Source organism: Pseudomonas sp. Leaf15, from assembly GCF_001421425.1.
GTDB lineage: Bacteria > Pseudomonadota > Gammaproteobacteria > Pseudomonadales > Pseudomonadaceae > Aquipseudomonas > Aquipseudomonas salomonii.
Map to the genome: position 1 here is coordinate 57672 of NZ_LMKI01000012.1, position 57671 is coordinate 115342.

At 61.3% G+C, this 57671-nt stretch carries 50 protein-coding genes (2 of these 50 cut by a window edge); 21 read left to right on the forward strand and 29 right to left on the reverse strand.

Going from position 1 to position 57671, the window contains the following annotated elements; genetic code table 11:
• Nucleotides 1–30: the 3' end of a TonB-dependent receptor gene (locus ASE80_RS10600; RefSeq protein WP_056858866.1), read on the forward strand. The gene continues 1989 nt to the left of window position 1, outside the view; the window shows 30 of its 2019 coding nt (coding positions 1990–2019); its start codon lies beyond the left edge, outside the window; its stop codon occupies nt 28–30.
• A 469-nt stretch (nt 31–499) separates the two neighbouring features.
• Complete coding sequence (locus tag ASE80_RS10605) at nt 500–2917, forward strand: glucose/quinate/shikimate family membrane-bound PQQ-dependent dehydrogenase (RefSeq protein ID WP_056858867.1); 2418 nt, start codon at nt 500–502, stop codon at nt 2915–2917.
• Nucleotides 2918–3088: 171 nt separating this feature from the next.
• Here ASE80_RS10605 and ASE80_RS10610 read toward each other — a convergent pair whose 3' ends face one another.
• The 9 genes from ASE80_RS10610 to ASE80_RS10650 all read right to left on the reverse strand — a co-directional run bounded on the left by ASE80_RS10610 (nt 3089) and on the right by ASE80_RS10650 (nt 13391).
• Nucleotides 3089–5425, reverse strand: a complete 2337-nt coding sequence (locus tag ASE80_RS10610) for a putative bifunctional diguanylate cyclase/phosphodiesterase (protein ID WP_056858868.1) — start codon at nt 5423–5425, stop codon at nt 3089–3091.
• A 263-nt stretch (nt 5426–5688) separates the two neighbouring features.
• Nucleotides 5689–6864, reverse strand: coding sequence for an ABC transporter substrate-binding protein (locus ASE80_RS10615; RefSeq protein WP_056858869.1), 1176 nt, complete (start codon nt 6862–6864; stop codon nt 5689–5691).
• The gene (locus ASE80_RS10620) at nt 6861–7835 is read right to left on the reverse strand and encodes a CobW family GTP-binding protein (RefSeq protein WP_056858870.1); all 975 of its coding nucleotides are present in this window, start codon (nt 7833–7835) and stop codon (nt 6861–6863) included. Before ASE80_RS10620 ends, ASE80_RS10615 begins: the two co-directional genes overlap by 4 nt.
• The gene (locus tag ASE80_RS10625) at nt 7832–8128 is read right to left on the reverse strand and encodes a hypothetical protein (protein WP_056858871.1); all 297 of its coding nucleotides are present in this window, start codon (nt 8126–8128) and stop codon (nt 7832–7834) included. Before ASE80_RS10625 ends, ASE80_RS10620 begins: the two co-directional genes overlap by 4 nt.
• Nucleotides 8129–8141: 13 nt before the next feature.
• Nucleotides 8142–8891, reverse strand: a complete 750-nt coding sequence (locus tag ASE80_RS10630) for an SDR family NAD(P)-dependent oxidoreductase (RefSeq protein WP_056858872.1) — start codon at nt 8889–8891, stop codon at nt 8142–8144.
• A gap of 135 nt (nt 8892–9026) precedes the next feature.
• Entirely contained in the window at nt 9027–9788 is a 762-nt protein-coding gene (locus ASE80_RS10635) for an SDR family NAD(P)-dependent oxidoreductase (protein ID WP_056858873.1), read from the reverse strand.
• Nucleotides 9789–9798: 10 nt separating this feature from the next.
• On the reverse strand, nt 9799–11139 hold the full coding sequence (locus ASE80_RS10640; RefSeq protein ID WP_056858874.1) for an MFS transporter: 1341 nt from the start codon (nt 11137–11139) through the stop codon (nt 9799–9801).
• A 30-nt stretch (nt 11140–11169) separates the two neighbouring features.
• Nucleotides 11170–12048, reverse strand: a complete 879-nt coding sequence (locus tag ASE80_RS10645) for a polysaccharide deacetylase family protein (protein WP_056858875.1) — start codon at nt 12046–12048, stop codon at nt 11170–11172.
• A gap of 11 nt (nt 12049–12059) precedes the next feature.
• A complete protein-coding gene (locus ASE80_RS10650) occupies nt 12060–13391 on the reverse strand; it encodes an amidase (protein WP_056858876.1) in 1332 nt (443 codons plus the stop codon).
• 335 nt (nt 13392–13726) lie between these two features.
• On the opposite strand from ASE80_RS10650, the gene ASE80_RS10655 reads away from it, so the two are divergent.
• The 6 genes from ASE80_RS10655 (at nt 13727) to cmoB (ending at nt 20341) form a co-directional block, all read left to right on the forward strand.
• Nucleotides 13727–14716 (forward strand): GntR family transcriptional regulator, encoded by a 990-nt coding sequence (locus ASE80_RS10655; protein ID WP_056858877.1) that lies wholly within the window; start codon nt 13727–13729, stop codon nt 14714–14716.
• Nucleotides 14717–14877: 161 nt separating this feature from the next.
• Complete coding sequence (gene lon / locus ASE80_RS10660; RefSeq protein ID WP_056858878.1) at nt 14878–17301, forward strand: endopeptidase La; 2424 nt, start codon at nt 14878–14880, stop codon at nt 17299–17301.
• Between the two features lie 259 nt (nt 17302–17560).
• Nucleotides 17561–17950, forward strand: coding sequence for a protease inhibitor I42 family protein (locus ASE80_RS10665; protein ID WP_056858879.1), 390 nt, complete (start codon nt 17561–17563; stop codon nt 17948–17950).
• 1 nt (nt 17951) lies between these two features.
• Nucleotides 17952–18608 (forward strand): lysoplasmalogenase, encoded by a 657-nt coding sequence (locus tag ASE80_RS10670; protein WP_056858880.1) that lies wholly within the window; start codon nt 17952–17954, stop codon nt 18606–18608.
• Between the two features lie 36 nt (nt 18609–18644).
• Complete coding sequence (gene cmoA / locus ASE80_RS10675; RefSeq protein ID WP_056858881.1) at nt 18645–19388, forward strand: carboxy-S-adenosyl-L-methionine synthase CmoA; 744 nt, start codon at nt 18645–18647, stop codon at nt 19386–19388.
• Nucleotides 19385–20341, forward strand: coding sequence for a tRNA 5-methoxyuridine(34)/uridine 5-oxyacetic acid(34) synthase CmoB (gene cmoB / locus ASE80_RS10680; RefSeq protein WP_056858882.1), 957 nt, complete (start codon nt 19385–19387; stop codon nt 20339–20341). The genes cmoA and cmoB overlap by 4 nt, the downstream gene beginning before the upstream one ends.
• A 114-nt stretch (nt 20342–20455) precedes the next feature.
• On the opposite strand, the gene tadA is transcribed toward cmoB, so the two are convergent.
• The 10 genes from tadA to lptF all read right to left on the reverse strand — a co-directional run bounded on the left by tadA (nt 20456) and on the right by lptF (nt 30973).
• Complete coding sequence (gene tadA / locus ASE80_RS10685; protein WP_056858883.1) at nt 20456–20947, reverse strand: tRNA adenosine(34) deaminase TadA; 492 nt, start codon at nt 20945–20947, stop codon at nt 20456–20458.
• Entirely contained in the window at nt 20947–22323 is a 1377-nt protein-coding gene (locus tag ASE80_RS10690) for a multicopper oxidase family protein (RefSeq protein WP_111452779.1), read from the reverse strand. The genes tadA and ASE80_RS10690 overlap by 1 nt, the downstream gene beginning before the upstream one ends.
• A 267-nt stretch (nt 22324–22590) precedes the next feature.
• Entirely contained in the window at nt 22591–23334 is a 744-nt protein-coding gene (gene pdxJ, locus ASE80_RS10695) for a pyridoxine 5'-phosphate synthase (RefSeq protein ID WP_056858885.1), read from the reverse strand.
• A 51-nt stretch (nt 23335–23385) separates the two neighbouring features.
• Nucleotides 23386–24075 (reverse strand): DNA repair protein RecO, encoded by a 690-nt coding sequence (gene recO / locus ASE80_RS10700; RefSeq protein WP_056858886.1) that lies wholly within the window; start codon nt 24073–24075, stop codon nt 23386–23388.
• Between the two features lie 159 nt (nt 24076–24234).
• Nucleotides 24235–25137: a GTPase Era gene (era, locus tag ASE80_RS10705; RefSeq protein WP_056858887.1), complete on the reverse strand. Its 903-nt coding sequence runs from the start codon at nt 25135–25137 to the stop codon at nt 24235–24237.
• The gene (gene rnc / locus ASE80_RS10710) at nt 25130–25819 is read right to left on the reverse strand and encodes a ribonuclease III (protein ID WP_017136295.1); all 690 of its coding nucleotides are present in this window, start codon (nt 25817–25819) and stop codon (nt 25130–25132) included. Before rnc ends, era begins: the two co-directional genes overlap by 8 nt.
• Nucleotides 25820–25971: 152 nt before the next feature.
• Nucleotides 25972–26826 carry a signal peptidase I gene (gene lepB, locus ASE80_RS10715; protein WP_017136294.1) on the reverse strand — a complete coding sequence of 285 codons (855 nt, stop codon included), beginning with the start codon at nt 26824–26826 and terminating at the stop codon, nt 25972–25974.
• 5 nt (nt 26827–26831) lie between these two features.
• Nucleotides 26832–28631 (reverse strand): translation elongation factor 4, encoded by a 1800-nt coding sequence (gene lepA, locus ASE80_RS10720; protein WP_003210439.1) that lies wholly within the window; start codon nt 28629–28631, stop codon nt 26832–26834.
• Nucleotides 28632–28782: 151 nt separating this feature from the next.
• Entirely contained in the window at nt 28783–29862 is a 1080-nt protein-coding gene (gene lptG / locus ASE80_RS10725) for an LPS export ABC transporter permease LptG (RefSeq protein WP_056858888.1), read from the reverse strand.
• Nucleotides 29855–30973: an LPS export ABC transporter permease LptF gene (gene lptF, locus ASE80_RS10730; protein WP_056858889.1), complete on the reverse strand. Its 1119-nt coding sequence runs from the start codon at nt 30971–30973 to the stop codon at nt 29855–29857. The genes lptG and lptF overlap by 8 nt, the downstream gene beginning before the upstream one ends.
• 284 nt (nt 30974–31257) lie before the next feature.
• Here lptF and ASE80_RS10735 point away from each other — a divergent pair, with 284 nt between their 5' ends.
• The 5 genes from ASE80_RS10735 (at nt 31258) to rlmF (ending at nt 37842) form a co-directional block, all read left to right on the forward strand.
• Nucleotides 31258–32748 carry a leucyl aminopeptidase gene (locus ASE80_RS10735; protein WP_056858890.1) on the forward strand — a complete coding sequence of 497 codons (1491 nt, stop codon included), beginning with the start codon at nt 31258–31260 and terminating at the stop codon, nt 32746–32748.
• Nucleotides 32749–32799: 51 nt separating this feature from the next.
• The gene (locus ASE80_RS10740; protein WP_056858891.1) at nt 32800–33228 is read left to right on the forward strand and encodes a DNA polymerase III subunit chi; all 429 of its coding nucleotides are present in this window, start codon (nt 32800–32802) and stop codon (nt 33226–33228) included.
• A gap of 7 nt (nt 33229–33235) precedes the next feature.
• A complete protein-coding gene (locus tag ASE80_RS10745) occupies nt 33236–33622 on the forward strand; it encodes a hypothetical protein (protein ID WP_056858892.1) in 387 nt (128 codons plus the stop codon).
• Between the two features lie 150 nt (nt 33623–33772).
• The gene (locus tag ASE80_RS10750) at nt 33773–36619 is read left to right on the forward strand and encodes a valine--tRNA ligase (RefSeq protein WP_056858893.1); all 2847 of its coding nucleotides are present in this window, start codon (nt 33773–33775) and stop codon (nt 36617–36619) included.
• Between the two features lie 203 nt (nt 36620–36822).
• On the forward strand, nt 36823–37842 hold the full coding sequence (rlmF, locus tag ASE80_RS10755) for a 23S rRNA (adenine(1618)-N(6))-methyltransferase RlmF (protein WP_056858894.1): 1020 nt from the start codon (nt 36823–36825) through the stop codon (nt 37840–37842).
• A 64-nt stretch (nt 37843–37906) separates the two neighbouring features.
• Here rlmF and ASE80_RS10760 read toward each other — a convergent pair whose 3' ends face one another.
• Nucleotides 37907–38188, reverse strand: coding sequence for an HU family DNA-binding protein (locus ASE80_RS10760; protein ID WP_003188840.1), 282 nt, complete (start codon nt 38186–38188; stop codon nt 37907–37909).
• A gap of 397 nt (nt 38189–38585) precedes the next feature.
• Between ASE80_RS10760 and yejK the strand changes: the two genes are divergently transcribed.
• Together yejK and ASE80_RS10770 are read left to right on the forward strand one after the other, a co-directional pair.
• Nucleotides 38586–39590 carry a nucleoid-associated protein YejK gene (gene yejK, locus ASE80_RS10765; RefSeq protein ID WP_056858895.1) on the forward strand — a complete coding sequence of 335 codons (1005 nt, stop codon included), beginning with the start codon at nt 38586–38588 and terminating at the stop codon, nt 39588–39590.
• Complete coding sequence (locus tag ASE80_RS10770; protein ID WP_056858896.1) at nt 39590–39940, forward strand: glutaredoxin family protein; 351 nt, start codon at nt 39590–39592, stop codon at nt 39938–39940. The genes yejK and ASE80_RS10770 overlap by 1 nt, the downstream gene beginning before the upstream one ends.
• Before the next feature lie 211 nt (nt 39941–40151).
• Here the strand turns inward: ASE80_RS10770 and ASE80_RS10775 are convergent, their stop codons facing one another.
• The 6 genes from ASE80_RS10775 to ASE80_RS10800 form a co-directional block, all read right to left on the reverse strand.
• Nucleotides 40152–42392 carry a TonB-dependent receptor gene (locus tag ASE80_RS10775; RefSeq protein ID WP_056858897.1) on the reverse strand — a complete coding sequence of 747 codons (2241 nt, stop codon included), beginning with the start codon at nt 42390–42392 and terminating at the stop codon, nt 40152–40154.
• Nucleotides 42393–42667: 275 nt separating this feature from the next.
• Nucleotides 42668–43645 (reverse strand): FecR family protein, encoded by a 978-nt coding sequence (locus tag ASE80_RS10780; RefSeq protein ID WP_056858898.1) that lies wholly within the window; start codon nt 43643–43645, stop codon nt 42668–42670.
• Complete coding sequence (locus ASE80_RS10785; RefSeq protein WP_056858899.1) at nt 43642–44220, reverse strand: RNA polymerase sigma factor; 579 nt, start codon at nt 44218–44220, stop codon at nt 43642–43644. Before ASE80_RS10785 ends, ASE80_RS10780 begins: the two co-directional genes overlap by 4 nt.
• A 7-nt stretch (nt 44221–44227) precedes the next feature.
• Nucleotides 44228–44554: a DUF3325 domain-containing protein gene (locus tag ASE80_RS10790; protein ID WP_056858900.1), complete on the reverse strand. Its 327-nt coding sequence runs from the start codon at nt 44552–44554 to the stop codon at nt 44228–44230.
• Nucleotides 44555–46123, reverse strand: coding sequence for a PepSY-associated TM helix domain-containing protein (locus ASE80_RS10795; protein WP_056858901.1), 1569 nt, complete (start codon nt 46121–46123; stop codon nt 44555–44557). It abuts the gene before it with no gap.
• Nucleotides 46120–46422: a DUF3649 domain-containing protein gene (locus ASE80_RS10800; RefSeq protein ID WP_056858902.1), complete on the reverse strand. Its 303-nt coding sequence runs from the start codon at nt 46420–46422 to the stop codon at nt 46120–46122. Before ASE80_RS10800 ends, ASE80_RS10795 begins: the two co-directional genes overlap by 4 nt.
• Nucleotides 46423–46593: 171 nt before the next feature.
• Between ASE80_RS10800 and ASE80_RS10805 the strand changes: the two genes are divergently transcribed.
• From ASE80_RS10805 to fecA, 3 genes are all read left to right on the forward strand, one after another.
• The gene (locus ASE80_RS10805) at nt 46594–47082 is read left to right on the forward strand and encodes a sigma-70 family RNA polymerase sigma factor (protein WP_056859196.1); all 489 of its coding nucleotides are present in this window, start codon (nt 46594–46596) and stop codon (nt 47080–47082) included.
• On the forward strand, nt 47079–48020 hold the full coding sequence (locus tag ASE80_RS10810; RefSeq protein ID WP_056858903.1) for a FecR domain-containing protein: 942 nt from the start codon (nt 47079–47081) through the stop codon (nt 48018–48020). Before ASE80_RS10805 ends, ASE80_RS10810 begins: the two co-directional genes overlap by 4 nt.
• Before the next feature lie 91 nt (nt 48021–48111).
• Entirely contained in the window at nt 48112–50448 is a 2337-nt protein-coding gene (gene fecA / locus ASE80_RS10815; RefSeq protein ID WP_056858904.1) for a TonB-dependent Fe(3+) dicitrate receptor FecA, read from the forward strand.
• 703 nt (nt 50449–51151) lie between these two features.
• Here fecA and ASE80_RS10825 read toward each other — a convergent pair.
• On the reverse strand, nt 51152–52024 hold the full coding sequence (locus ASE80_RS10825) for a LysR family transcriptional regulator (protein ID WP_056858906.1): 873 nt from the start codon (nt 52022–52024) through the stop codon (nt 51152–51154).
• A 105-nt stretch (nt 52025–52129) separates the two neighbouring features.
• Between ASE80_RS10825 and ASE80_RS10830 the strand changes: the two genes are divergently transcribed.
• A complete protein-coding gene (locus ASE80_RS10830; RefSeq protein ID WP_056858907.1) occupies nt 52130–53641 on the forward strand; it encodes an MFS transporter in 1512 nt (503 codons plus the stop codon).
• Nucleotides 53642–53699: 58 nt separating this feature from the next.
• On the opposite strand, the gene ASE80_RS10835 is transcribed toward ASE80_RS10830, so the two are convergent.
• Nucleotides 53700–54110, reverse strand: coding sequence for an HPF/RaiA family ribosome-associated protein (locus tag ASE80_RS10835; protein ID WP_017135168.1), 411 nt, complete (start codon nt 54108–54110; stop codon nt 53700–53702).
• 212 nt (nt 54111–54322) lie between these two features.
• Nucleotides 54323–55270: a LysR substrate-binding domain-containing protein gene (locus tag ASE80_RS10840; protein WP_017135169.1), complete on the reverse strand. Its 948-nt coding sequence runs from the start codon at nt 55268–55270 to the stop codon at nt 54323–54325.
• A 137-nt stretch (nt 55271–55407) separates the two neighbouring features.
• On the opposite strand from ASE80_RS10840, the gene ASE80_RS10845 reads away from it, so the two are divergent.
• Together ASE80_RS10845 and ASE80_RS10850 are read left to right on the forward strand one after the other, a co-directional pair.
• A complete protein-coding gene (locus ASE80_RS10845) occupies nt 55408–56784 on the forward strand; it encodes an L-serine ammonia-lyase (protein WP_056858908.1) in 1377 nt (458 codons plus the stop codon).
• Between the two features lie 60 nt (nt 56785–56844).
• Nucleotides 56845–57671, forward strand: partial view of a serine/threonine transporter gene (locus ASE80_RS10850; RefSeq protein WP_056858909.1) — the 5' portion only. The gene runs 478 nt beyond the window's last position; 827 of the gene's 1305 nt are visible here — the first part of the coding sequence; the start codon lies at nt 56845–56847; the stop codon falls past the right edge of the window.

Here is a 57671-nt window from a genome sequence, read left to right on the forward strand (position 1 = left end):
GTGCAATTCGGCGTGCGCACTACCTTCTAGAAAGCAGCGCAACTCCTCTGTGTGAGCCGGTTTCTGTGGGAGCTGGCTTGCCTGCGATGGCATCAACGCTGTGTACCTGATGTACCGAGGTGTCTGCATCGCAGGCAAGCCAGCTCCCACAGACCCTAGGCTTTACAGGCATTCCTGCAGCGACGTTCTGTCACTGTTACCAGATCTGAAATGATGCATCTCTCTAATTACGCTTTCTCAAAACGAGAAGGCGCTTTATCCTTGCCGCAACAAACTGAAACGTTTCACGCCTGCGGTCGATCCCATCTTGCCAAATGTTCCCTGCCTTGAAGACAGCGCTGTCTTAAACCGACCCGCGCGTGGGATTCAATCGCCCGCCTGTGGATAAATGACTTATCCCCAGAAAAACCCAAATTAACGCTGAACCTAGCCCGCGCCGAATCGTCATCTACAGTGAAGCACGGGGTTACATAATTCCAACGTCACGGAGAAACACACTATGAGCACTGATGGTGCTTCAAGCCCAAGCCGCCTATTGCCCAGGCTGCTAGGCGTCTTGCTGCTGATCATGGGGCTGGCCTTGCTGGCCGGCGGCGTCAAGCTGAGCATGCTCGGCGGGTCGCTGTACTACCTGCTGGCCGGTATCGGCATCGCCCTCACCGGCGTGTTGCTGCTGGCTAACCGCCGCGCAGCGCTGGGCCTGTACGCGCTGGTGCTGTTCGCCAGTACCGTGTGGGCACTGTGGGAAGTCGGCCTGGACTGGTGGCAATTGGTGCCGCGCCTGGCCCTGCTGTTCGCCTTGGGCATTGTCTTGTTGCTGCCGTGGTTTCGCCGTCCGTTGCTGCGTGGTCAACCCGCGCCACTGGGCACTGGTGCGCTGAGCGTAGCCGTGGTGCTGGCCGGTGCTGCCGCCCTGGCCAGCCAATTCACCAACCCCGGTGAGATGGTCAGGACCGGCCAACTGGACCGCGACGCCGCGCCTGGCATGGCCAGCGCTGCACCGGCCCAGGCCGATGGCGACTGGAATTCCTATGGCCGCTCGGCCTTCGGTGATCGTTACTCGCCACTGGCGCAGATCACCCCGGAAAACGCCCACAAGCTGGTGCCGGCGTGGACCTTCCGTACCGGTGACATCCCAGGCCCTGGCGATCCCGGTGAAACCACCGCAGAAAACACCCCGCTGAAAGTCAACGGCATGCTCTACGTGTGCACGCCGCACAGCCAGGTGATTGCGCTGGACCCGGACACCGGCAAGGAAATCTGGCGTTTCGACCCGAAGATCAGCAGCCAGGGTGCCGCGAACTTCAAGGGTTGGGCGCACATGACCTGCCGTGGCGTGTCGTATCACGATGACGCCGTCTACGCTTCCGAACAAAGCCCGACCGGCAGCGCCAGCACTGCACCCGTCAGCGCCGTCTGCCCGAAACGCATTTTCGTACCGACAGCCGACACCCGTCTGATCGCCCTGAACGCCGACACCGGCAAGATGTGCGAAGACTTCGGTGACAAAGGCCAGGTCGACCTGCGTGCCAACATCGGCAGCTTCGCCCCCGGCGGTTACTACTCCACCTCGCCACCGGCCGTGACCAGGAACCTGGTCGTGATCGGCGGTCACGTGACCGACAACGTCTCCACCGACGAGCCTAGCGGCGTGATCCGTGCGTTCGACGTGCACACCGGCAAACTGGTATGGAACTGGGACAGCGGCAACCCGGACGACACCACCCCGTTGGCCGAGGGCAAGACTTACACCCGCAACTCGCCGAACATGTGGTCCATGTTCAGTGTCGACGAAAAACTCGGCATGCTCTACCTGCCGATGGGCAACCAGATGCCTGACCAATACGGCGGCGACCGTACCGAAGACTCGGAAAAATACAGCGCCGGCCTGACCGCTCTGGATATCGACAGCGGCCACGTGAAATGGACCTTCCAGTTCACCCACCATGACCTGTGGGACATGGACGTGGGCGGCCAGCCTTCGCTGATCGACATCAAGACCGCTGACGGCGTCAAGCCAGCAGTCATGGCCTCGACCAAACAAGGCAGCATCTACGTGCTGGACCGCAGCAACGGCAAGCCGGTGGTACCGATCAACGAAATCCCTGTACCGCAAGGCGCAGTGGCCGGTGATCACACCTCGCCGACCCAGCCGAAGTCCGACCTCAATTTCATGCCGCCGCCGTTGAAAGAACGCGACATGTGGGGCGTGACGCCGTTTGACCAGATGCTGTGCCGTATCGATTTCAAATCCATGCGCTACGACGGCCCATTCACCCCGCCATCGCTGCAAGGCTCGATCGTTTACCCGGGCAACTTCGGCGTGTTCGACTGGGGCGGCATCTCGGTTGATCCGGTGCGTCAGATTGCTTTCGTGAACCCGAGCTACATGGCGTTCAAATCGAAACTGATCCCGGCGGCCGACATTGCCAAGCAAGGCCCACGCGTCAGCGAAACCGAAGGCGTGCAGCCAAACAAAGGCGCGCCGTACGGCGTGATCCTCGAAGCACTGCTGTCGCCTTTGGGCCTGCCGTGCCAGGCGCCAGCGTGGGGTTATGTGGCGGCGGTCGACCTGACCAACCACCAGACCATCTGGATGCACAAGAACGGCACCGTGCGCGACAGCTCGCCGGTTCCGATCCCGCTGACCATGGGCGTGCCTAGCCTGGGCGGTACGTTCACCACCGCCGGTGGCGTCGCGTTCCTCAGCGGCACCCTCGACCAGTACCTGCGTGCCTATGACGTTAAAAACGGCAAGCAACTGTGGGAAGGCCGCCTGCCAGCAGGCGCGCAGACCACTCCGATGACCTACACCGGCAAGAACGGCAAGCAATACGTGCTGGTCATGGCCGGCGGTCACGGCTCGCTGGGCACCAAGCAGGGTGACTATGTGATGGCGTTCAAACTGCCGGATTAAGCTGAACCGGCGGTAAAACAAAGGCGGCTACCTTCACGGGTAGCCGCCTTTTTTGTGCCCTGTGAGGCTCCAATGTGGGAGCTGGCTTGCCTGCGAATGCGGTCTTTCGGTTAATGCATCAGGTGACTGACACACCGCTATCGCAGGCAAGCCAGCTCCCACATGAATGCCTCATAGCACCACCCGCTCGCGGCGCATCCACCTCTCAAACGCCATGGCATTCAACGGCCGACTGATCAAGTACCCCTGCGCCGTGTCGCACTTCCACAGCCTGAGCAACTTGAGGCTGGGCTCGAATTCCACGCCTTCAGCCACCACCTTGAGCCCCAGGTTATGGCTCATTTCGATGGTCGAACGCACGATCACGCCGTCGCCACTGGCGCTGTCGAGGTTGCGAATAAACGACTGGTCGATCTTCAATTCCTGCACCGGCAAACGCTGCAATTGCGCCAGCGATGAATAGCCGGTGCCAAAGTCATCCACCGACAGGCTGATGCCGCAGCCACGCAGTTGTTCCAGCACACTGAGGGCCTGTTGCGGGTTATGCATGATCGCGCTTTCGGTGATCTCGAAAATCAACTGCTCAGCCGCCACGTCGTATTGCATCAACAAGGCCGTGACGCGAACGGCCAAGTCATCATCGGCCAGGTCGTCCACCGAAATATTCACCGAAAGCTGAATAGGCAAACCGCGCTGCGACCACTCGGCCATCTGGCGGATCGCTTCCTCAATCGCCCACAGGGTCAGGCTGCCCATGCTGCCGGTGCGCTCGGCCAAAGGAATGAATTCGGCGGGCGAGACCTGTCCCAGGGTCGGGTGCTGCCAGCGCAACAAGGCCTCAGCCTGGCGCACATGGCCGTGCTTGAGGTCGAGCTTGGGCTGGTAACACAGGAACAATTCGCCCTCGACCACCGCCCGGCGCAGGTCGCGGATCAGGGTGATCTGGCGCTGGTGTGCAAGGTCGCGGTCTTGCTGGTAGATCTGCAAATGCCCCGGCAGGCTCGCCGCATCATGCCGGGCAATGGCCGCGCGGCTGATCAACTCTTCGACCTGCTGGCCGTCGGCGGGGTACGCGGCAATGCCGATGCTGACTTCATGGCGCACCTCGTCGTTGCCGATGCGCTGGGGTTCGGTGAGCAGCCCGTAAAGGCGGTCGGCGCGGGCAACGGCGCGGTCGATCTCGGTGTTTTCCAGCAACAGCAAAAACTCACTGCCGGCGATGCGCGCCGCGGTGTCGCTGGCCAACAGGCTCAGGGACAGGCAGCGGCTGGCCTCACGCAGCATTGCTTCGACGCCCTGAGGGCCGAAGCCTTCGTTGATCACCCGGTAGTTTTCGATCCCCAGGTACAGCAGCACCACCGGCCGCCGCGCACTGATCGCACTGCCCAGGCGCTCCATGGCCAAGGCGCGGTTGGGCAAGCCGGTGAGCGGATCATGCAGGGCGTTATGCGCCAATTGCCGTTCGCGCACAGCGATGCCTCTTTGCATGGCGTTGAAGGCGCGGGCCAGCAAGCCGAATTCATCGTGGCTGCGCACCCGCACCGGCGTGCGGTAGTCACCGGCGCCAATACGTTCAGCGGCCTCCACCAGGGCAGTGAGCGGGCGCGACACACGCCGCGCCAGAAACAATGCGGCCACCAGCGACACCAGCAGCACCGCCAGGGCGATGCCGAGGAACTGCCGGTCCAGCGGCGCAAAGGATTCCAGCGCATGATCCAGCGGGCTTTGCAGCAACACGCGCACTTGATCGCCATCGCCGGTGTTGGCCAGCGGCAACACCTGGCTCAGTACACGTTGCCCGTGGAACCCATTGATCTGCGCCTCAGGGTTGGGGTGGCTGTCGCGCATCAGGCTGATGACGGTGTCTTGATAGGCCTCAGGCTGAGTGCTGAACAACTGGCCGGCGCGGCCGTCCTGCTCACTGAGGAACGACACTTCAAGGTTGCTCATGGAACGCAGTTCATTGGCGAACAGCTTGTCCATGGGGAAGCCCATGACCACGCGGGCGATAGGCTGCGGGTCGAGCACCTCGTCCTGCACCAGCAAATAGGGCTGGCCGTCCATGGCGACGATGAGCATTTGCTGGCCACTGCGCCGCGCATGACCCAGGGCCTGTGCATAAGGAAACTCCGCGCCCTGTACCAATACCGGCAAGGTGCTGACCATCACCTTGCCATCCAGGCCGAGCACAAACACCTCGGTGGAGTGGATACCGGTGCCATGCCGGCGCAACGCAGCCAGGATCGAATCGGCCTTGGCGTCGATCACCGCTTGCTTGAAAGGACCGTCCACGGTCAGCCAGTCCAACCCGTATTGCAGGCGGCGCCCGCGCAGGTCCAACAGGCGTTCAAAGACTTGGATGCCCGTGCTGAGCTGAACCTGGGCCTGGTTTTCCACGGCGCGGGTGGTGGCAACCTTGACCGCAAAGTAAGTGGCCGCCACCACCACCAGCAACAACAGCGCCAGCACCCCGGCGATACGGGTCTGGAACGTGTGGCGCCACCGCATGGCCGACCCCTGCGGCTGCGTTCGCCTCTCTGTGCCGCTGGGTCCCTTGGTCATACGCATCCCTGGCGAAGCTGATCTGACGTCAAAAAAACATCCATTTAAATTGAATAGTTGTTTTAAGCAGATTAGCTGGGACTTGGGATAAGTACACCCAATTGGGACGGGGACTTTAACGCCATTTTATTGGCGGAACAGGCGCGTCAAGCGTGGGACGCGGAGCGTCCGAGGCTGCATTCCCACGCGGAGCGTGGGAACGATCCGGCTTAAACGCTGCGGGCGCGCATAAAGTCGCCCCAGCGGCGCACCAGGTAGTTGTGCTCATCCATCACCGAGTTCCACACCGCGATATGCCCCATGCGTTGCTCGTAGGAGCCGCCATCACGCACCTCACCGATGTCGATCAACGGCAACCCGTCACTGCCAAGCAACTCCTCGCGGGCCGGCAGGCCGGCGTACCAGTAATCCCACTCGGCACTGCTCAAATGGTCGCGGGTGCGCGCCGGGTTGCCGATGTAGTAACCCTGGCGGGCCATCATCGCGCCCGGCCAGCCGGACAACCACCAATTGAGATAGGCATACGCCGCATCCAGCACCGGGCCCTGGGCATGACGCGACAACGACAAGCCGCCAAACCAGGCGCGATAGCCTTCACGCGGCACCGCCAAGCGGTACTTCACACCCGCACGGTGCAGGCGCATCAAGGTCGGCGACCACAGGCTCTGGATATCGATGCTCGGGCTGAGCATCAACTGCGCGGCTTCTTCATCATCGGACCAGAACGCGGCGAAGTGCCCTTCCTTCTGCTTGCGCACCAGGATGTCGGCCAGCACATCGATCTCTTCGATGCTCATGTTGCCGATGTCCTTGAACCGCGCCAGCCCCGCGCCCTGCACGGCCAGCGCCGCATCCAGCGCGCCAATCGCCGCGTCACTTTGCAACGCGGTACGCGCGCGCCAGGCCGGGTCGAGCAGCCAGCCCCAGCTTTCATTGCCGTGGCTGAAGCCGTCGGGCAAACGCTCGGGACGGTAGGCAAAACTGTCGGCATTGTGGGTCAGCGGCAGCATGCTGATGCGCTCGGTCACTGTGCTGCCGAGGCTGCCGTCGTGCTGCACGAACAGGCGCTCACTGGGCACGCTGCCGCTGCCCAGGCGGTCGCTGGCCGACAGCCGGCCGCGCTTGGGCAGGTCATTGATCTCATGCCACAACGCAATACGCCGTGTGTCGATGGGCTGGATCGCCCGCGCCGGCCACACGAAGTCGACGTTGTGGAACCACTGGTCGTACAGGTCGTAACTTTCGGGTTGCATCACCGCAATGCGCTGGGCCTGCGCCACATCATGTACCTGGTACACCAGGCGGATGCCCAGCTCCTGTTCGGCGCGCACGCGCAGGCATTCCAGCAAGGTCACGGAAGTACCAAGGACACGCAGTGTGATCATCCCGCAAACCGCCGCGAGAACACCTCAAACGAGCGTCGCAACAGCGCCGGGTCGAGGCCACGCAGGATAAACACCAGGCGTGACTGGCGGTCGGTGCCTGGCCATGCAGGCAAATGCACCGGAGCATGCAGGCAATGCTGCACGCCATGAATGACGATAGGGGCCGAGCTGGCATTCACGTTGAGCAGTCCTTTGACGCGAAGGATTCGTTCGCCGTGGCATCTTAACAGCATCGACAACCACACCCCGAAGCCCACCCAATCCAGCGGCTGCTCGAACGTCAGGCAGCACACCTGGGCATCGCCGTGGCTTGCCGTGGTGGTGCGGTGCAGTTGCCAGCGGCTGACTTCCGCCGCGGGTTCGGCGCTGCGCAAACCTTCGCCGAGCAACAGTTGGTCGCCACTGTGAACCGCCTGGGTATCAAGGATCGGCGTACCGGCATTCAGCGCCTGCAAATGCGCACGGAGCGCGGTGCAATCGCCGGCCAGGTCGGTTTTGCTCAGCAGCAATCGATCCGCCGCCGCCACCTGGGCCAGCCATTCCGGGTGCAGGCGCTCCTGCAGTTCGGCGTGGCTGGCATCGACCAAGGTGATCACCAGGCCAATGTGAAAACGCCCACGCAGTTGCACGTCGTTGTTTAATGTCGCGAGGATCGGTGCCGGGTCGGCCAGGCCGGTGGTTTCCAGGATCACGCGTTTGAAGGCCGGGATCTCACCGCGCTCACGGCGTTGCAACAGGCCGAGCAGCGCGTCTTTCAATTCGCCGCGAATCGAGCAGCATACGCAGCCGCTGGGCAGCAGCACGGTGTCTGGCGCGACCTCTTCCACCAACAGATGGTCGATACCGATATCGCCGAACTCATTGATCAACAGCGCGGTATCACCGAGGCTTTCGCCTTGCAGCAAACGCTTGAGCAGCGTGGTTTTGCCACTGCCGAGGAAGCCGGTGATGACATTAAGGGCAAGGCTCATGACGACTCCAGATGATCGAGCACACGGGGGTCAAGCGGGTCCAACGGGCGACCTAGCATGCTCTCCGCCGCCTGCCAGAGTTGATCCAGGCCACTCGCCAGCGCCTGTTTGCCGGTAGCGCCCAACAACAGGTAGGACGCACCCTGGAAGTCTTCGACCTTGAGCCGGAACACCGCCAGCACCTGATTGATCGCCGCAATGCGGCGCAGGCGCTCGCGGCGCCTGGGCAGCTCATCGCCCAAGGGGTCGCTCCAGTGCAAGTCTTCACCGAGCAAGCCGCAGAGTCCGCACATGTTTACACCTCACTCATGGCATGACATCGCCGGAGTTAGGGCCGAGTGTCTGGCCGACAAACAGGTTGCCACCCGGCTCGCTGGCGAGCAGCACGGCGGTCGGCGCCACCTCATCGGCCAGGCCGAAGCGGCCCAGGGGCAACTCGGCGGCTTTGGCGCGCTTCCAGTCTGCGCTGATGCCGCCCACCAACGGCGTCTCGATCGGGCCGGGTGCGATGGCATTGACCAGCACGTTGTCCTTGGCCACTTCCAGCGCCAGGGATTTGGTGAAGCCGATCACGCCGGCCTTGGCTGCCGCGTAGTGGGTCAACTCGGCGCCGCCCTTGATGCCCAGTTGCGAGGCCACATTGATGATGCGGCCCCAGCGCTGCGCGAGCATGTGCGGCAAGGCGCGCTGGCTGGCGACAAACACACTGGTGAGGTCGACGCGCAGCATGTCGTTCCACATCTCGATGGAGAGGTCGACGCAGCGTGCCTGGGTGAGCATGCCGGCATTGTTGACCAGAATATCGATGCCGCCGAAGTGCTCGACGCAACGGTCGACACTGGCCTGGGCGCCTTCAACGCTGCCGACATCGGCCAGGCATTCGACCACCTCGGCACCGAGGTTGCGGCAGGTGATCGCGGTTTCGGCGAGGCTGGCGGCGTTACGGTCGGCCAGCAGCAAGCGTGCGCCCTCGGCGGCGTAGGCACGGGCGATGGCGGCACCGATGCCGCTGCCGGCGCCGGTGATCACGGCACGACGGTGAGTGAGTTGATTCATGCAAAACCTCCAGTTGAACACCATCCCCTGTGGGAGCTGGCTCGCCTGCGATAGCGGTGGGTCAGTCAATACATGTGTTGCTGACCCACCGCTATCGCAGGCAAGCCAGCTCCCACATGTTTAGATCGAGTACCGTCAGTCGGGCCAGCGCACAGTTAAACCACCGTCGATGACGATGCTTTGGCCAGTCAAATAGCTCGACGCCTCACTGGTCAAAAACTGCACCAGCGACGCCACCTCATCCGCCCGCCCTACCCGCCCCAACGGAATCGCCCGTGCGGCCTTGGCCAAGCCTTCAGGCCCCAAAGAGTTCTTCGCATCCAGCGACTGCGGCGTCTCGATCAACCCCGGAATCACCGCATTGCAGCGAATGCCCAGCGCCGCCAACTCCACCGCCAGCGAACGGCACAACCCCGGCACACCCGCCTTCGCTGCTGCATAATGGCTATGCTCCTGCCAGCCATACACACCGCCGGCAATCGATGAAATCGCCACCAGCGCGCCGCCCTCTTTCATGTGCCGGCTTGCCGCGCGAAAGGTGCGCATCACCCCCGTCAGGTCGACATTGAGCATCTCGTCCCACAGCTCATCGGTCATCTCCAGCAACGGCGCACGGCGCAGCAAGCCGGCGTTGGCCACGGCGTAATCGAGGCGGCCGAAGTGCTGCACGGCGGCCTCGGCCAGGGCGTCGACCGAGGCACTATTGCCCACGTCCAGCGGCAACATCAGGCATTCGCCGCCGGCGTCTTTCACCAGGGCCACGGTGGTATGTGGGTCATGGGGATCGGCCGGGAAATACCCGCCAACCACCACCACGCCGCTGCGCGCATACGCCACGGCAAGGGCTTGACCGATGCCGCTGGCGGCACCGGTAATCAAGGCAACTTTACGGCTCATCTAACACTCCTTACTGAACGGTTTCCGGGCGCACATGGCGGGCGGCAAACATCAGCGCGCCGGACAAGAAGCACGGCAGTGCGCCGAACCACAGCGCGGCGGTCTGCCAATCACTGCCGGCGGACAACACCTGGGTGGCGCCAAACCCTGCGACCACTGCACCAATAGGCCCCATGGCATGGATGATCGCGCCGCCGGTGGCACGGATGCTGGTCGGGAAACTCTCGCTGATAAAGAACAACGCCGCCGAGTACGGCCCGATCAGGAAGAACAGGCCCAGGCTGTACAGCCCCACCACCATCGGCATATTGCTTGGGCCAAACAGCATCCCGGCAAACGCCAGGCCGCCGAGCATCCAGCCCAGGCCGATAACGTTGCGGCGGCCGATCTTGTCGCCCATCCAGCCGTGGGTCAGGTAACCGCAGTAGCCCACCAGGTTGGAGAGCACGAGGATGATCAGCGAGTTTTCGAACGAAATATGGTGCACGCTGACGATCACCGAGGTGCCGAGCACACTGAACACCTGGATGGCTGCCCAGTTGAGCAACAGCGCGGCGCCGATGACCAATGTGGCGCGCCGGGCCGGCCCACGGAAGGCGGCTTTAAGGCCAGCCTTGCTGTGTTCGTCGTAATCGACGCCGTAGGTCACGGCGACGTTTTGCGCTTCTTTTACCGCGCCGCTTTTTCGCAGTTCGCTGATGCGCTGATGGATCTGGAACTGCGGGCTCTCCTTGAGCTTGCGCGCCATGATCGCGATCACGATGGCCGGGATCGCTGCAAAGATGAAGCAGCCCTGCCAGCCGATAATCGGCAGCAACAGCGCGGTCAACCCGGCCGCGATCAACGCGCCCACTGGCCAGCCGCCCTGCACCAGGCTGTAGATAAACCCACGGCGCTTGGTCAGTCGCGGGTCTTCCGAGGCGCCGTACAACTCGCTCAGGTAGGTGGCGTTGACGGTTTCCTCGGCATAGCCCAGGCCGCCCAGCGAACGAATCAGAATCAGCGGCGACTTGCCCCACGCACCGCCAATCGCGGTGAGCGCCGAGCACAGTGCGGAACCTGCCACGGTAAAAATAATGCCTTTGCGCCGGCCCAACTTGTCCACAACCGGGCCAATCGCAAAGGCGACCACCGCCGTGCCCACCGCCACCCATGTTGCGATTTCAGCTTGCTCCACTTCACCCCAGCCAAAGTGCCGGCCGATCTCCGGCAGCAAGGTGCCGAACAGAATGAAGTCATACACCGCAAACACCCAGGCGAAAAACGCGATCCAGGTGGCAAAGCGTACCTCCCGGGACGTCAGTTGCCGGGGTTTCCAGCCAGTCAGGTCAAGCTTGTTATAGATGGACATAATCGCGCCTCGGGGGGATGGGCAAAGGGGTCAGGTACGCGGTTGGCGGCGGATAAAGTCGTCGGCAATTTCGTCAAAGGTGACGAAGCGCACGCCGGCATGGCTCTGGATGTGTTCGATCAGGCGCTCGAGCATCAACAGCACTTGCGGGCGGCCGGACACGTCGGGGTGGATGGTGATGGTGAACACCGCGTGTTCGTGTTCGCGGTAGACCCAGTCGAACTGGTCGCGCCACATCTCTTCCAGGTGACGCGGGTTGACGAAGCCGTGGCTGTTGGGGGCTTTTTTGATGAACATCATCGGCGGCAGGTCGTCGAGGTACCAGTTGGCCGGGATTTCCACCAGGTCGGTTTCTTCGCCGCGCACTAAAGGTTTCATCCAGGTATCCGGGTGCTGGCTGTAATCGATCTTGGTCCAGCTGTCACCCTTGCGCACGTAGTACGGGTGGAAGTCGTTGTGCATCAGGCTGTGGTCGTACTTGATGCCTTTTTTCAGCAGCAGCTCGTTGGTGACCTTGCTGAATTCCCACCAGGGCGCGACATAACCGGTCGGGCGTTTACCGGTGACTTGGGTGATCAGCTCGATGGATTTATCGAGGACGATTTCTTCCTGTTCGGCGGTCATTGCAATCGGGTTTTCGTGGCTGTAGCCGTGCACGCCGATTTCGTGACCGGCATCGGCCACCGCCTTCATCTGCTCGGGGAAGGTTTCCATCGAGTGGCCGGGGATAAACCAGGTGGTGCGCAGGCCGTAGCGCTCGAACAGTTTGAGCAGGCGCGGCGCGCCGATTTCACCCGCGAACAGGCCGCGGGAGATGTCGTCCGGCGAGTCTTCACCGCCGTAGGAGCCGAGCCAGCCGGCGACGGCGTCTACGTCGACGCCAAATGCACAGAGAATGTCTTTAGCCATGGTATGTCTCCTTAAAAATTCAGGGTGGTTTCGACCGCCAACGCGGCCCTGAGCAGGCGCGCGTCTTCGCCACTCGGCACGCTGAGCAGCAGGCCGGTGGGCAAGCCCAGGGCATCACGGCCGCTGGGCAGGCTGACGCCAGGCATGTCGAGCAAACTGCCGGGCATGGTCAGGCGCAAGGTGGCGAGGTTGGTTTTAACGAACAGCTCGTCGTCGGCTTGCAGCGGTGCCAGCGCCGGGGCGACATGGGCGACCGTCGGGGTAATGAGAACGGCACCGTCGAGCTCATCGACCAGTTGGAGTTGCAAGCGGCGGCGCGCGTCGATCAGGTGCAGCAATTGGCTGGCGGGCAATTCACGTGCGGCCTCCAGGCGCCGGCGTACACGCGGGTCGAGTTGCTCGGCATCGCTGCTGTCCAACAGGTTTTCGTGCAGGGCAAAGGCTTCGAATGAGCCGAGCCAGCCGTCCTGCTTGATCAGGTTGAGGGTGGCCTGGAAGGTGGCTGATGCGCGCACCTCGATCAGCCCGCCGGCGGCCTTGAGCTGGTCCACCGCGCGCAGCAGGTTATTGCGCACGGCAGGCTCGATGTCTTCCAGCGCGCCTTGCTCAAGCACAAAACGCTGGCCCTTGAGGCTACGGGCGACGTGCTGTTGCGTGCGGCCGTTGAGCAGGTCGTCGATGACCAGCGCATCGCGCACGCTGCGGGTCAGCGGGCCGAGGCTGTCGAGGGTGTGTGCCAGCGGGAATACGCCGTCGCGGCTGTAGCGTCGACAGCTGCTGCGATAGCCCACCACGCCATTGAGCGCCGCGGGGATGCGAATCGAGCCGGCTGTGTCGGTGCCCATGGCGATGGGCACGATCCCCGCCGCCACCGCGACCGCCGAGCCCGACGATGAGCCGCCGGGGATACGCGGTTGATCGCTGCCACTGGGGTTATGGGGCGTGCCGAAATGCGGGTTCAGGCCCAGCCCGGAATACGCCAGTTCGCTGAGGTTAGTCTTGCCGATGCTGACCATTCCGGCGCGGCACAACAGCCCCACACTGGGCGCATCGATCAAGGCCGGCGCAGCGTTGCGGCGATAGGCAGCGCCTGCGGTGGTGATGCTGCCGGCCACGTCGAACAAATCCTTCCAGGCCAGTGGCACGCCGTCGAATAAGCTTAAGGGCTGGCCGGCACGCCAGCGCGCGGCTGCCGCCTCGGCCTCACGGCGTGCGCGCTGGGCGGTCAGGGAAATAAACACACTGGGCGCCATGCTCGCGTGGACGAGTGCCTGTTCCAGCGCCTGCACCGGGTCGTTGCGACCGCTGGCAAAGTCCTGGGCCATTGAGGTGGCGTCTGACATTGAGATGACCCCCATAAAACGTACATATTAATAAAATGTACATTTTACAAAGGCAGATTTCGTGCCAATCTCTTTAAGTGTGTTGTCGTGCTCGTAAGGTTTATCGCCAACAACTGCAGGATAGATGGTTTTGCGCTTTGCAAAAAAAAGTGAGGTGAGTGATGCGACTAGTCACAATTGAAATAATGTATCTTTTATTAATAAATACATTTTTGTGCGAAAAGTAACGTTTTTCTCCTTCCGGCCCCAAAAAAGTGCCATCACTGTGGCGCGGAGTGACAGGCTCATCTATGAGAGAATCCCCGGCCACTTTCCTACACGCCCAAGAGAACACGATGAAAGCAGTGTCCGCCTCGGCCTCCCGTTACGCGATGATTCACCAGCTGTTGCGTAACGCGATCGTCAACGGCACCGCGCGCAATGGGCTGGTGCTGCTGGAAGCGCCCTTGGCCGAACTGTTCGGTACCAGCCGCGTGCCGGTGCGCAAGGCTCTGGACCTGCTGCATGATGAGGGCCTGATCTGCCGCTTCAATGGCCGGGGTTACTTGATCAACCCCAAAGGCCTGGCCATGGAGCCGCTGCGCTTGCCCCTGAGCCAGGCGCATCTGGGCCTTGATGGCGAGGCTGAGTGGGTGGATACGCGGCCGCTGGGTGAGCGGATCGTCGAGGAAATCGGCGCGGCGCTGTCCACCTGCATCGCTTTTGGCCATTACCGCCTGGACGAGCAAGCCGCCGCCGACCACTACGGCGTCAGCCGCGCCGTGGTGCGTGAAGCGCTGATGCGCCTGCGCGACCGTGGCCTGGTGGAAAAAGAACCCTACTCCCAGTGGCTGGCCGGGCCATTGACCGCACGGGAAGTCACCGAAGACTACGAATTGCGCGCCTGCCTGGAACCCGAGGCGCTGCGCCAGAGCGCGCCAAACCTGGACCGCGAGCTGCTCGAAGCGATGTTGCAGCGCGTGCTGGACGCCCAGCAAAGCCCGCACTGCAGCCTGGAAACCATCGAGCAGATCGAAGAAGACTTGCACCAACGCTGCCTGGCGGGCTTGCAAAACCGCAAGATCGCCGCGCTGATCCGCCAGGGCCAGAGCCCGATGATCATCAGTCGTATTTTTTACCGTTTACTGGGGATCGGCGCAGATCCGGCCATGCTCGCCGAACATCGCCTGATTCTGGAGTTGTTGCTGCATGGGGCATTTGACGCGGCGGCGCTGAATTTGCGCGAGCATTTGCAGCGGGCGCGGCAGCGGATGTTGCAGCGGCTCAAGGTGCTGTCGGTGTTACCGGAGCAGCCGCTGCCGGCCTACCTGCACAAAATCAGCTGACTTCACTCGATCTGAAATGTGGGAGCTGGCTTGCCTGCTCCCACATGGGTTCAGCGGTGCTGGCGGAAATTTCATGCAATATGTTGCTATCTCACGCCTACCATTGAAACCACCGCCACCCCGCCCCATCTAACCTGCATACTTCCTTATGCAGGTGCCCCATGAGCGACCAGCAAGAATTCCCGGACATCGACCTGAACGATTACGCCGACCCCGAAAACGCTGAACACGAAACCTCGTCCAACACCGGCCTGGCCCTGCCTGGGCAAAACCTGCCGGACAAGGTCTATATCATCCCGATCCACAACCGGCCGTTTTTCCCGGCGCAGGTATTGCCGGTCATCGTCAACGAAGAGCCGTGGGCCGAAACCCTGGAGCTGGTGAGCAAATCCGACCACCACTCGCTCGCGCTGTTTTTCATGGACACGCCACCCGAAGACCCGCGCCACTTCGACACCTCCAGCCTGCCGCTGTACGGCACGCTGGTGAAGGTGCACCACGCCAGCCGCGAAAACGGCAAGCTGCAATTTGTCGCCCAGGGCCTGACCCGCGTGCGCATCAAGACCTGGCTCAAGCACCATCGCCCGCCGTACCTGGTGGAAGTCGAATACCCGCACCAGCCCACCGAGCCGACCGATGAGGTCAAGGCCTACGGCATGGCGCTGATCAACGCGATCAAAGAACTGCTGCCGCTCAACCCGCTGTACAGCGAAGAGTTGAAGAACTACCTCAACCGCTTCAGCCCCAACGACCCGTCGCCGCTCACCGACTTCGCCGCCGCGCTCACCTCGGCCACCGGTAACGAGTTGCAGGAAGTGCTGGACTGCGTGCCCATGCTCAAGCGCATGGAAAAAGTGCTGCCGATGCTGCGCAAGGAAGTTGAAGTTGCGCGCCTGCAAAAAGAGATTTCCGCCGAGGTGAACCGCAAGATCGGTGAGCATCAGCGAGAGTTCTTCCTTAAGGAACAACTCAAGGTCATCCAGCAAGAGCTGGGTTTGACCAAGGATGACCGCAGCGCCGATGTCGAACAGTTCGAGCAACGCCTGGTGGGCAAAACGCTGCCGACCCAGGCGCAGAAACGCATCAGCGAAGAAATGAACAAACTGTCGATCCTGGAAACCGGTTCGCCGGAATACGCGGTCACGCGCAACTACCTGGACTGGGCCACTTCCGTGCCGTGGGGCGTGTATGGCGAGGACAAACTCGACCTCAAACACGCACGCAAGGTGCTGGATAAGCACCATGCGGGCCTGGACGATATCAAGAGCCGTATACTCGAGTTCCTCGCGGTGGGTGCCTATAAAGGCGAAGTCGCCGGGTCCATCGTGCTGTTGGTGGGCCCACCGGGTGTGGGCAAGACCAGTGTGGGTAAATCCATCGCCGAATCCCTGGGCCGGCCGTTCTACCGCTTCAGCGTCGGCGGCATGCGCGACGAGGCCGAAATCAAGGGCCATCGCCGCACCTACATCGGCGCCCTGCCGGGCAAGCTGGTGCAGGCGCTTAAAGATGTGGAAGTGATGAACCCGGTGATCATGCTCGACGAGATCGACAAGATGGGCCAGAGCTTCCAGGGCGACCCGGCGTCGGCGCTGCTGGAAACCCTGGACCCTGAGCAGAACGTCGAATTCCTCGATCACTACCTGGACCTGCGCCTGGACCTGTCCAAAGTGCTGTTCGTGTGCACCGCCAACACCCTGGACTCGATCCCCGGCCCATTGCTGGACCGGATGGAAGTGATTCGCCTGTCGGGCTATATCACCGAAGAAAAAGTCGCCATTGCCAAGCGCCACTTGTGGCCCAAGCAGCTGGAAAAAGCCGGCGTGGCGAAAACCAGCCTGAGCATCAGCGACGGCGCCCTGCGTGCCTTGATCGACGGTTATGCGCGGGAAGCCGGGGTGCGTCAGCTGGAGAAACAGCTGGGCAAACTGGTGCGCAAGGCGGTGGTCAAGTTGCTGGATGAGCCGGCCTCGGTGATCAAGATCGGCAACAAGGACCTGGAGAGTTCATTGGGCATGCCGGTGTTCCGCAACGAGCAAGTGCTGTCCGGCACCGGTGTGATTACCGGCCTGGCCTGGACCAGCATGGGCGGCGCAACCTTGCCGATTGAGGCGACGCGCATCCATACGCTCAACCGCGGCTTCAAACTCACCGGGCAGTTGGGTGAAGTGATGAAAGAGTCCGCCGAGATTGCCTACAGCTACATCAGCTCAAACCTGAAGTCGTTTGGCGGGGACCCGAAGTTCTTCGATGAAGCCTTCGTGCACCTGCACGTGCCGGAAGGCGCCACACCCAAAGACGGCCCGAGCGCGGGTGTCACCATGGCCAGTGCGCTGCTGTCGCTGGCGCGCAACCAGCCGCCGAAAAAAGGCGTGGCCATGACCGGCGAGCTGACCTTGACCGGGCATGTGCTGCCAATTGGCGGCGTGCGCGAGAAGGTGATTGCGGCGCGGCGTCAGAAGATTCATGAGCTGATTTTGCCGGAGCCGAACCGTGGCAGCTTTGAGGAATTGCCGGACTACCTGAAGGAAGGCATGACGGTGCACTTTGCCAAGCGTTTTGCGGATGTGGCGAAGGTGCTTTTCTGATAGTTCTCTAGTGCCGAACTGGCCCCTGTGGCGAGCAGGCTTGCCCTGCGTTGGGCTGCGCAGCAGCCCCAGTACTGACGACCTCATTCTTTCTGAAAGAATGGGGTCTTTTTAATTGGGGCCGCTGCGCAGCCCAACGCAGGGCAAGCCTGCTCGCCACAACAAGCCGTCTCGCCACAGCGGCAGCAGTTTTCTGCTTGTCACACCTTGTCTCATCTTCGGTTATGCTCGCCCTTCGTCGTGAATGAACGGAGCCCCCATGACCGCTGCCCGCCTGTTTCTCCCCTTGAGCCTTGCCCTGCTGGCCGGATGCGCCAGTGCCCCCAAGCAAAACGTCAGCGTGGATAACCAGAGCGCCTGCCCGCTCCAGCTTAAAACCGGGCAAAACCTGATCCTTACCTTGCCGAGCAACCCCACCACCGGCTACCGCTGGGCCATCCAGGATTCTGCCGGCGGCGTGTTGCGCGCATTGAGCCCGGAGGTTTACAGCAGCAGCGAATCCGGTGTGATCGGCGGCGGCGGCCAGTCGACGTGGCGCTTCCAGGCCTTCGCGGCGGGTCAAGGCCGTTTGCGCCTGACGTCCCAGCAACCCTGGGAGCCGGAAGCCGAACCAGCCGAAACCTTCGACTGCGCCATTACGGTGAACTGATATGCCATGGCTGATCCTCGCGCTGATGGGCGCCGGCACCTTTATCTATGGCCTGACCACCCACGCCACCTTGTTGTGCCTGTTGGTCAAACCGCTGCCGGTGCTGGCACTGCTGGGCTGGTTGCATGATGCGCCGCCCACCGACTATCGACGCTGGATCAGCCTGGGGCTGATTTTTTCCCTGGTCGGCGATGTGCTGCTCGCCTGGCCGGGTGACCTGTTTATCTTTGGCCTTGGCGCGTTCCTGTTTGCGCACCTGGCGTATTTGAAAGCCTATTTCAGCGATTGCCGCCGCCTGGCGGTGTTGCCCTTGGTCTTGGCGCTGGCGGTCGGCGCGATTTTGTTGAGCATCCTGATTTCCCACGGCCTGGGCGACTTGCTGGTGCCCGTGGTGGTTTACGCGCTGGTGATCAGCGCCATGCTCTGGCGCGCACTCGCGCGGCTGGGCAGTGAGGTGCCGAAACGCTCGGCCTGGCTTGCGGCAGCGGGGGCAGTGTCGTTTGTGTTTTCCGACACCCTGATCGGCATCAATCGGTTTGTGCTGGCCTTCGATGCGGCGCCGTATTTGCTGATCATCACCTACTGGCTCGGCCAGTGGGGCATCACGGCCTCGGCTTTCCATCAGACAACCCGCGCACACGAGGGCCAACTTGGCTAAAATGCCGGCCTTTCCCCCCTCGTCGCCGGAACAACCGTGAGCAAAGAACCCGATCGCCTATTCGCCCAGCCCCTGCCCCAGGTGCCGGACTTCGCCTTTAACGAGGACGTGGTGCGGGTGTTCCCGGACATGATCAAGCGCTCGGTGCCGGGTTACCCGACCATCGTCGAGAACCTCGGCGTGCTCGCGGCGCAATTTGCCCAGCCGGGCAGCGTGCTCTACGACCTCGGTTCGTCCCTTGGCGCAGTGACCCAAGCCTTGCGTCGCCATGTGCGCACCGACGGCTGCCGAGTGATTGCGGTGGATAACTCCGCAGCCATGGTCGAGCGTTGCCGCGAATACCTCAACGGCCAGGATTCGATGTTCCAGGAGTTGCTGCCGGTTGAGGTGATCGAGGGCGACATTCTCGCGCTGCAATTCCAGCCCGCGTCGGTGGTGGCGTTGAACTTCACCCTGCAATTTATCGCGCCCGACCAACGCCTGGCGTTGCTCGGGCGTATCCGCCAGTCGCTGCTGCCAGGCGGGGCGTTGATCCTCTCGGAAAAGCTGCGTTTCAACGATCCGGAAGAACACGCACTGCTCACCGACCTGCATATCGCCTTCAAACGCGCCAACGGCTACAGCGAACTGGAAATTGCCCAGAAGCGCAGCGCCATCGAAAACGTCATGAAGCCCGACAGCCTCGAAGAACACCGCGAACGCCTGCTGGCGGCCGGGTTCTCGAAAGTCGTGCCGTGGTTCCAGTGTCTTAACTTTGCCTCGTTGATTGCCTTGCCATGATTGATTTGTCCCCCCTTGCCCGCCACTTGGTCGGCACTCCTCTGGCCGTGTGGGCCCAGGGCCTGCAAGCGCAGCTCGACAGCAAGATGGAAAAGGGTCATGGCGACCTGGAGCGCTGGCAGAGTGCGCTGGACGCACTGCCGCAGATCCAGCCCAGCGACGTCGATTTGCTCAATGGCCTGACGCTGGATACCGATTGCGACGACGCTACCCGCGCGCAAATGCACACCGCGCTGATGGGCCTGAGCCCGTGGCGCAAAGGCCCGTTCAACCTGTTCGGCGTGCACGTGGACACCGAATGGCGTTCGGACTGGAAGTGGTCACGGGTGGCGCCGCACCTGGATTTGAAGGGCAAGCGCATCCTCGATGTGGGTTGCGGCAACGGCTACTACATGTGGCGCATGCTCGGCGCGGGCGCCGACAGCGTGATTGGCGTGGACCCGAACTGGCTGTTTTTCTGCCAGTTCCAGGCGGTGCAGCGCTACTTGTCCGAACCGAAGGCCTGGCACTTGCCGTTCCCGTTTGAAGACCTGCCGTCGAACCTGGAAGGCTTCGATACGGTGTTTTCCATGGGCGTGTTTTATCACCGCCGTTCGCCGATCGAGCATCTGCTGGCGCTCAAGGACACCCTGGTCAAAGGCGGCGAGTTGGTGCTGGAAACCCTGGTCGTGGACGGCGATCAGCAGCAGGTGCTGGTGCCGGAAGACCGCTATGCACAGATGCGCAACGTGTGGTTCCTGCCATCGGTGCCGGCGCTGATGCTGTGGCTGCGCCGCGCAGGCTTCAGCGATGTGCGTTGCGTGGATGTGAGCGTGACCACGGTTGAGGAACAGCGTGGCACCGAGTGGATGAAGTATCAGTCGCTGAGTGATTTCCTGGACCCGGAGGATCACAGCAAGACCATTGAAGGGCTGCCGGCGCCGATCCGGGCGGTGATTATCGCCAAAAAGTAGCCCCAGACAGATCGTTCCCACGCTCCGCGTGGGAATGCAGCCAGGGACGCTCTGCGTCCCAAAGCGTGACGCAGAGCGTCACAAGAGGCATTCCCACGCGGAGCGTGGGAACGATCACTGACGAGCTCTGCGGGCCTTGAAGAATTCACTTAGCACCGTGCCGCATTCTTCAGCCAACACCCCGCCTTCATACAGCACCCGGTGATTCAAAAAGCCCTGGGTAAAAAACTGCCCCTGGCTTTGCACAATCCCGGCCTTGGGTTCGAGCGCGCCGTACACCACCCGTGCGATGCGCGAATGCACAATCAACCCGGCGCACATGCTGCACGGTTCCAGCGTCACATACAGCGTGCTGCCCACCAGCCGATAGTTACTGATCGCCTGTGCGGCGGCGCGGATGGCGACCATTTCGGCATGGGCGCTGGGGTCGTTGCCGCTGATCGGGCAGTTAAAACCACGGCCGATGATTTCACCGTCCTGCACCAGCACCGCGCCCACAGGCACTTCGCCCAGCACGGCGCCTTGGGCGGCAAGGGCCAGGGCTTCGCGCATGAAGTGCTGGTCACGGCTGCGGTCGATAATCGCAGCGGGGCGAATCTGGCGCATCACGCCACCTCGATGGCGGCCATCAGGCCGGTTTCCATATGGTCGATCACGTGGCAGTGAAACATCCACACGCCTGGGTTATCGGCCACCAACGCCACGCGGGCACGCTCGTTTTTGCCGAGCAGGTAGGTGTCGGTGAAATACGGGATCACCTTGTGGCGGTTCGAGGCGATCACCTTGAAACTCATGCCGTGCAGGTGAATCGGGTGCTGGTACTGGGTCATGTTCTTCAATTCGAAAATGTAGCTCTTGCCCTTTTCGAGCTTGGCAATCGGGCGGTCGGCGCAGGTCTTGTCGGTGATGTCCCAGGCCTTGCCGTTGATCTGCCACAGGCTCGGCGGTTTGCCGTCATCCACCGACACGCTGCCGACCCACTCGAAATTGAAGTTGAGTTTCTCGGCATTGGCCAGGTCCGGCTCGGCAATCGGGTTGGCAGGCAGCGCTGGCGGCCATTCGCTCGGCGCGTCGGTATTGGCGACTGAACGGAAGGTGCCCAGACGCACCGGGCCATTGCGGATGGAGAGTTCTTCACCGGCAGGCGGTGCCTTGATCGCCAGGCAAATGCGCATGCCCGAGCCTAGCCAGTATTCCTTGCCCAAGGGGCGCGGCTCTATAGGGTTGCCGTCCAGTGCGTAGATCTGCGCTTCAACGTCGGGGATGTTGAGGCGATACGTCAGGGTGTTGTCGAGGTTGAGCAAGCGCACACGAGTGATCTGCCCGGCAGGCAGGTCTATCACCGCCTGGGACACGCCATTGATGGTCGACAACCGCCCGGCCGTGCCGCCACGCGCGGCTTCACGGGGCACACTGAAGGCGACGAATGCGCCCTCTTCGTCCACGTGCCAGCTTTTCAGGCTCAAGGTGCATTCGTGTTTGAAACCGGTGGGCTCGCGCTCTTCGACAATCAGCGGGCCGACCAGGCCACGGCCGAGTTCTTCGCTGCTGTTCACGTGCGGGTGATACCAGTAGCTGCCGGCGTCGGGCACGCGGAATTTGTAGTCGAAGTATTCACCGGGCAGTACCGGCAATTGTGAGACGTAGGGCACGCCGTCCATTTCCAGCGGCAGGCGAATGCCGTGCCAGTGGATGGTGGTGGCGACCGGCAGGTGGTTGATAAAACGCACCCGCAGCCACTCGCCCTGGCGCACCCGCAACTCGGTGCCTGGCGCCGAGGGGCCGAACGCCCAGGCTTCGGTCTTGTGGCCGGGCACCAGTTCCACGTCCAACGGTGCGGCGATCAGCTCGTAATCGTGGCCCGCTTGCGCCTCGGCGACTTTCCCCAGCCAGTAGCGATAGGCGCCACCGGCACCGACGCCCACGACGGCCAGGCCTGCCAGGCCACCCAGGATTTGTCGACGGGAAAAGGATCGGGACACAACAACCTCACGTATCGGCCGCAGGCCAGAGGCCCGCAAAGGGAAGATACGATACACCTGCATCGGCTAAACAGTAAGGCTTCGCATTGCCGCATGGCGAAAACGCAGATGAAGACTCTAAAGATTTCCTGTGGGAGCTGGCTTGTGTGGGAGCTGGCTTGCCTGCGATAGCATCACCTCGGTAAAACTGAAAAACCGAGGCGCCTGCATCGCGGGCAAGCCCGGCTCCCACACAAGCCCGCTCCACAGGAGATTTCCAGTGTCTGATCAGTGCTTGGCAGCCGCCAGAATCAGGGTTTTCATCTCGGCAACCGCGCCTTTGAAACCGACGAACAGCGCATGCGCCACCAGCGCGTGGCCGATGTTCAGCTCGTTGATGCCCTTGATCGCGGCCACGGCTTCGACGTTGTGGTAGTGCAGGCCATGGCCGGCGTTGACGATCAAGCCTTCACTGAGGCCGCACTTGACGCCGTCGATGATGCGCTGCAGCTCCTCGGCCACTTCGGTGGGCGTGGTGGCATCGGCGTAACGGCCGGTGTGCAGTTCGATCGCCGGCGCGCCAACGCGACGCGAGGCTTCGATCTGGCGCTCGTCGGCGTCGATGAACAGTGACACTTCGCTGCCGATCTTCGACAGGCGCTCCACCGCCGCCTTGATCCGCGCTTCCTGGCCGGCCACATCAAGGCCGCCTTCGGTGGTGAGTTCCTGGCGGGTTTCCGGCACCAGGCAGATGTGCGCCGGGCGGATGCGCTCGGCGAACGCCATCATTTCTTCGGTGACGCCCATCTCGAAGTTCATGCGGGTTTGCAGCACGTCCTTGAGCACCAGTACATCGCGCTCCTGAATGTGACGGCGGTCTTCGCGCAGGTGCACGGTGATGCCGTCGGCGCCCGCTTCTTCGGCGTCCAGCGCGGCCTTGACCGGGTCGGGGTAACGGGTGCCCCGGGCCTGGCGCAGGGTGGCGACGTGGTCGATGTTGACGCCAAGAAGAATGCGATTGCTGGTGGTCACGGAAGCGCTCCTGAAAAGGGAAAGAAACGCTGCACAGCATACACGGGGTTGTCAGGGCTTTCGAAACAACTCGCGACTGACCAACGGGCGCCCGCCCAGATGCACGGCCAGCGCCTGGCGCATCAAGCGTTTGGCAGCGGACAAGGCGCCTGGCGCCGTCCAGTCCGCTTCGCTCATGGCCAACAGTTCGGTGCCCTGAAACAGGCCCGGTTGCAGCAGGTACACGCGCTCAAGCCCGGCGTCGACTTGCAGGCGGTACATGCCGTCGGCGGCAATGGGATCGCCGTGCAGGTCATTGCTCAGTTCGAAGCCGTAGCCCAAGTCATCGAGCAGCCGCCATTCGAAGGCGCGCAGCAGCGGCTCCAGCGGGCGACCTTCGGCCAAGGCCAAAAGCGTGGCGGCATAGTGATCGAAGACAGCGGGGTGCGGGTCTTCGGCGGGCAGCAGGCGGATCAGCAGTTCGTTGAGGTAAAGCCCGCTGAACAGCGCTTCGCCATTGAGCCAGGCCGAGGTGCCGACGCTTTCCAGGCGGCCAACGTTTTTCAGCTCGCCCTTGCCACGAAACTCCACGTCCAGCGCCACAAACGGCCGTGCCAGCGTGCCCGCCTTGCCCCGCGCACTGCGCAACACCGCGCGCAAGCGGCCTTGGGGCGTGAGGAAATCCACCAAAGCGCTGGTCTCGCGGTAGGCGCGGCTGTGCAGGACGTAGGCGAGTTGGCTGGGGGGTGGGGTTTGGGACATGCAAGTCTCTTCGCAGAACTTAAGAACAGCGACAAACCAATGTGGGAGCGGGCTTGCCCGCGATGCAGGCACCTCGGTCATTCAGTTGCACCGAGGTGATGCTATCGCAGGCAAGCCAGCTCCCACACAAGCCAGCTCCCACAGAGATACTGCGGGGTGTTACAGGTCGCCGTAGCCCAGGGAACGCAGCGCGCGCTCATCATCGGACCAACCACCTTTAACCTTTACCCACAGGTTAAGCATGATCTTGGAATCAAACAGCAATTCCATGTCCTTGCGCGCTTCGGTGCCGATGCGCTTGATGCGCTCGCCCTTGTCGCCAATGATGATTTTCTTCTGACCATCACGCTCTACGAGGATCAACGCGTGGATATGCAGGGTTTTGCCCTGCTGCTTGAACTCTTCGATTTCGACGGTGATCTGGTACGGCAGCTCGGCGCCCATCTGGCGCATGATTTTCTCGCGTACCAGTTCGGCGGCCAGGAAGCGGCTGCTGCGGTCGGTGATCTGGTCTTCCGGGAAGAAGTGCTCGTTCTCCGGCAGGTGCTGGGCGATCACGCGTTCCAGTGCGTCCAGGTTGTGGCCGTGCTGGGCCGAAATCGGCATGATCTGGGCGTTCGGCAGTTGTTCCTGCAGCCAGCTCAGGTGCGGCATCAGCTCGGCCTTGTCTTCGATGCGATCGGTCTTGTTCAGCGCGACGATCAACGGGCCGGTGACGTACTGCACACGCTCCAGAACCATCTGGTCTTCGTCGGTCCACTTGGTGCGGTCGACCACGAAGATCACCACGTCGACGTCTTTCAACGCCGCCGAAGCGGTTTTGTTCATGTAGCGGTTCAGCGCCTTCTCGCCACCTTTGTGCATGCCTGGGGTGTCGACGTAGACCGCTTGCACGGTGCCTTCGGTCTTGATGCCCAGCATGTTGTGGCGGGTGGTCTGCGGCTTGCGCGAGGTGATCGCCAGCTTCTGGCCGAGGATGTGGTTCAGCAGCGTGGACTTGCCCACGTTCGGGCGGCCGACGATGGCAACATAGCCACAGCGTGTTGCGGTTGAATCAGTCATGGCCATTCTCCACGCCCAGGGCAATCAGTGCTGCAGCGGCCGCTACCTGTTCGGCAATACGACGACTCACACCCTGACCTCGGCTTTTTTCATTCAATAAGGTGATTTCACATTCCACGAAAAACACGCGGCAATGGGGTTCACCCTGGATATCCACCACTTCGTAGCGTGGCAGTTCGCAACCACGCGACTGCAGGTATTCCTGCAGGCGGGTCTTGGGATCTTTGTTGGTGTCGACCAGCGTCAGGCTTTCGATCTCCGACGCCAGCCAGGCGACGACGCGCTCTTTGGCGGTCTCCATGCCTGCATCGAGGTAGATCGCACCGATCAACGCTTCGAGGGCATCGGCCAGGATCGACTCGCGGCGAAAACCACCGCTTTTCAGTTCGCCGGAACCCAGGCGCAGGTACTCGCCCAGGCCGAAACCACGGGCCAGCACGGCCAGGGTCTCGCCTTTGACCAGTCGTGCACGCAGGCGTGACAGCTGGCCTTCGCGCGCTTGCGGGAAACGCTCGAACAGCGCCTCACCGGCGGCAAAGTTGAGGATGGCATCACCGAGGAATTCCAGGCGCTCGTTATTGCGCCCTGCAAAGCTGCGGTGTGTGAGGGCAAGGACCATCAATTCCTGGTCCTTGAAGGTGTAGCCGAGCTGGCGCTCGAGACGGCTTAGAGAAACGCTCACGGTTTACCCATATCTGTTTGGTGGCACCGGCGGCCATCGACGATTGACGCAGTGTTCAAATTCAAATCCTGATTGGTACAGCAAGGGGTTTGGCCAATGATTGTCCCAACCCCAGAAAAGCATTCGGCGCTGTGTTCACAGCGCCGCCTGTATTACTTGATCAGCCCGACCCGCGAGAAGTTCGGCAGGTGGCTGAGCTTGGGTTCCGGCCAGCTCATCCAGACCGCAAAGGCCTTGCCGACAATGTTCTCGTCGGGAACCATGCCCAGCAGGTCCTTGGGAATATTAGGGTCATCCCAATACCGGCTGTCGTTGGAGTTGTCGCGGTTGTCGCCCATCATGAAGTAGTGCCCGGCCGGCACTTTCCACTCGGTGTCGGGCGGCGAGCGGTAGCGGCTCATTTCCTTGCGGATCTGGTGCTCGACCGCGCCGAGCTTTTCCTGATACAGCTCAGCGCTGCCCAGGGTGTTCGGCTCGGTGCCGATCAACTTCTCGGCTACCGACTCACCGTTGACGAACAGGCGCTTGTCGCTGGTGTAGCGAATCACATCGCCCGGCAGGCCGACGACACGCTTGATGTAGTTGACGTTCGGGTCGCTTGGGTAGCGGAACACCATCACATCGCCGCGCTGCGGATCACCGACCGGGATGACCTTCTTGTCGAGCACCGGCAGGCGGATCCCGTAGGAAAACTTGTTCACCAGGATGAAGTCGCCCACGTCCAGGGTGGGTTTCATCGAACCCGAAGGGATCTGAAACGGCTCCACCAGGAACGAACGCAGCACCAGCACGATGAACAACACCGGGAAGAACGACTTGCCGTATTCAACCAGCAAAGGCTCTTTGTTCAGTTTCTCGATCGCCACCGCATCGGGCTGGCTGACGCTGCCCTGATACGAGGCGATCGCCGCCCGCCGACGCGGGGCGAAGAACACCAGATCGAGCAACGCCAGGAGTCCGCAAACGGCAACGGCGATGACCAGCAACAGCGGGAAATTTAGTGACATAGGACCTAACTATCCAACCTGAGCACTGCAAGGAAGGCTTCTTGTGGAATTTCCACGTTGCCCACTTGCTTCATGCGTTTTTTACCGGCCTTTTGCTTCTCAAGCAGCTTGCGCTTACGGCTTACGTCACCGCCGTAGCATTTGGCCAGTACGTTCTTTCTGAGTGCCTTGACGGAGGTCCGTGCAATGATCTGCCCGCCAATGGCGGCCTGGATCGCGACATCGAACATCTGGCGCGGAATCAGTTCTTTCATCTTTTCGGTCAACTGGCGACCTTTGTAGTGCGCATTGTCCTTGTGCACGATCAGTGCCAGTGCATCCACCTTGTCGCCGTTGATCAGCACATCCAGTTTCACCAGATTAGCCGATTGGTAACGGTCGAAATGGTAATCCAGCGAAGCATAGCCGCGACTGGTGGATTTGAGACGGTCGAAGAAGTCCAGAACCACTTCGTTCATCGGCAAATCGTAGGTCACCTGCACCTGGGTACCGAGGAACAACATGTCGTGCTGCACGCCACGTTTTTCGATACACAGGGTAATCACGTTGCCCAAGTGCTCCTGCGGAACCAGGATATTGGCCCGCACGATCGGCTCGCGCATGTCTTCGATGGAGGACAGATCCGGAAGCTTGGACGGGTTGTCGACGTAAATCGTTTCACCGGTTTTCAGCGCCAGTTCAAAAATAACCGTTGGCGCCGTGGTGATCAGGTCCAGGTCGTATTCGCGCTCAAGGCGCTCCTGAATGATCTCCATGTGCAGCATGCCCAGGAACCCGCAGCGGAAGCCGAAGCCCAGGGCGTCGGAGCTTTCCGGGGTGTACTGCAACGACGAGTCGTTGAGGGTGAGCTTCTGCAGCGCTTCGCGGAAATCTTCGAAGTCGTCGGAGCTGACCGGGAACAGGCCGGCGTAAACCTGCGGCTGGATGCGTTTGAAGCCCGGCAGCACGTCGACGTCAGGGGTGGAGCTCAAGGTCAGGGTGTCACCCACCGGCGCACCGTGAATGTCCTTGATGCCGGCGATGATGAAGCCTACTTCACCGGCCTTGAGGTCGGTGGTAGCAGTGTGTTTCGGGTTAAATACACCGACGCTGTCCACCAGGTGGATCTTGCCGGTGGATTTGACCAGGATCTTGTCGCCCTTCTTCACACGGCCGTGGCGCACGCGTACCAGGGAAACAACGCCCAGGTAGTTGTCGAACCAAGAGTCGATGATCAACGCCTGCAGCGGATCTTCGTAGTTGCCGGTAGGCGCAGGAATGGTCTTGACCAGGCGCTCGAGCACTTCGTCAACGCCCAGGCCGGTCTTGGCGCTGCACTCGACGGCGTCGGTGGCGTCAATGCCGATGATTTTTTCGATTTCTTCTTTAACGCGGTCAGGATCGGCCTGGGGCAGGTCGATCTTGTTCAGTACCGGCATGACCTCAAGGCCCTGCTCGATCGCGGTGTAGCAGTTGGCCACGGACTGGGCTTCAACGCCCTGGCCGGCATCGACCACCAGCAAGGCACCTTCACACGCCGCCAGCGAACGGCTGACTTCGTAGGTGAAGTCAACGTGGCCTGGGGTGTCAATGAAGTTCAGCTGGTACTTGATACCGTCTTTTGCGGTGTAGTACAGGGTAACGCTGTGGGCCTTGATAGTGATGCCGCGCTCGCGCTCGAGGTCCATGGAGTCCAGTACCTGAGCTTCCATTTCACGCTCGGCAAGGCCGCCGCACATCTGGATGAATCGATCGGCCAGCGTCGACTTACCATGGTCAATGTGGGCGATGATGGAGAAATTGCGGATATGACTCAAATCACTCACGGATCAACACTCAAAAAGGCTGCAGGCAGATTGCCCGCTGAAAAATAGCCGGGAATTGTACCTGATGCTCGGGCCGGGCGTCATCTTTGCTGACCAGAACAAAAATGCCCCGCTCACAGGAGCGGGGCATTTTTTGTGCATAAGCGCGGTATCAACCGGCCCGGCGCAACAGCCAGAACCCGGCCACGGCACAAATAGCCGTGGGCACCAGCACCGCAAACAGCGGCGAGAACCCGAATACCAGGCTCGACGGCCCAAGCAGGTCCTGGGCGATGCGGAAGGTAAAGCCCACCAGCACGCCGGTAAACACCCGCTGGCCGAGCGTTACCGAACGCAGCGGACCGAAGATGAACGAAATGGCCATTAGCACCAGTGCGGCGGTGACCAGCGGCTGCAACACCTTGACCCAAAATGCCAACCAGTAACGGCCGTTGTTCAGGCCTTGATCCTTGAGGTAGTGGATATAACTCCACAAACCGGAGATCGGCAGGCTTTCCGGGATCATCACCACGGTATTGAGCAGTTCCGGCTTAAGGGCAATGTCCCACTGCTCGGACGGCACATTGATCACTTCGGTGTAGGCCTTGGTGCCCTGCCCCACATTACGGAAATACGTCGTGGTGACATCGTACAGCTGCCATTTCCCCTCGTCGTACTGCGCACGCTTGGAGAAACTCGACGTCAGCATATGCCGCTCTTTGTCGAACGTGTAACGCGTCACCCCCACCAACAAACCGCCAGGCTGCACGGCGTTGATGTGGATAAACTCATCACCCTGGCGGTGCCACAGGCCGTGCCTGGCGCTTTGCGCATCTCCCGAACCCTGGGCCAGGGCGCGATTGGCCTGGGCCGTGGCTTCGGTCGGTGGCGCTACGTATTCACCGATCAACACACTGCACGCCATCAGCAACAGCATGGGTTTCATGACCGCCCAGACGATGCGACCGATGGAAACGCCCGCCGCGCGCATGATGGTCAGTTCGCTGCTGCTGGCCAGGCTGCCCAGGCCGATCAGGCAGCCGATCAGTGCCGCCATCGGCATCATGTCGTAGAGACGACGCGGTGCGGTCAGCGCCACGTAGCTCAATACGTTGGTGACCGTATAAGTGTCGGTGACGTTGCCCACTTCATCAATAAAGGCAAACAGGCAAGCCAGGCCAAGGATGATGCCCAATACCGCCAGGATGGCGATCAGTACGCTGCTACCAATGTAGCGGTCGAGCTTAGCCACGAGCCAACTCCTTCAGGCCACGACGGCTCTTCATTTTCAAACGGATAGGTTCCCAGTAGAGCAGCCCCAGGCCGATCACCAGGAAGATCCCGTGCACCCACCACAGGCCCAGGGTTGGCGACAGCTTGCCCTTCTCCAGGGAGCCACGGGCGGAAATCAGGATGGTCAGGTAGGCCATGTACAACAGGATTGCCGGCAACAGCTTGAGGAAGCGGCCCTGGCGCGGGTTGACGCGCGACAGCGGCACGGCCATCAAGGTCACGATAAACACCAGCAGCGGCAGCGAGATCCGCCATTGCAGCTCGGCGACGGAGCGCAGCTCGGGATTGCCGATCAGCGATAGCGTCGGCAGTGCGTCGCGGTCGGTGACCTCTTCACTGATGTCAGGCTTAGCCAGCATTACGCCATAAGTGTCGTATTTGACCGCCCGATAGTCCGCCATGCCAGGGCTGCCGTCGTAACGATAGCCATTTTCCAGGATCAGGTAGCGGTTGCCGTCAGGACGTATTTCCTGGCGCCCGCTGTTGGCTACCAGAATCGAGATACCGCGATCTTTCTGGTTCAGGCCGAGGTTTTTCTGCGAGATGAACACGCCGCCCAGGTTAGAGCGGTCGTCGGTCATGGTTTCGGTATAGGTGACCCGCGTGCCGTCGTTGAGCGCCTGGAAGCGCCCGGGCTCGAGGGTATCGAACTCGGTCATCGCGTCCTGCTTGTTCAGCAGCAACTGGAACTGCATGGCCCCCTGGGGCGCCAGGCTCATGCTCAACCAGGCCACCACCAGGGCAACGCCGGTGGCCGGCACCATGGTCATGGCCAGCAGGCGCTGTTGGCTCATGCCAGTGGCCGAGAGCACGGTCATTTCACTTTCAAGGTAAAGCCGGCCATAGGCCAGCAGGATGCCGAGAAACAGGCCAAGGGGCAGGATCAACTGCAGGAAACCCGGCAGGCGAAAGCCCATGATCAGGAACAACGCGCCTGGATCCAGGGCGCCCGAGGCCGCCTGGGCGAGGAATTTGACGAAACGACCACTCATGGTGATGACCAGCAATACCGCACTCACGGCACTCAGGGTCAACAGGACTTCGCGGGACAGATAACGGAAGACGATCAAACCAGACACTCCAGGGTTGTCAGGCTAAGGCGGCCAAACAAGCAAGCATACCGAGTCGACCCGCATGCACGGGCCGGCTAAAAAGATTGCGCATTATCCTGTGATTGGCCGCGCCTGTCACGGTGCTTGCTCATGCGCGTGCACAAAGCGTGCTGCAAGGGTTGTCAGGCTGCTCTGGCGAGGTTCAAACTGCGGCCTTTGTCGCGGGCGGTTTACAAAGCTGCCAAGCATCAAAGCCTGCGTACAGACGCCAGGCTCACAGACCTTAAATAAGGGACCCGAAAATGGAATTGGTTGTAAAAAGCGTTAGCCCCGAAACGTTGAAAACCGCCACCCTCGTGGTCGCCGTCGGCGAAGGGCGCAAGCTCGGTGTCGCCGCCAAGCAACTGGACGAACTGAGCGGCGGCGCCATCAGCGCGGTCCTCAAGCGCGGCGACCTGGCCGGCAAAGTCGGCCAAAGCCTGCTGCTGCAAAGCCTGCCCAACCTTAAAGCCGACCGCGTATTGCTGGTGGGCGTGGGCAAGGACGCCGAACTGGGCGACCGCCCGTTCCGCAAGATCATCAGCGGTATCCTCGCCACCCTTAAAGGCCTGGGCGGTACCGATGCGGCACTGGCCCTCGACGAAATCGTTGTAAAAGGCCGCGACAGCTACGGCAAGACCCGCCTGCTGGCCGAAAGCCTGGTGGACGGCGGTTACGTCTTCGACCAGTTCAAGAGCCAGAAGGCCGAACCGCGCGCCATCAAGAAAATCACCCTGCTGACCATCAAGGCCGCCCAGGCTGAAGTCGAGCGCGCCGTTACCCACGCCACCGCCATCGCCAACGGCATGTCGTTTACCCGCGACCTGGGCAACCTGCCGCCGAACATCTGCCACCCTACCTATCTGGGCGAACAAGCCAAGGCGCTGGGCAAAGAGTTCAAGGGCCTGAAGGTTGAAGTGCTGGACGAGAAGAAGATCAAGGAACTGGGCATGGGCTCGTTCTATGCCGTGGGCCAGGGCAGCGACCAGCCGCCACGCCTGATCGTGATGCAATACAACGGCGGCAAGAAGTCCGAGAAGCCTTACGCGCTGGTCGGCAAAGGCATCACCTTCGACACCGGCGGCATCAGCCTCAAGCCGGGCGCCGGCATGGACGAAATGAAGTACGACATGGGCGGCGCCGCCAGCGTGTTCGGCACCCTGCGCGCCGTGCTGGAGCTCAAGCTGCCAATCAACCTGGTGTGCATCCTGGCCTGCGCCGAGAACATGCCGAGCGGTGGTGCTGCACGCCCGGGTGACATCGTCACCACCATGAGCGGCCAGACTGTCGAGATCCTCAACACCGACGCCGAAGGCCGTCTGGTGCTGTGCGATGCCCTCACCTACGCCGAACGCTTCAAGCCACAGGCCGTGATCGACATTGCCACCCTGACCGGCGCCTGCGTAGTCGCCCTGGGCGCTCACACTTCGGGCCTGCTGGGTAACAACGACGAGCTGATCGAGCAACTGCTCAGCGCCGGCAAGGCTGCCGACGACCGCGCCTGGCAACTGCCGCTGTTCGACGAGTACCAGGAACAACTGGACAGCCCGTTCGCCGACATCGCCAACATCGGCGGCCCTAAAGCCGGCACCATAACCGCCGCCTGCTTCCTGTCGCGCTTCGCCAAGAACTTCAACTGGGCGCACCTGGACATCGCCGGTACGGCCTGGACCAGTGGCGGCAAGGATAAGGGCGCCAGTGGCCGTCCGGTTCCCCTGTTGACCCAGTACCTGCTGGATCGTGCCAAAGCCTGAAACTGAAAATTCCGGGGTGGCCTGCATGGCGCCCCGGTCTCAGGAACCGCAATGACCCAAGTCGACTTCTATATATTGCCCAGCGCCGATCCCTCTGCGCGCCTGGACTTTGCCTGCAAACTCACCGAAAAAGCCTGGCGCATGGGCCACCGTATCTATCTGCATTGCAGCGATGCCGCTCAGCGTGAAGACCTTGACGCTCGCCTGTGGCGCTTCAAGGGCGAAAGTTTCGTGCCCCACGGCCCCGCCGAGTCCGAACCCGAAGGCCTGATTGTGCTGGGTTTGGGCGACAACTGCGGCGATCATCATGACTTGCTGGTTAACCTCGACCTGAAAGTACCGGCCTTTGCCAAGGCGTTTGCCCGCGTGGCGGAAGTGGTGGTCGAAGACCCGGCTATTCGTCAGGCTGCGCGGGAGAGTTTCCGTTTCTACCGCGAACAGGGCTATCCTCTGCAAGATCACCGGCTACAACGACTTTGAGCACACGATGGACACTCCAAACCCGCTAAAAAAAGACGACCACTTGCTGGACGACCTGGAGTCGATCCGTCAATTGCTTGGTGATGATGAGTTGCAACCGCCGCTGCTGACCCACTCGGTCGAGAGCGAGGTACAGATACCGCTGTTGTTCGACATGGTCGGTGGCAAACCCGCCGCACCTGAGGCTGTCGCGCCGGCACCCGCTGCAGAACCGGCACCCGCCGCTGAAAAAGCGCCCGACGCGTTGCTGCTGCACCTGGACAACGAACTGCGTGCCGCTGCGCAATTGATCATGCAGGATGTGATCGACGACTTTGCCCCGCATATTGAAGCCGAGATCAAACGGCGGATGGATGCGCGGATGGAGCGGCTATTAAGCCAATACCAGTCCTGAGCCTTACTTAGATCCCTGTGGGAGCTGGTTTGCCTGCTCCCACACTTGCTCAACATACATCTCTAGCCCGTCTTCGCCTCGCCCTGCGCCTTATCCCCCGTTATACTTGTCGGCTTTCCTGAATTAATGCCAACTAGGGTCCCGCCGCGCATGGATAAGACCTACCAGCCGCACGCCATTGAAACTTCCTGGTACAACACTTGGGAGTCCGAGAATTATTTCGCCCCACAAGGTGCCGGCGAGTCCTACACCATCATGATTCCGCCACCGAACGTCACTGGCAGCCTGCACATGGGCCATGGCTTCAACAATGCGATCATGGATGCGTTGATCCGTTTCCGCCGCATGCAGGGCCGCAATACCCTGTGGCAACCGGGCACCGACCACGCCGGTATCGCCACGCAAATGCTGGTGGAACGCCAGCTGGAAGCCACCGGCCAGAACCGTCACGACCTGGGCCGCGAGAAGTTCCTGGAGAAAATCTGGGAATGGAAGGACCAGTCCGGCGGTAACATCAGCCGTCAGATCCGTCGCCTGGGTTCGTCTGTGGACTGGAGCCGTGAGCGCTTCACCATGGACGACGGCCTGTCGGAATCGGTGAAAGAGGCCTTCGTACGCCTGCATGAAGACGGCCTGATCTACCGCGGCAAGCGCCTGGTCAACTGGGACACCAAGTTGCACACGGCAATTTCCGACCTCGAAGTGGAAAACCACGACGAGAAAGGCTTCCTGTGGAACCTCAAGTACCCGCTGGCCGAAGGCGCCAAAACCGCCGAGGGCAACGACTACCTGATCGTCGCCACTACCCGTCCGGAAACCATGCTCGGCGACGCCGCCGTTGCCGTTAACCCGAACGACGAGCGTTACCAGGCGCTGATCGGCAAATTCGTTGAGCTGCCGCTGGTTGGCCGTCGTATCCCGATCATTGCGGACGACTACTGCGACCCTGAATTCGGCACCGGCTGCGTGAAAATCACCCCGGCCCACGATTTCAACGACTACGAAGTCGGCAAGCGCCACAACCTGCCGCTGCTGAACATCTTCGACAAAAATGCCGCCGTGTTGCCGGCCTGCCAGGTGTTCAACCTGGACGGCACGCTGAACGACAGCATCGACGGCAAGATCCCGGCCGAATACGCCGGCCTCGACCGTTTCGAAGCGCGCAAGCAGATCGTGGCCGCCTTCGACGCCGCCGGTTTGCTGGTAAGCGTTGACGACCACGGCCTCAAAGTGCCGAAAGGCGACCGTTCCGGCACCATCATCGAGCCGTGGCTGACCGACCAGTGGTACGTGTCCACCAAGCCGTTGGCTGAGCCTGCGATTGCTGCCGTGGAAGACGGCCGCATCCAGTTCGTGCCTAAACAGTACGAAAACATGTACTTCTCGTGGATGCGTGACATCCAGGATTGGTGCATCAGCCGTCAACTGTGGTGGGGCCACCGCATTCCGGCTTGGTACGACGAGTCGGGCAAGGTCTATGTCGGTCGCGATGAAGCCGAAGTGCGTGCCAAGCACAACCTCGGCGCAGACATCGCCCTGCAACAGGACAACGACGTACTCGACACCTGGTTCAGCTCGGGCCTGTGGACCTTCTCGACCCTGGGCTGGCCACAGCAGACCGAGTTCCTGAAGAAATTCCACTCCACCGACGTGCTGGTTACCGGCTTCGATATCATTTTCTTCTGGGTTGCCCGGATGATCATGCTCACCATGCACTTGGTGAAGAACGAAGACGGTACGCCGCAAGTACCGTTCAAGACCGTGTATGTGCACGGCCTGGTACGTGATGGCCAGGGCCAGAAGATGTCCAAGTCCAAGGGCAACGTCCTGGACCCGCTGGACATCATCGACGGCATCGACCTGGAAACCCTGGTGCAAAAACGCACCTCGGGCCTGATGCAGCCAAAGTTGGCCAAGAAGATCGAGAAGCAGACCCGCGACGAGTTCGCCGACGGCATCGCCAGCTACGGCACCGACGCCCTGCGCTTCACCTTCTGCTCGCTGGCGTCCACCGGCCGCGACATCAAGTTCGACATGGGCCGCGTCGAAGGCTATCGAAACTTCTGCAACAAGATCTGGAACGCCGCGCGCTACGTGCTGGATAAAGGCGAAGACTGCGGTCAGAACGGCGAAGCCGTCGAACTGAGCCTGGCCGATCGCTGGATCATCTCGCAGTTGCAGCGCACCGAAGCCGAAGTGACCCGCCAACTCGACCAGTTCCGTTTCGACCTGGCCGCACAGGCCTTGTACGAGTTCATCTGGAACCAGTATTGCGACTGGTACCTGGAACTGTCCAAGCCCGTGCTGTGGGACGAAAACTCGCCGATCGAACGCCAGCGCGGCACCCGCCGCACCCTGGTGCGCGTACTCGAAGTGGCGCTGCGTCTGGCGCACCCGTTCATGCCGTTCATCACCGAAGAGATCTGGCAGCGCATCGCGCCGCTGGCCGGTATCGAAGGCAAGACCATCATGCTGCAACCTTGGCCGGTGGCCAATGAAGCGCGCATCGATGAGGCGGCTGAAAGCGATATCGAATGGCTCAAGACCCTGATGATGGGCACGCGTAACATCCGTGCCGAAATGAACATCGGGCCGGGCAAGCCGTTGGCAGTGTTCGTGAAGAACGCCAGTGCCGAAGATCAGCGTCGCCTCACCGAGAACGATGCGCTGCTCAAGAAGCTGGCGAAGCTGGAGTCGATCACTGTGTTGGCTGCCGGTGAAGATGCGCCGCTGTCTGCCACTGCATTGGTTGGCGAGATGGAAGTGCTGGTGCCGATGGCAGGTTTGATCGACAAGGGCGCGGAGCTGGCGCGCCTCGACAAAGAAATCGCGCGCCTGCAAGGCGAAGTGCAGCGAGTGGGCGGCAAGCTGTCCAATGCGGCGTTTGTCGACAAGGCGCCGGCTGAGGTGATCGATAAGGAGCGTGCCAAGTTGGCTGAAGCGGAACAGGCTTTGGGCAAACTGGCCGAGCAACATGCGCGGATTTCCAGCCTTTAAACTGGAACCTGTGTGAAAAAAGAGACCTTCGGGTCTCTTTTTTTTGCTCTTTGTGGGAGCTGGCTTGCCTGCGATTCAGTCGACTCGGCCTACCTGCCAGACCGAGCTGATGCCATCGCAGGCGAGCCAGCTCCCACATTTGACCGAGTTGTCTTGAGAATGTGTGACAATACCCACCACTTTGAGCCCACACCAGAATCAACATGACCGCCCCCAGCACACCCAAACCTCCGCGCAAGAAGCCTAAAACCGCCGCCCCGGCCAACCCCGTCGCGCCGCGCAAAGAGGCTACCTTGCACCCGCGCAACCGCCACACAGGCCGTTACGACTTCCCGGCGCTGATCAAGACCACGCCGGAACTGGCGAAATTCGTGATCATCAACCCGTATGGCAAAGAGAGCATCGACTTCGCCAGCCCGGACGCGGTGCGGGTGTTCAACCGGGCACTGCTCAAGTCGTTCTATGGCATCCAGCATTGGGATATCCCGCAGGATTACCTGTGCCCGCCGGTGCCGGGGCGTGCCGACTATGTGCACTTCCTCGCCGACCTGCTGGCCAGCGTCAACGACGGCAAGATTCCGCGCGGCTCCATCGTCAAGGTGCTGGACATCGGCATGGGCGCCAACTGCGTCTACCCGCTGATCGGCTATATGGAATACCGCTGGAATTTCCTCGGTTCCGAGGTCGACCCTATCGCGGTGGCCGCGGCCAAGGCCATCGTGCAGTCCAATGACCTGAGCAAGGTCATCCAGCTGCGCCAGCAACCCAACCCCAAGCAGATCCTGCTGGGCTTGCTGGAGCCGGGCGAGCGCTTTGACCTGACCATGTGCAACCCGCCCTTCCACGCGTCCATGGACGAAGCCACCAAGGGCAGCGAGCGTAAATGGCGCGCCCTGGGCAAGGCCGATCCCAAGCGCAAGCTGCCGGTGTTGAACTTCGGCGGTCAATCGGCGGAGCTGTGGTGTGAAGGCGGCGAAGCACGCTTTGTGACGCAACTGATCGCCGAGAGCGCGCATTTTGCCCACAAGGTGCTGTGGTTCAGCACGCTGGTGTCAAAAGCGTCGAACTTGCCCGCGATCGAGACAGCCCTGAAAAAAGCCGGCGTGCTGGAAAGCCAGGTGGTGGAGATGTCCCAGGGCCAGAAGCAAAGCCGCTTCGTGGCCTGGACCTTCCAGACCAAGAACGAGCAACAGATCTGGCGCCAGCGCTGGGTTCGCGACTGACAAATCGCAGGCAACAAAAAACCGTGCCCGGATCGCTCCGAGGCACGGTTTTTTTTGCTGCGTCTTACTTGTTAACAGCGTCGGTCAGGCCTTTGGCCACAACCAGCTTGATAACTTTCTTGGCAGCGATTTCGATGGCAGCGCCAGTCGAAGGGTTACGGCCAGTACGGGCTGGACGCTCGGTCACTTTCAGTTTGCCAACGCCTGGCAGAGTGATTTCGCCGCCGTTTTCCAGCTGATCAGCAACAACTTGGCTCAGTTGGTCCAGCAGAGCGCGCACGGTAGTTTTCGGTGCGTCTACTGCTTCAGCCAGGTCAGCGATCAGTTGGTCTTTAGTAATAGCCATTGTGGTGTTCCTTCCCTATCAAATTCATATGGATTGCAGAGTGCAGTGTCAGCCGTCGAGCCCGACCGTCATGGCCTGGCACCCCAGGCCTACAACCACGGAGATCGGGGTTATAGATGCTTGAAACGGGGATTGGTTCGACCTGACAGATGCTGAATGCACGCTTAACGCCGAGACTTGGCGTAAGACGGGGCAAAACTAGCACAGAGACGGGGAAATATCCGCCTCAACATACCCATTTGGTCAGCTTTATCGCTCTAAACCGTGAAAAAAAGGCATATGGGCCGTCGGAGGTCGTCCAAAACCGCCTTGCAGGCGCGTCTTGACCAATGGGTGCGGTACACTGGGCGACTTTTTGGGGAGGCCCACCGCTCCCCTTCAACCAGCCGAGAAGCCTATGCCGATCCGTCATTGCATTGTTCACCTGATCGACAAAAAACCCGACGGCACACCTGCAGTTCTGCATACCCGCAATTCGGAGCTGTCCGAATCCGCCGCCATCGAGAACATGCTGGCCGACCTCAACGAGAGCTATAACGCCAAACAAGGCAAGGCCTGGGGTTTCTTCCATGCCGAGTCCGGCGCGCACCCGTTCAGCGGCTGGTTGAAGGAGTATTTCGACGGTGGCCAGGATTTCACCACCTTCAGCCGCACGGCGGTCGAGCACCTGCAAAAGCTGATGGAGGAGTCCAACCTCTCCACCGGCGGCCACGTGCTGTTTGCCCACTATCAACAAGGCATGACCGATTACCTGGCCATCGCCCTGCTGCACCACAGCGAAGGCGTGGCAGTGACCGATGAGCTGGACGTGACCCCGTCGCGCCACCTGGACCTGGGCCAGTTGCACCTGGCGGCGCGCATCAACGTCTCCGAGTGGCAGAACAACAAGCAGTCCAAGCAGTACATCTCGTTTATCAAAGGCAAGAACGGCAAGAAGGTCTCGGAGTACTTCCGCGACTTTATTGGCTGCCAGGAAGGCGTCGACGGCCCGGGCGAGACCCGCACCCTGCTCAAGGCCTTCAGCGACTTTGTTGAGAGCGAAGACCTGCCGGACGAGTCCGCCCGCGAAAAGACCAAAACCCTGGTGGACTACGCCAGCAGCCAGGCCAAGCTTGGCGAGCCGATGGGCCTGGAAGAACTCTCGGGCTTGATCGATGAAGATCGGCCAAAAGCGTTCTACGACCATATCCGTAACAAGGACTACGGCCTGTCGCCGGAAATTCCGGCCGACAAGCGCACCCTTAACCAGTTCCGCCGCTTCACCGGCCGCGCCGAAGGCCTGTCCATCAGCTTTGAGGCGCACCTGCTGGGTGACAAGATCGAATACGACGAAGCTGCCGGCACCTTGATCATCAAGGGCCTGCCGACCCAACTGACCGACCAGCTCAAGCGCCGTAACTGATGCTGGGCGGGGTACTCAAGAAAGTCCTGTTGGTGTTGCTGGTGGTGGTAGTCATCCAGCACTGGGGCAAGATCGAGCGGCTGTTCAACCCCTCGCAGGTGGTTTCGGAGCAGGTACGCGCCTCGGCGCACGTGGTGCTCTACTCCACCGAGTGGTGCGGCTACTGCAAGCAGATACGGCGTTTTCTGGATCAGAAAGGGGTACCGTACCGGGCGTTCGATATCGAGAAGGATGCCCAGGCGCGCAAGGCGTATGAGGCGCTGGGCGGCGGCGGGATTCCGTTTGTGGAGGTCAATGGCACGCTCATTCGCGACTACAACCCGGATGCGATCATGGCTGCCTTGAAGTAACCCCGCCGTTGCAGGAGCCCGTTTGTGTGGGAGCTGGTTTGTGTGGGAGCTGGTTTGTAGGAGAGCTGGCTTGTGTGGGAGCTGGCTTGCCTGCGATAGCATCACCGCGCAGTAACTGACAGACCGAGTTGCCTGCATCGCAGGCAAGCCAGCTCCCACAAAAAGCCAGCTCCCACATAAGCCCGCTGCCACAATGAGTTCTGCAGCGTCTTTAGAAGTTGGCTTCCAACGACACCATCGCCGTGCGCTCCTCGCCCACGTTGTAATACGCCGTACTCGGCGCCAGCCCATTGACCGGCGCCGAGTTGAACGACACGGTACGCGCCGAGCTCAGGTATTCCTTGTCGAACACGTTAAGCATCGACAGCCGCAGGGTCGCAGACTTGATCACCTTCTTGTCCACCGGCAAGTAGATACCGGCATTCAAGTCCACCACCGTGCGCCCGGCGATTTTTTCGTCGTTGGTCAAATCGCCGTAGAAACTGCCGACGTATTTGCCCGCAACGTTGCCATAGAAACGCGAGTCGTCGTAGCCAAACACCAGGTTGAACATGTTTTCCGGGACGTTGGCCAGTTGCTTGCCGGCGGTGGGCAACAACACGTTCTTGCTGAGCAGATTGTCTTTCTGTTCAGACTGGGTGTAGGTGTAGGACGCGTAGTAGTTGAAGTGATGCGGCAACAGCCCGCTCCACTCCAGCTCCAGGCCTTTGTTGTCGACTTTGCCGACGTTGATTACCGCGTAGTCGCCGTTGAGGTCGGTGGTCGACAACTGGCGGTCCTTGAAGCTGATGTAGAACAGCGTCGCGCTCAACGCAATATCGTCTTCGGTGAAGCGCCAGCCCAGTTCCTGGTTCCAGCTCAACTCGGGCTTGAGGCTTACCGAGTCGCCCTTGTTGTACAGCACGTAGTTCGGCGGCGTGCGCATGTTGCGGGTGACGTTGTAGAACGCCTGGTTGCTCTCGTCCACTTGGTACTTGGCGCTGAAGCTCGGCAGGAACTGGTGGTAACGGGTGTTACGTTTTTCCGGTTTGTCGTACAGGCTGCCCAGATTGTTGCCGTCGCGCTCGACGTACTGGTAGGCCACGCCGCCGACAAAACTCAGGTCTGGCGTGGCTTGCCAGCTGTCCTGCACCCAGAGCTTTTGCGACGGTGTGATGGTGTAGTAATGACGGCCTTGTACCGTAGCGCCGTTCTTGTCGACCACCTGCCCGCCGCCGTTGTAGTCGCCCCACACATCATCGGGTGCGCCTTCGCCGTTGATGCCGATAAACGGCTGGCTCTGGCGCTGGCGTGCGCGCTCATACCAGTAGCCGTAGTCCAGGCTATGTTCTTCGTTGATGTCCCACTTCATTTTGGCGGTGACGCCCGGGCGCCAGGTTTCGGTCCACGAAGGACGGTAGTAGTTGAGCGATTTGAGGTTGCTCAGGTCGTAGTTGCCAGCCTTGTCGGACTTCGGCCCCAGGTTCGACGCGGTCTGGCCGCTGAAGCTGCCACCGTTGGCCCAGTAGTAATAGGGCGTAACCGTCAGCGCCAGGTTGTCCTGCAGCTGCCAGCGCTGGGTGAGCGTGGCGTTGACGCTTTCGAAGGGGTTGCGGTTGAGCTTGTAGGAAGACGACAGCAAACCGGACTTGTACACCGGGGTTTCCGAGTAATCCTTGCGCCGCCCGTCGGTGTCGAACTGCGACTTGCTCAAGGAGTTGTAGTTGTAGTTTTCCTGGTTGTTGTACTTGATCGTGGCCAGTGTGGAGTTGCCGCTGCCGTCTTCAAACAGGCTGCTCCACTCGACCTTGTCGCTGCGCAGCGTGCCTTTGCCGCGCCACTTGTCGCCTTCCAGGTGCGAGGCCGAGACCCAGGTCTTGAGGCCGCCGAAATCGCCGGTATTGACCCGCACGAAGGTCTTGCGCAAGTCGTTGGCGCCGACGATTTGTTTAGCAAATACCCCGGCCTCTTTAGTCGGCCGGATAGTGATCATGCCGATGTTGCCACCGCTGGAGCCGATGTGCGGGCCGTCGGCTTCTGAAGAACCCTGTGTCGCGAATACTTCCGCAAGGTTTTCCGGGTCGCCCAATTGGTTGGAATAGACGCTGTAGTTGCCCGAATCGTTGATCGGCACGCCATCGACGGAAACCCCGATCTGGTCGGAGTTCATGCCGCGCATGGTGAAGTTGGTGCCGCTGGTGCCACTGGCGTCATCACTGGAAACGTTGATGCCCGGCGTGTATTTGAGCTTGTCGATGGCGTTGGCGGTCGACGACATCTGGTCCATGGCTTCCTTGGTCACCGTCGACCGCGCTTTGGCACTTTCTTCGCGGATCATGTGGCCGTTGCCCAGGGTCTGTTTGCCGGCAATGTCCACCGAGCCGACGTCCTGTGTGGTGTCTGCCAAAACCAATGGCGCAAAGCTACCTAGGCCCGATGCAAAAAGCAGGGCAGAGAGTGTGTTGATCTTCACAAGTAGATCCCTTACGTGCATCTATCTGTTGTTATGGAGGGCGGTACTGGCTGTCAGAACCGGGTGAACGGCGACGCCAGTCTTCCTGACCACCTGCTCAGGAATCCGAGGATGATCCTTGGCGCGTGTAACGGTTTGGTGACAGGTTTTGGCAATTAGGATGAAGGTTAAGTGAAGGATCTACAGGCAGCGTGATACCAGGCCTGTAACTGTCGGCAGGAAATGATCGCGAGGAAAATAGTTGTAAAAGAAGGTGGCCAGCAAACCGCTCGTGTCTAGCGCAACACAATCATGCGGCCTAAAACCGTGTGCTGTTCAAACCCCAGCACCGCCTGCAGGGCATTCAAAACCGCCACTGGGTCCTTGCTCGGAAAACTGCCACTGACACGCTTGGCGCCCATCTCGTCGTTCAGCAACAGAATGCGCCCCGGATAATAACGGCTCAGGTCCTTGACCACGTCAGCCAACGGCGCCTTGTAGTAATTGAGCCAACCGTCACGCCAGGCCAGGCGGGATTGACTGTCGACCGCGTGCATCGATTCGGCCACACCGTCGGCGTAAGCCACTTGCTGGCCTGCGGTCAGAATTTGCTGTTGGCCCTGCCTGGATGGCGTCACGCCAACCCGACCGGACAACACCGTCACCTGCGCGCCAGCCGGTTGCAGGCGCACTTCGAACTGTGTGCCCAACACCCGTGCTTCGCCGCTGCCGGCCTCGACCACAAAGGACTGGCCGGTGTGGGTCACGCTGAAAAAACCGGCACCGCGACGCAGCTGGATATGCCGCTCACCGTGGCTGAAATCCACGGCGATGGCGCTGTCGGCATCCAGGGTTACCTGGGACTGGTCGGCCAGGGTCAAGGTCTTGACCTCACCCGGCGCGGTCACGTAATCGGCGCCCAAGTCATCCACCCAACGCGACGGCTGCCAACCGGCGCCCATCGACACCATCACCAGCAGGCACGCGGCCATGGCCAAGGCGCCGGACCAACGCAAGGTGCGCGAACGTTTGGAGCTGTTCATCGCATTGAGGTAACCCTGCAAGGCCAAAGCGTCTTCGCCTGCCAGCGTGCGCGCCGGTATTTCGCTCAACTCCCACAGCACCTGGGCCTGGGAATAGGCCTCGACGTGGGCAGGATCGGCCCGCAACCAGCGGCTGAAGATGGCCTGGTCGCCACTGCTGGGCTGGTCGTGCAACAGGCTCAGCCAGTCGAGCGCGGCCTGTTCCTGGGCGGGCGTGGGAGTAACGTTCACGGTGCTTTCCCTGGCGTGCGTGGGGGCAATGGTTCGCGAAGGCTGGCCTTGCAGGCTTCGAGGGCACGCATCATATGTTTTTCCACGGCGCTTTGGGACAAGCCCATGGCCCTGGCGATTTCTGCGTACTTGCGGCCGTGGATGCGGTTGAGCAAAAAAATCTGCCGTGTGCGCTCCGGCAGGCTGCGCAAGGCGGCTTCGACATGGCGCAGATCATTGCCCGCTTCGAGCGCCGCCTGGGGTTCGGAGCCCTGATTGTCCTGCTGCTCCGGCAGCCAGCCTTCGCTGCTGCGCACACGGGCGCCTTCGCTGCGCAAGTGGTCGATGGCGATGTTGCCGGCGCAACGCAGCAAGTAAGTGCTGAGCTCTTCGACCTGCACCAGCGGGCGGCGCCAGAAGCGCAGGAATAGATCCTGTACCAAATCCGCCGCCGTGGCGCGACACCCCACCCGGCGGCTGACCAGGGCTTCCATTTGCGAACGCTGGGACAAAAATACCTGCAAAAAATGCGCACGCCCACCTGCCGCATCGGTGTGCGGGCTGTCCTGGGATTCGGGTGGCGTGCTGATCATCATCACCGGCTCAGATTAAGGCGAAGGCTGCGACAGGGCTGGCCAGCAGGCCGGCGCCCGCCAGGATCAGGGCCAACCTTGGTCGATACGGCAACAGCAACACCAGCAGCAGCGCGCTGAGCATCAACACCGCGCACCACTCCACCAATCCTTGAGCCCAGCCTGAAGCGGCGACGGCGGGCCAGATCGACACGCCCAGCAACAACCAACCGGCCAGGCGCAGGCTTGAACGCCGCGCGGGCGATGGCTTGCTGTGCAGCAACTCGCCGTGATGGCGGTCGGTGGCCAGGCACAACGCGGTAAACCCGGCGTAGCACATCAACAGGGCAAGCAGCATTCAGTGCGCCTCCTGCTTGAGCGTGATTGCGCGCACGCGTTCGGCCTTGGGTTGCGTGCGGTGCTGCATCTTCCACGCCGCCCAGGTGAGGAAAAGGCCACTGGCCAGGCAGGTCAGGTCGAAGCCGGCCATGGCCCAGTCACCCTTGGCCAATGAGGTGCCCAAATGCTGCGAGGTGGTCAGCGCGTTGAGCAAAGGGATCGCCACAAACAGCAGCGCAGCGAAGCTCAGTTGCTCAACCCAAGCCTGGCGACCACGGCGCAATACAGCATGTAGCAAGCTCAGGCCCCAAACGATAAAGAAGGTTTGTATTTCCCCATCGGAACGTTCGGCGAAACTCACCGGCAACAGGCGGTTGGCCCAGAAAAACGCCGCGATGGCGATCACCAAGCCAGACATGCTGGCGATGTTGAGCACGTCCACCAGCCGCAGTTCAAACGGCATCACCCCGGTTTTAGCGTGCTTGAGCTGGCGCTTGCCCAGCCAGATCACCAGGCCGGTGCCGATCATCGCCGTGCCCGCCAGGCCGCAGATAAAGTACAGCCAGCGCAGCACCGGGCCGGCGAAATGGCCCATGTGCAGGCCATAAAAACTGCCGCCAATCGCCGCGGGCAGCGATTGTTCGCCACTGACCCGCAGCAACTCGCCGGTGGTGCCGCTGAATGACACGCTGCTGCCAAAGTCATGCACCACGCGGTCGGAGCCGGCCCGGATCACATTCACCGATGCATTCACATCGCCAGGGTTGTTGACTGCCAAACGGCCCACATGCCCACCGGCCCATTGCGTGCGCGCCTGCTCGTACATCGGCCATAACGGCAGCAACTTGCCCGGCTGGCCGAGCGCCGGTGCATTGTCAGTATTGGGGAACACTTCATTAAAGAACGCGCGGCTGTCGTTGCCGTACGAGGCGAGGATCGGCGCGGGCATCACCATGCTCATGAAGATCACCAGGCTGCTGTAGGTGATCATCAGGTGAAACGGCAGCACCAGCACACCCACCGCGTTATGCCCGTCGAGCCAGGAGCGCTGGCCCTTGCGCGGGCGGAAGGTGAAGAAGTCCTTGAAGATTTTCTTGTGGGTGATGATCCCGGTGATGAGCGCGACGAACATCACCATGGCCGCGATGGTCGACAGCCAGCGGCCCCACGGGTAAGGCATTTGCAGCTGGAAGTGGAAGCGATAGAAGAAATCGCCGCCCATGGTTTCGCGAGCTTGCACGGGCTGAGCGGTGACAGGATCGAGGACTTTCTGGATGAAGTTGCCGCGTTTGCCGGGGTCGACTTTGTCTTGCCACATCACCGACAGACCAGGGTCACGGCTGTTGGGCAGGGTGATAAACCAGCGCGCGGCGTTGGGCGCCTGTTGCTGCAGATAGGTTTGCGCAGCGGCAAGGCTGCGCGCTTCATCCAAGGGATACGCCTGCACTTCGGGCTGCATCCAGTGGGTAATTTCGTCCTTGAAATAGGCCAGGGTGCCGGTCAGGAATATCGCAAACAGCAGCCAGCCGAAGATCAGGCCGGCCCAGGTGTGCAACCAGGCCATCGCCTGGCGAAAGCCCTCTTTCATGTGCGTGCCATCCAAAAACCCACGCCCGCCAGGGTGGCAAACAACGCGCTGGGCAGCATCACGCCAAACCAGGCGCGCGAGGCTGTGCGGCAAGCGAAGCACCAGATAACGGCCAGCAGATAGAACACGAACGAACTCATCATCCCGGTGATCACCGCATCGGCGCGCGAGGTGGGCATCCACAGCGCCAGGCACACGGCGGCCAGGGACGCCATCAGATAGCCGCCAACCACGGCAGCCAGCGCACGCGAAGTGACGGCGAGGCGGTAGGTGACGGGCAGTGAGGGTTTGCTTTTCATGCGGGAGACGCCAGATTCATCAGCGCGCAATATTAATGATAAATATTCTCATAAGCAAAAGAGAACGGATGAATCACCTGCCCGCATGGATTGCCGAATGCGTATCACGCCCCTTACAATGCGAACAATTCTTGTTCTCTAAAGTACATTGATACTTTCGGAGTGAACGCGTTGCAGCCGTCCAACACCGTCGAAGTCCTGTACCACGACCATCACCTCTGGCTTACCGGCTGGTTGCGACGCAAGCTCGGCTGCCCGCAAAGCGCGGCGGACCTGGCGCAAGACACCTTTATCCGCGTGCTTACCGCTCGCGAAGCCCCCACGCTGATCGAACCACGCGCCTTCCTCACCACCATAGCCAAGCGCGTGCTGTGCAACTTCTACCGCCGCCAGGATCTGGAACGCGCTTACCTCGACGCCCTCGCGCAGATGCCCGAACACGTGGCGCCCTCGGAAGAAGACCGCGCCATCATCCTGCAAACCCTGGTGGAGCTGGACCAACTGCTCGACGGCCTGCCCGTGCAGGTCAAGCGCGCCTTCCTGCTGGCCCAGCTCGACGGCCTGACCTACGCACAAATCGGCGCCGAACTGGGCATCTCCATCGCCACGGTCAAGCGCCACCTGAATAAAGCAGCCATGCGCTGCTACTTCGCCCTATGAATTTTTCCACGCAAGTGGCCGAACAGGCCGTGCACTGGCTGATGGAAATGCAGCAAGGCGCGCTTAACCCACGTCAGCAAGCGGCGTGGCAGCACTGGCTGAATGCCCACAGTGAACATCAGCGCGCGTGGGACCATATCCAGCGCGTCAACCAGCGCCTGCGGGGCATGCCCTCGCCTCTCGCTCACGCGGCGCTGAACGCGCCGCAATCGAATAGCCGACGCCAGGCCCTGAAGCTGTTGCTGATTCTCGGCGCGGGTTCGGCCGCCGCCTGGGGTTTGCGCCAACAGCATATTTTGCCGCCGCTGAGCGCCGACTACCGCAGCCCCATCGGCGAACGTCGCAAGGTGCAGTTGGCCGATGGCAGCCAGTTGCAGCTCAATACCGGCAGTGCGGTGGATGTGCATTTTGATCGGCAGCAGCGCCTGATCCGCGTGCTCGAAGGCGAGATCCTGTTGACTGCACGCGTAGGCGATACACCGCTGCGCGTACTCACCGGCCAGGCTTTGCTCAGCAGCCAGGCCGCCCGGCTGAACGTGCGCCAGTTCAACGACCATACCCAACTGGCGGTGTTCGACGGCCACGTCGAGGTGATGCCCAACAGCTACAGCGGTTTGCCGTTGACGGTCGAGGCCGCGCGCCAGGTCAATTTCACCCGCAAAGGCTGGGACACACCGCGCCCGACCGACGCCAACAGCGGCGCGTGGGCCGACGGCATGCTGGTGGCGGCGCATATGCGCCTGGAAGATTTCCTTACCGAGCTGGGCCGTTATCGTCGTGGCCAACTCAACTGTGACCCGCAAGTGGCGAACCTGCTGTTGTCCGGCAGTTATCCATTGGCCGACAGCGAGCGCATTCTCGACCTGCTGGAAGTCAGCCTGCCGGTCAAAGTGCGGCGCTTTACCCGTTACTGGGTGACGGTCCAGGCACGTGCCTGAAACTTTTTTCGATAACCGTGAGCCGTTTTCCACACCTCGCGTGACAGAGAAGGAAAGCCACCTTGATCCTTCCTTCTCAGGACCGCACGTCATGCCCCAGCAGCCGACCCTTCTCGCCCGCACCTTGCGCCAACTGTTACTCGGCGCCAGCCTCAGTTTCACCGTACTGCCTCAGGTGATGGCGGCCGAGGCCAAGCCGTATCACATCGCACCGGCCTCGTTGGAAGCGGCGCTGAATCAGTTTGGTCGCGAAGCTGGCGTGCTGATTTCTTTCGGCTCCCAAGTCACGGCCGGCCTGCAGAGCCGTGGTTTGTCGGGCAATTACAGCGCCGACGAAGGCCTGCAAAAATTGCTGGAAGGCACCGGCCTGCAAGCCCGCGCCGAGGGCGACAAGGCCTACAGCCTGCAACCGGCCAGCGCGCCTGCGACCGTGGAGCTGCAAACCTCCAGCGTGGTCGGCGACTGGCTTGGCGATGCGGCGCAAACCAATGTGTTCGAGCACCCCGGCGCCCGTGACGTGATTCGCCGCGAAGAGTTCGAACGCCAAGGCGCCACCCAGGCCCGCGATGTGCTCAACCGCATTCCCGGCGTCAACGCCCCGGAAAACAACGGCACCGGCAGCCATGACATGGCGCTGAACTTTGGCATCCGTGGCCTCAACCCACGTCTGGCCTCGCGCTCTACCGTGTTGATGGACGGCATCCCAGTGCCTTTCGCGCCCTATGGCCAGCCGCAGCTGTCCTTCGCGCCGATCAGCATGGGCAACATGGACGCAGTCGACGTGGTTCGCGGCGGCGGTGCCGTGCGCTACGGCCCGCAGAACGTCGGCGGCATCGTCAACTTCGTGACCCGCGCAATCCCGGATGCGCCCACCGTCAAAGGTGGCTTGCAGACCGAGACCAGCCCGTCCTCCAGCCATGACGGCTTCAAGACCACCGGCAACCTGCTGGCTGGCGGCACTGCCGACAACGGCCTGGGTGGCGCAATCCTGTACTCCGGCACCCGTGGCGGCGACTGGCGCGAAAACAGCAACACGCGCATCGACGACCTGATCCTCAAGGGCAAATACCAGCTGGACGACGCCAACAGCTTCAACGCCATGGCGCAGTACTACGAAGGCCAGGCCGATATGCCCGGCGGTTTGAACGTCAAGGACTACAAAGCAGATCCGTACCAGTCCACCCGTCCTTACGACAAGTTCTGGGGCCGCCGCACCATGTTCAACGCCGGCTACCGCTACCAGGAAGACCGCCGCGAATTCACCGCCAACACTTTCTTCACCACCACCTTGCGTAATGGCTACCTGGACCAGGGCAACTTCCTCTCGTTGTCCCCGCGCGAATACTGGGTACGCGGCCTGGAAACACGCTTCGCCCAAGGTTTCGACCTCGGCCCCACCAGCCATGAAGTGGGCGTCGGCTATCGCTATATCAGCGAAGCCGGCCACGAGATGCGCTACCGCACGCCGATCAGCGCCAACCAGCAACTGCCCAACACCAACAGCCGCAACGACCGCGACACCCGTGGCGCCACCGAAGCCAACGCGTTTTTCGTCGATGACCGCATTGATATCGGCAAGTGGACCATCACGCCGGGCGTGCGCTACGAGATGATCGAATCCCAGCAGACCAACAACCTGAGCAACGTCAAATACAAAGGCGACTACAACACCGCGCTGCCGGCGTTGAATGTGCTCTATCACCTCACCGAAGACTGGAACCTCTACGCCAACACCGAAGGTTCATTCGGCAGCGTGCAATACAGCCAGATGCCCAACCGCGTGAGCAGCGGCGAAGTGAAACCGGAAAAAGCCCGCACCTGGGAACTCGGCACGCGCTACGACAACGGCAGCCTGCGTGCGGAGATCGGCGCGTTCCTGATCAACTTCGACAACCAGTACGACAGCAACCAGGCCAACGACACCGTGATCGCCCGTGGCGAAACGCGCCACCAGGGCATCGAGTCGAGCATCAACTACGCCCTCGACGGCTTGAGCCCGGCGCTTGCGGGCTTTGACGTGTACGCCACCTACGCGTACGTGGACGCGACCATCCGCGAAGACGGCCCGAACAAAGGCAACCGCGTGCCCTTCTCGTCCAAACACAAAGGCACCCTGGGCGTGGGTTATACCGAGGGCCGCTGGAAGCTCAACCTCGACAGCAGCTACCAGAGCAGCCAGTTTGCCGACAACGCCAACACCCAGGCGGAAACCGCAGACGGCGCCAACGGACGCATCCCTGGCTATATGCTATTCAGCAGCCGCGCGGCGTATGACTTCGGCCCGCAATTGCAAGACTTGAACGTGGCAGTCGGTGTGAAAAACATCTTCAACAAGCAGTACTTCACCCGCTCGTTCGATGACAACAACAAAGGGAAATATGTGGGGGAACCGCGCACCGTGTACGTGCAGACCTCCATCGCGTTTTAGGTACCGGCGAGGCGGCGAAGGCGGTGGCACAAGCGAAACATAAGTTGTCTGACCTACCGCTTTCGCAGCCTCGCTAAAGCTCGACAGCTCCCACAGGGGATCAGCTGTGTTGGTTAGATCTCAGTTCGCAGGGCCATCGCGCCATACACCAATCCCGCCAGCAACAAAGATCCAATGTGGGAGCTGTCGAGCCCCGGCGAGGCTGCGAAGGCGGCGGCACAGGCGAAACATAAGTTGTCTGACCCACCGCTTTCGCAGCCTCGCTAAAGCTCGAGAGCTCCCACAGGGAATCGGCTGTGTTGGTTAGATCTCAGTTCGCAGGGCCATCGCGCCATACACAATTCCCCCCAGCGACAAAGCTCCAATGTGGGAGCTGTCGAGCCCCAGCGAGGCTGCGAAAGCGGTGGCACAGGCAAAATTAAGCTGCCTGACCCACCGCTTTCGCAGCCTCGCTGGGGCTCGACAGCTCCCACAGGGGATCGGTTGTGTTGCTGAGGTTTCGGTTTGCAGGGCCATCGCGGCAAGCGCAAATTTCCCCATCAACAAAGTTCAAATGTGGGAGCTGTCGAGCCCCGGCGAGGCTGCGAAGGCGGCGGTACAGGCGACATATAAGCTGCCTGACCCACCGCTTTCGCAGCCTCGCTAAAGCTCGACAGCTCCCACAGGAAATCGGCTTCGTCGTTTAGATCTACATTGGCCGACTCTAACTGCCTGCCAGGCAACTCGGGGTGCCGGCCACCAAGGCGTCGATGGCGCAGCGTGTCTTGGCCGGCATGTGTGCGGCTGTCGGCCAGATCACGTGGATCGGCGCCGGCTGGTCGCGGTGGTTCGGCAGTACCGCTTCCAGTTGCCCGCGCAGTACGTAGTGCGCAATCAACCAGCTCGGCAACCAGGCCAGGCCCACGCCCGCAATCGCGGCATCGGCCACGGCCTGGAGGTCGTCGAGCATCAACAGCGAAGGCACACCGGGGCGCTGCGAGGTATTGCAGCGGTAGGCAATGCCTCGGTGGGCGGCGAGGTCGTCGATAGCGTTGATTGGCCCGACCCGCTGCAAATAGGCCGGCGAAGCCGCCAGGCCAACCGATTGTTCGCCCAGGCGACGTGCACTCAGGCGGTCAGTGTCCGGCAGCGGACCAATACGCACGGCCACGTCGAAGCCTTCCTGTGCAAGATCGATCAACCGGTCAGAGAACGAAATCTCGATCTCCAACGCCGGGTATCGGTCCATCAACCCCCACAACGCCGGCGCCGCGTAATGATGACCGAAAGCCAAAGGCAAGCTCGCCCTTAAACGCCCGCGTGGCTGTTGCCGGCCGCTCTCCAGCACCGATTCGGCAGCTTCCAGCTCTGCCAGCGCACGCAAACAATGTTCGTAGTACGCCTGCCCGTCTTCAGTCAGACGCTGGCGGCGGGTGGAGCGCTGCAACAGGCGAGTTCCCAAGCGCGCTTCCAGGCGCGCCAGGCCTTTCCCCACGGCCGAACGCGTAAGGTTCAGTCGTTCGGCAGCCTCGGTCAGGTTGCCGCTCTCAACGATTTGCAGAAAGAGCTCAACACCATCAAAACGCGGAGTGGCCATGCTTAATTGTCGCCCTTAATTCCCTTATCAAAGGAAAACTTATCACGAATAAAGAATTCTGCTCCCGCGAGAATAGCGCTCTCCCCCAAACAAAAGGAATATCCCATGCCGCCCGCCGCCGCCGTATCCGCCCTCAGTGCCCCGCGCACCGCCAGAGATGGCCTGGCACTCACCGCCGTGTGCCTTGTGGCATTGATGTTCGGCCTGGAAATCTCCAGTGTGCCGGTCATCCTGCCGACCCTGGAACAACAGCTGGGCACGGGTTTTCAGGATGCGCAATGGATCATGAACGCCTACACGCTGGCCTGCACCAGCGTCTTGATGGCGGCGGGTACGTTGGCCGACCGCTTTGGACGGCGGCGCATGCTGGTGTTGTGTTTGTGGTTGTTTGGATTGGCTTCGCTGGCCTGCGGGCTGGCCAATGATGCCTCCACCTTGATCGCGGCGCGCTTCGTTCAGGGCGTGGGCGCCGGGGCGATGATGATCTGCCAGTTTGCGATTCTGTCGCACCAGTTCCGTGAACCCGCTGCTCGGGCACGCGCCTTCGCGATATGGGGCGTGATCGCAGGCGTGGGCCTGGGCTTCGGGCCGATGGTCGGCGCATTGATTCTGGCGGTCGCGGACTGGCGCTGGGTGTTCCTGGTGCATGTGCCGCTCACGCTGCTGACCTTTCTGCTGCTGCGCATCAGTGTGCAGGAATCCCGCGACCCGGCCAGCCATCGGCTGGATATCGCCGGCATGCTGACCTTGACGCTGTCGGTGTTCGCCCTGGTGTATTTCATCACTCAGGGCAGCGAAAACGGCTTCAGCAGCCCGGCGATGCTCGGCTGGGCCGGCTTGTCGCTGGTCGGGCTGTTGCTGTTCATCGTGGTTGAGCGACGCAGCGCGCACCCGATGTTCGATTTTTCGGTGTTCCGCATCCAGCGCTTCAACGGCGCGCTGATGGGGTCGATCGGCATGAATTTCAGTTTCTGGCCCTTCATGATCTACCTGCCACTCTACTTCCAGGCCGGCCTGGGCTACGACACGCTGACCACCGGCGCGGCCTTGCTGGCTTATACGCTGCCAACCTTGCTGGTGCCGCCGCTGGCGGAACGCCTGGCCCTGCGCTACGGCGCCGAACGTATTATCCCGCTGGGCCTGGGTTTGATGGGTGCAGGGTTTATCACCATGGCGGCAGTCAATGGCGCGCAGCAGCCGAGTATCGTCTGGGTGCTGTTCAGTTGCGTGTTAGCAGGCGTGGGACTGGCGCTGACCAACTCACCGACCACCAACACCACCACCGGCGCCGTATCGGCTGACCGTGCGGGCATGGCCTCGGGTATCGATCTCAGCGCGCGACTGATCACCTTGGCCCTCAACATCGCGTTGATGGGGCTGGTGCTGCTGCTGGGCATTGGTCACCACCTCTCCAGCCTGCTGCCTGCCACCACGGCGCTGGATTGGCCGGCTATCAGCCAGAACATTGCGGCGGGCAAACTGGATGCGCTGGTACTGGCGCCTTCAGACGCCCAGGCCGCACTGCGCCACGGCGCCGGCTGGGCCATGCTGTTTGCGGGGTTGGGTGCGTGTGGGCTGGCGATCTTGAGCCGGTACTTCTTCCAGCAGCGCCGCTAAACGAAAACGGGCCTGCAGATGCAGGCCCGTTTATTGGGGTTGAAAAAACACTCAGCTATCAGCTGTTAAGCGCAGCCTGTTCGTTTTCCAGAAATTCCTCTTCCAACTCGGCCTCGTCGGCCTTGGTATCCGGCAGGCTCTGCCCTGCGGCGCGTGGTTTGCCGCGCAGTTTGCCGTACAGATGCTCCAGCGCATGCTCAAGCTTGGTGGCCGCGCCATCGATCGCCTGTTCCAGCGTATCGGCCTTGTGCAGGACCGACAGTGGTTGATGGCCCTTTGGCCGTGCTTCCAGACGGCAACTCAGATCGTGGGGGCCGGGCTTATCGCCGTTTTCATCTTTCAGATAGACCTCAACGCGGGTCAGGTCTTCTTCATAACGTTCGAGCGTGCTCTCAATGGTAGTTCGTACCCACTCCTCCAGTCGGATGCTGCTTTCAATATGGTTATCGCTATTGACTTGGATTTGCATAGTTCTTCCCTTATTTCAGCTAGCTCGCGAGAGGTCACAACTGCGACACCGGGGTGGTGAAACCATGACCTCTTGATTACACAATTGAGCACTGCGAAGAACATTTCAACCCCTTTGCAAAGATAAATCCCACATTACAAATTAACCCTGACGACGAGCAAAAACGCTGTTAGGGTGGGGAGTTAGTTACATCTTCTTACGCCAAGCGAACCTTATAATTGCCCCTCTCCCAACGGGTGCAATCCGCGAAAAATCCCCGCTTCCTCTACCAGCCAGTCATGCACCGCACGCACGCCCGGATGGCTCAACGCGCCCGGCGCATACAGCAGCACGTAACGTTTGTGGTTGGGCACGGCCAGGCCGAAGGGCACGATCAAGGTGCCGCGCTCCAGTTCATCGTTAAGCAAGGTGCGCCGCGCAATCGCCACGCCCATACCGGCGATGGCGGCCTCGATGGTCAGGTGGTTGCGGTTGAAGGTGTGGCCGCGTCGCACGTCGGCGTCGTGATAGCCGATAGCATTCAGGTAAAACTCCCACTCGGCGTATTCATAACTCCCACGCCAGGCGGTGATGTCGTGCAACAGCGGAAAATGCACCAGGTCCGCCGGGCCATGCAACGGCGGCCTCCCGCGCAGCAGGCTCGGCGCGCACACCGGAAAGATCTGTTCATCGAGCAGGGCTGTGGATAACAGGCCGGGGTAGCTGCCGTCGTTCAAGTCGATGGCCAGATCGAAGTCGCCCTCGTGCAAGGCGATGCTGCTGTCTTCGGCGACCATGCGCAGTTGGATATCCGGGAAGCGCTGCTGCAAACGCGGCAAACGCGGGGTCAGCCACTTGCCGAGAAACGACGGGATCGAGCGCAAGCGCAAAGTGCCGCTGATCATCCCCGCGTCCAGCCGCTGCAATTCCGCATCGATGCTGCCGTAGGCCTCGCCGACGGTCGCCGCCAGCCTTTGCCCTTCCGCACTCAGCTCCACGCCACGGGCACGCCGATGAAACAGCCGAAAGCCCAGGCGCTCCTCCAACTGACGGATTTGCTGGCTCACCGCCCCCGGCGTGATGTGCAGTTCTTCGGCGCAGCGGGTAAACGACAAATGCCGCGCGGCGCAGGAAAACACGTGCAGCCAGACGTAGGTCTGGCCATGGAGAGGGCGAGTCATAGCGTTTAGTCCTGCTAAAGGGTGTCTTAGGATAATTCGTTGGTCAGTGCCGATCCAGAGGCTCAGTATCGCGCCAATTCCGCCTGCTCTACAAAACATGGCAGCGATTTCTACTCCATTGCTTGTAAGGCTTTAGCATGGCTATCAGTGTTTTCGATCTATTCAAAGTGGGCATCGGCCCGTCCAGCTCCCATACCGTCGGCCCGATGCGCGCAGCGGCGACCTTCGCCCAAGCCCTGGCCGACCAGCAATTACTGGCCGATACGCGACGTATCGAAGTGCGCCTGTACGGCTCGCTGTCCGCCACTGGCGTGGGCCATGCCACCGACCGCGCCAGCGTGATGGGGCTGATGGGCGAATGGCCAGACACGGTCGACCCCACGTCGATCAATGCACGCATTCAGCAATTGCGCGAATCCGGCCGACTGCTGCTTGCCGGCAAACAGGAGATTGCCTTCAACTGGCACACCGACCTCCTGCTGCTCGACGAAAGCCTGCCCTACCACCCCAACGCCATGTCCCTGCACGCCTATGGCGAAAACGGCCTGCTGAGCGAGCAAACCTATTACTCGGTGGGCGGCGGTTTCATCATCGAAGCGGCCGAAGCCGCCTCGGGCATCGCGCCTGCCAGCGACGTCGAATTGCCCTACGACTTTTCCAGCGCCGTCGAACTGCTGGCCTTGTGCAACAAGCACGGCCTGCGGGTTTCCGAGCTGATGATGGCCAATGAACGTGCTTGGCGCAGCGACGAAGAAATCCGCAGCGGCCTGCTGCATATCTGGTCGGTGATGCGCGAGTGCGTGGAGCAAGGCTTGCGCGATGAAGGCATCTTGCCAGGCGGCCTCGACGTGCCACGCCGTGCGGCGAAATTGCACCGCAGCCTGCTGGAAATCGGCAAACCCAACGTGATCACCTCCACTTTGTCGGCGATGGAATGGGTCAACCTGTTCGCCCTCGCCGTCAACGAAGAAAACGCCGCCGGCGGGCGCATGGTCACCGCGCCGACCAATGGCGCGGCAGGGATCATCCCGGCCGTGCTGCATTACTACATGAAGTTCAACGCCGATGCGTCGGATGACGATGTGGTCAATTTCTTCCTGGCGGCTGCCGCCGTCGGCATCCTCTGCAAGAAGAACGCTTCGATCTCCGGCGCCGAAGTCGGCTGCCAGGGCGAAGTCGGCTCGGCCTGTGCCATGGCCGCCGCAGGCTTGGCCGATATCCTCGGCGCCACACCGGAGCAACTGGAAAACGCTGCCGAAATCGGCCTGGAACACAATCTCGGCCTGACCTGCGACCCGGTCGGCGGCCTGGTGCAAATACCGTGCATCGAGCGCAACGCCATCGCGGCGGTCAAGGCGATCAACGCCACGCAAATGGCCCTGCGCGGTGACGGCAAACACTTTATTTCCCTCGACCGGGTGATCCGCACCATGCGCGATACCGGCGCCGACATGCATGACAAATACAAAGAAACTTCACGGGGCGGCCTGGCGGTCAGCTGGGTGGAGTGCTGACGAGCACTGCTACCCGCCCCCTACGTGAGCCCGCGCAAAAATAATAACGAGGCAATATCGATGACTGATGTACGTACACCTGCCGCTGAAAACCCTGCTGTTGCTGTAGATAACGCTTTAGGTAACACCGTTACCACCGGCTGGACCAAACACGATACCACCTGGATGCTCGGCCTCTACGGCACCGCTATTGGCGCCGGCACCTTGTTCCTGCCGATCAACGCCGGCGTTGGCGGCTTCTGGCCGCTGATCGTGCTCGCATTGCTGGCCTTCCCGATGACGTTCTTCGCTCACCGTGGGCTGACGCGCTTTGTGCTGTCGGGCAAATCCGGTGACATCACCGAAGTGGTCGAAGAACACTTCGGCGTCGGCGCGGGCAAGCTGATCACGCTGCTGTACTTTTTCGCCATTTTCCCCATCCTGCTGGTGTACAGCGTGGCGCTGACCAACACCCTCAGCAGCTTCATGGAGCACCAACTGCACCTGGCCCCGCCGCCTCGGGCGATTCTGTCGCTGGTGCTGATCCTCGGCCTGATGGCCATTGTGCGCTGCGGCCAGGGCGTGATCGTCAAAGCCATGAGCGTGCTGGTGTACCCCTTCGTCGCCGCCCTGCTGTTGCTGGCCGTAAGCCTGATCCCCAACTGGAACGGCGCGTTCTTCGCTTCCGCCAGTGAAGGCATGCCGTTGCCGCTGTTCTTCAATACCCTGTGGCTGGCGATCCCGGTGATGGTGTTCTCCTTCAACCACTCGCCGATCATTTCTGCCTTTGCCGTCGACCAGAAGCGCGTCTACGGCCCACAGGCCGAACGCAAAAGCAGCGGCATCCTCGCCACCGCCCACGGCATGATGGTGCTGACGGTGATGTTCTTCTGCTTCAGCTGTGTGCT

Coding starts and splice junctions, on each gene's coding strand:
- ASE80_RS10795 (WP_056858901.1), bottom strand. CDS start 46,123: ATGAAAGAGGGCTTTCGCCAGGCGATGGCCTGGTTGCACACCTGGGCC.
- ASE80_RS10785 (WP_056858899.1), bottom strand. CDS start 44,220: ATGATGATCAGCACGCCACCCGAATCCCAGGACAGCCCGCACACCGAT.
- era (WP_056858887.1), bottom strand. CDS start 25,137: ATGACTGATTCAACCGCAACACGCTGTGGCTATGTTGCCATCGTCGGC.
- ASE80_RS10610 (WP_056858868.1), bottom strand. CDS start 5,425: ATGCGGTGGCGCCACACGTTCCAGACCCGTATCGCCGGGGTGCTGGCG.
- ASE80_RS10665 (WP_056858879.1), top strand. CDS start 17,561: ATGACCGCTGCCCGCCTGTTTCTCCCCTTGAGCCTTGCCCTGCTGGCC.
- ASE80_RS10635 (WP_056858873.1), bottom strand. CDS start 9,788: ATGAGCCGTAAAGTTGCCTTGATTACCGGTGCCGCCAGCGGCATCGGT.
- ASE80_RS10670 (WP_056858880.1), top strand. CDS start 17,952: ATGCCATGGCTGATCCTCGCGCTGATGGGCGCCGGCACCTTTATCTAT.
- ASE80_RS10630 (WP_056858872.1), bottom strand. CDS start 8,891: ATGAATCAACTCACTCACCGTCGTGCCGTGATCACCGGCGCCGGCAGC.
- lepB (WP_017136294.1), bottom strand. CDS start 26,826: ATGTCACTAAATTTCCCGCTGTTGCTGGTCATCGCCGTTGCCGTTTGC.
- yejK (WP_056858895.1), top strand. CDS start 38,586: ATGCCGATCCGTCATTGCATTGTTCACCTGATCGACAAAAAACCCGAC.
- ASE80_RS10735 (WP_056858890.1), top strand. CDS start 31,258: ATGGAATTGGTTGTAAAAAGCGTTAGCCCCGAAACGTTGAAAACCGCC.
- ASE80_RS10830 (WP_056858907.1), top strand. CDS start 52,130: ATGCCGCCCGCCGCCGCCGTATCCGCCCTCAGTGCCCCGCGCACCGCC.
- ASE80_RS10760 (WP_003188840.1), bottom strand. CDS start 38,188: ATGGCTATTACTAAAGACCAACTGATCGCTGACCTGGCTGAAGCAGTA.
- ASE80_RS10615 (WP_056858869.1), bottom strand. CDS start 6,864: ATGATCACACTGCGTGTCCTTGGTACTTCCGTGACCTTGCTGGAATGC.
- ASE80_RS10750 (WP_056858893.1), top strand. CDS start 33,773: ATGGATAAGACCTACCAGCCGCACGCCATTGAAACTTCCTGGTACAAC.
- ASE80_RS10605 (WP_056858867.1), top strand. CDS start 500: ATGAGCACTGATGGTGCTTCAAGCCCAAGCCGCCTATTGCCCAGGCTG.
- ASE80_RS10845 (WP_056858908.1), top strand. CDS start 55,408: ATGGCTATCAGTGTTTTCGATCTATTCAAAGTGGGCATCGGCCCGTCC.
- cmoB (WP_056858882.1), top strand. CDS start 19,385: ATGATTGATTTGTCCCCCCTTGCCCGCCACTTGGTCGGCACTCCTCTG.
- ASE80_RS10640 (WP_056858874.1), bottom strand. CDS start 11,139: ATGTCCATCTATAACAAGCTTGACCTGACTGGCTGGAAACCCCGGCAA.
- ASE80_RS10790 (WP_056858900.1), bottom strand. CDS start 44,554: ATGCTGCTTGCCCTGTTGATGTGCTACGCCGGGTTTACCGCGTTGTGC.
- ASE80_RS10835 (WP_017135168.1), bottom strand. CDS start 54,110: ATGCAAATCCAAGTCAATAGCGATAACCATATTGAAAGCAGCATCCGA.
- ASE80_RS10745 (WP_056858892.1), top strand. CDS start 33,236: ATGGACACTCCAAACCCGCTAAAAAAAGACGACCACTTGCTGGACGAC.
- lon (WP_056858878.1), top strand. CDS start 14,878: ATGAGCGACCAGCAAGAATTCCCGGACATCGACCTGAACGATTACGCC.
- rlmF (WP_056858894.1), top strand. CDS start 36,823: ATGACCGCCCCCAGCACACCCAAACCTCCGCGCAAGAAGCCTAAAACC.
- ASE80_RS10770 (WP_056858896.1), top strand. CDS start 39,590: ATGCTGGGCGGGGTACTCAAGAAAGTCCTGTTGGTGTTGCTGGTGGTG.
- tadA (WP_056858883.1), bottom strand. CDS start 20,947: ATGCGCCAGATTCGCCCCGCTGCGATTATCGACCGCAGCCGTGACCAG.
- ASE80_RS10645 (WP_056858875.1), bottom strand. CDS start 12,048: ATGGCTAAAGACATTCTCTGTGCATTTGGCGTCGACGTAGACGCCGTC.
- ASE80_RS10620 (WP_056858870.1), bottom strand. CDS start 7,835: ATGAGCCTTGCCCTTAATGTCATCACCGGCTTCCTCGGCAGTGGCAAA.
- fecA (WP_056858904.1), top strand. CDS start 48,112: ATGCCCCAGCAGCCGACCCTTCTCGCCCGCACCTTGCGCCAACTGTTA.
- recO (WP_056858886.1), bottom strand. CDS start 24,075: ATGTCCCAAACCCCACCCCCCAGCCAACTCGCCTACGTCCTGCACAGC.
- ASE80_RS10650 (WP_056858876.1), bottom strand. CDS start 13,391: ATGTCAGACGCCACCTCAATGGCCCAGGACTTTGCCAGCGGTCGCAAC.
- ASE80_RS10800 (WP_056858902.1), bottom strand. CDS start 46,422: ATGAAAAGCAAACCCTCACTGCCCGTCACCTACCGCCTCGCCGTCACT.
- ASE80_RS10840 (WP_017135169.1), bottom strand. CDS start 55,270: ATGACTCGCCCTCTCCATGGCCAGACCTACGTCTGGCTGCACGTGTTT.
- ASE80_RS10825 (WP_056858906.1), bottom strand. CDS start 52,024: ATGGCCACTCCGCGTTTTGATGGTGTTGAGCTCTTTCTGCAAATCGTT.
- ASE80_RS10625 (WP_056858871.1), bottom strand. CDS start 8,128: ATGTGCGGACTCTGCGGCTTGCTCGGTGAAGACTTGCACTGGAGCGAC.
- ASE80_RS10655 (WP_056858877.1), top strand. CDS start 13,727: ATGAAAGCAGTGTCCGCCTCGGCCTCCCGTTACGCGATGATTCACCAG.
- ASE80_RS10740 (WP_056858891.1), top strand. CDS start 32,800: ATGACCCAAGTCGACTTCTATATATTGCCCAGCGCCGATCCCTCTGCG.
- ASE80_RS10810 (WP_056858903.1), top strand. CDS start 47,079: ATGAATTTTTCCACGCAAGTGGCCGAACAGGCCGTGCACTGGCTGATG.